The 54,173-nt window shown below is 71.2% G+C and carries 59 protein-coding genes and 1 tRNA gene (2 of these 60 only partly in view); 33 read left to right on the forward strand and 27 right to left on the reverse strand.

Translation table 11 applies throughout. From position 1 onward, the window contains the following. Positions 1-45 carry the end of a dihydrolipoamide acetyltransferase family protein gene (locus tag AC3RJ7_RS15940; protein ID WP_491456824.1) on the forward strand. The gene continues 1,350 nt to the left of window position 1, outside the view, so only the last 45 of its 1,395 coding nucleotides appear in the window; the start codon falls outside the window, past its left edge; its stop codon occupies positions 43-45. Between the two features lie 18 nt (positions 46-63). Here AC3RJ7_RS15940 and AC3RJ7_RS15945 read toward each other — a convergent pair whose 3' ends face one another. After that, positions 64-552, reverse strand: a complete 489-nt coding sequence (locus AC3RJ7_RS15945; RefSeq protein ID WP_491456825.1) for a GNAT family N-acetyltransferase — start codon at positions 550-552, stop codon at positions 64-66. A gap of 132 nt (positions 553-684) precedes the next feature. Between AC3RJ7_RS15945 and AC3RJ7_RS15950 the strand changes: the two genes are divergently transcribed. The 8 genes from AC3RJ7_RS15950 to AC3RJ7_RS15985 all read left to right on the forward strand — a co-directional run bounded on the left by AC3RJ7_RS15950 (position 685) and on the right by AC3RJ7_RS15985 (position 8,514). Next, positions 685-1,770, forward strand: coding sequence for a metal ABC transporter substrate-binding protein (locus AC3RJ7_RS15950; protein WP_491456826.1), 1,086 nt, complete (start codon positions 685-687; stop codon positions 1,768-1,770). 4 nt (positions 1,771-1,774) lie between these two features. Continuing rightward, positions 1,775-2,557, forward strand: a complete 783-nt coding sequence (locus AC3RJ7_RS15955; protein ID WP_491456827.1) for a metal ABC transporter ATP-binding protein — start codon at positions 1,775-1,777, stop codon at positions 2,555-2,557. A 28-nt stretch (positions 2,558-2,585) separates the two neighbouring features. Beyond that, positions 2,586-3,584 carry a metal ABC transporter permease gene (locus AC3RJ7_RS15960; protein ID WP_491456828.1) on the forward strand — a complete coding sequence of 333 codons (999 nt, stop codon included), beginning with the start codon at positions 2,586-2,588 and terminating at the stop codon, positions 3,582-3,584. Continuing rightward, on the forward strand, positions 3,584-4,426 hold the full coding sequence (locus AC3RJ7_RS15965) for a metal ABC transporter permease (RefSeq protein ID WP_491456829.1): 843 nt from the start codon (positions 3,584-3,586) through the stop codon (positions 4,424-4,426). Before AC3RJ7_RS15960 ends, AC3RJ7_RS15965 begins: the two co-directional genes overlap by 1 nt. Then, on the forward strand, positions 4,423-4,836 hold the full coding sequence (locus tag AC3RJ7_RS15970) for a Fur family transcriptional regulator (RefSeq protein WP_491456830.1): 414 nt from the start codon (positions 4,423-4,425) through the stop codon (positions 4,834-4,836). The genes AC3RJ7_RS15965 and AC3RJ7_RS15970 overlap by 4 nt, the downstream gene beginning before the upstream one ends. A 379-nt stretch (positions 4,837-5,215) precedes the next feature. Continuing rightward, entirely contained in the window at positions 5,216-6,547 is a 1,332-nt protein-coding gene (locus AC3RJ7_RS15975; RefSeq protein WP_491456831.1) for a quaternary amine ABC transporter ATP-binding protein, read from the forward strand. Continuing rightward, positions 6,544-7,500 carry an ABC transporter permease gene (locus AC3RJ7_RS15980; RefSeq protein WP_491456832.1) on the forward strand — a complete coding sequence of 319 codons (957 nt, stop codon included), beginning with the start codon at positions 6,544-6,546 and terminating at the stop codon, positions 7,498-7,500. The genes AC3RJ7_RS15975 and AC3RJ7_RS15980 overlap by 4 nt, the downstream gene beginning before the upstream one ends. 120 nt (positions 7,501-7,620) lie before the next feature. Then, entirely contained in the window at positions 7,621-8,514 is an 894-nt protein-coding gene (locus AC3RJ7_RS15985; protein WP_491456833.1) for a glycine betaine ABC transporter substrate-binding protein, read from the forward strand. Between the two features lie 105 nt (positions 8,515-8,619). Here AC3RJ7_RS15985 and AC3RJ7_RS15990 read toward each other — a convergent pair whose 3' ends face one another. Further along, positions 8,620-8,910 carry a WXG100 family type VII secretion target gene (locus AC3RJ7_RS15990; protein ID WP_491424914.1) on the reverse strand — a complete coding sequence of 97 codons (291 nt, stop codon included), beginning with the start codon at positions 8,908-8,910 and terminating at the stop codon, positions 8,620-8,622. Between the two features lie 312 nt (positions 8,911-9,222). Here AC3RJ7_RS15990 and gad point away from each other — a divergent pair, with 312 nt between their 5' ends. From gad to AC3RJ7_RS16040, 10 genes are all read left to right on the forward strand, one after another. Continuing rightward, positions 9,223-10,596 (forward strand): glutamate decarboxylase, encoded by a 1,374-nt coding sequence (gene gad / locus AC3RJ7_RS15995; RefSeq protein ID WP_491456834.1) that lies wholly within the window; start codon positions 9,223-9,225, stop codon positions 10,594-10,596. Positions 10,597-10,609: 13 nt separating this feature from the next. Further along, complete coding sequence (gene gadC, locus AC3RJ7_RS16000) at positions 10,610-12,151, forward strand: glutamate/gamma-aminobutyrate antiporter GadC (RefSeq protein ID WP_491456835.1); 1,542 nt, start codon at positions 10,610-10,612, stop codon at positions 12,149-12,151. A 98-nt stretch (positions 12,152-12,249) separates the two neighbouring features. After that, positions 12,250-13,038: a trimeric intracellular cation channel family protein gene (locus AC3RJ7_RS16005; protein ID WP_491456836.1), complete on the forward strand. Its 789-nt coding sequence runs from the start codon at positions 12,250-12,252 to the stop codon at positions 13,036-13,038. 46 nt (positions 13,039-13,084) lie between these two features. Beyond that, the gene (locus AC3RJ7_RS16010) at positions 13,085-13,777 is read left to right on the forward strand and encodes a hypothetical protein (RefSeq protein ID WP_491456837.1); all 693 of its coding nucleotides are present in this window, start codon (positions 13,085-13,087) and stop codon (positions 13,775-13,777) included. Between the two features lie 209 nt (positions 13,778-13,986). Next, positions 13,987-14,223, forward strand: a complete 237-nt coding sequence (rpmB, locus tag AC3RJ7_RS16015) for a 50S ribosomal protein L28 (protein ID WP_491424909.1) — start codon at positions 13,987-13,989, stop codon at positions 14,221-14,223. Then, the gene (gene rpmG, locus AC3RJ7_RS16020) at positions 14,223-14,390 is read left to right on the forward strand and encodes a 50S ribosomal protein L33 (protein ID WP_021760158.1); all 168 of its coding nucleotides are present in this window, start codon (positions 14,223-14,225) and stop codon (positions 14,388-14,390) included. Before rpmB ends, rpmG begins: the two co-directional genes overlap by 1 nt. Positions 14,391-14,392: 2 nt before the next feature. Further along, positions 14,393-14,698 carry a 30S ribosomal protein S14 gene (gene rpsN, locus AC3RJ7_RS16025; RefSeq protein WP_244856183.1) on the forward strand — a complete coding sequence of 102 codons (306 nt, stop codon included), beginning with the start codon at positions 14,393-14,395 and terminating at the stop codon, positions 14,696-14,698. 217 nt (positions 14,699-14,915) lie between these two features. Then, positions 14,916-16,289, forward strand: a complete 1,374-nt coding sequence (locus AC3RJ7_RS16030) for a PxKF domain-containing protein (protein WP_491456838.1) — start codon at positions 14,916-14,918, stop codon at positions 16,287-16,289. A gap of 188 nt (positions 16,290-16,477) precedes the next feature. Next, positions 16,478-16,765 carry an HU family DNA-binding protein gene (locus tag AC3RJ7_RS16035; RefSeq protein WP_231429330.1) on the forward strand — a complete coding sequence of 96 codons (288 nt, stop codon included), beginning with the start codon at positions 16,478-16,480 and terminating at the stop codon, positions 16,763-16,765. 210 nt (positions 16,766-16,975) lie between these two features. Continuing rightward, positions 16,976-18,955 carry a bifunctional copper resistance protein CopD/cytochrome c oxidase assembly protein gene (locus tag AC3RJ7_RS16040; protein WP_491456839.1) on the forward strand — a complete coding sequence of 660 codons (1,980 nt, stop codon included), beginning with the start codon at positions 16,976-16,978 and terminating at the stop codon, positions 18,953-18,955. Between the two features lie 31 nt (positions 18,956-18,986). On the opposite strand, the gene AC3RJ7_RS16045 is transcribed toward AC3RJ7_RS16040, so the two are convergent. After that, positions 18,987-20,033: a hypothetical protein gene (locus AC3RJ7_RS16045; protein ID WP_491456840.1), complete on the reverse strand. Its 1,047-nt coding sequence runs from the start codon at positions 20,031-20,033 to the stop codon at positions 18,987-18,989. Between the two features lie 226 nt (positions 20,034-20,259). On the opposite strand from AC3RJ7_RS16045, the gene AC3RJ7_RS16050 reads away from it, so the two are divergent. From AC3RJ7_RS16050 to AC3RJ7_RS16065, 4 genes are all read left to right on the forward strand, one after another. Continuing rightward, complete coding sequence (locus tag AC3RJ7_RS16050; protein WP_491456841.1) at positions 20,260-21,567, forward strand: ATP-dependent DNA helicase; 1,308 nt, start codon at positions 20,260-20,262, stop codon at positions 21,565-21,567. Positions 21,568-21,711: 144 nt separating this feature from the next. Next, positions 21,712-23,040, forward strand: coding sequence for a serine hydrolase domain-containing protein (locus AC3RJ7_RS16055; protein ID WP_491456842.1), 1,329 nt, complete (start codon positions 21,712-21,714; stop codon positions 23,038-23,040). A gap of 5 nt (positions 23,041-23,045) precedes the next feature. Continuing rightward, entirely contained in the window at positions 23,046-23,603 is a 558-nt protein-coding gene (locus AC3RJ7_RS16060; protein ID WP_491456843.1) for a dihydrofolate reductase family protein, read from the forward strand. 100 nt (positions 23,604-23,703) lie between these two features. Next, positions 23,704-24,546: a class II glutamine amidotransferase gene (locus tag AC3RJ7_RS16065; protein WP_491456844.1), complete on the forward strand. Its 843-nt coding sequence runs from the start codon at positions 23,704-23,706 to the stop codon at positions 24,544-24,546. A 139-nt stretch (positions 24,547-24,685) separates the two neighbouring features. Here the strand turns inward: AC3RJ7_RS16065 and AC3RJ7_RS16070 are convergent, their stop codons facing one another. Continuing rightward, on the reverse strand, positions 24,686-24,853 hold the full coding sequence (locus AC3RJ7_RS16070) for a hypothetical protein (protein WP_491456845.1): 168 nt from the start codon (positions 24,851-24,853) through the stop codon (positions 24,686-24,688). A 228-nt stretch (positions 24,854-25,081) separates the two neighbouring features. On the opposite strand from AC3RJ7_RS16070, the gene AC3RJ7_RS16075 reads away from it, so the two are divergent. The 3 genes from AC3RJ7_RS16075 to AC3RJ7_RS16085 all read left to right on the forward strand — a co-directional run bounded on the left by AC3RJ7_RS16075 (position 25,082) and on the right by AC3RJ7_RS16085 (position 27,415). After that, positions 25,082-26,554, forward strand: coding sequence for an FAD-dependent oxidoreductase (locus AC3RJ7_RS16075; protein WP_491456846.1), 1,473 nt, complete (start codon positions 25,082-25,084; stop codon positions 26,552-26,554). 166 nt (positions 26,555-26,720) lie between these two features. Then, positions 26,721-26,921 (forward strand): CsbD family protein, encoded by a 201-nt coding sequence (locus AC3RJ7_RS16080; protein ID WP_491456847.1) that lies wholly within the window; start codon positions 26,721-26,723, stop codon positions 26,919-26,921. Positions 26,922-26,932: 11 nt separating this feature from the next. Next, entirely contained in the window at positions 26,933-27,415 is a 483-nt protein-coding gene (locus AC3RJ7_RS16085; protein ID WP_491456848.1) for a YciE/YciF ferroxidase family protein, read from the forward strand. Between the two features lie 49 nt (positions 27,416-27,464). On the opposite strand, the gene AC3RJ7_RS16090 is transcribed toward AC3RJ7_RS16085, so the two are convergent. The 6 genes from AC3RJ7_RS16090 to AC3RJ7_RS16115 form a co-directional block, all read right to left on the reverse strand. Next, positions 27,465-27,791, reverse strand: a complete 327-nt coding sequence (locus tag AC3RJ7_RS16090) for a DUF1048 domain-containing protein (RefSeq protein WP_491456849.1) — start codon at positions 27,789-27,791, stop codon at positions 27,465-27,467. A 1-nt stretch (position 27,792) separates the two neighbouring features. Further along, the gene (locus tag AC3RJ7_RS16095) at positions 27,793-28,149 is read right to left on the reverse strand and encodes a DUF1048 domain-containing protein (RefSeq protein ID WP_491456850.1); all 357 of its coding nucleotides are present in this window, start codon (positions 28,147-28,149) and stop codon (positions 27,793-27,795) included. A gap of 104 nt (positions 28,150-28,253) precedes the next feature. Further along, complete coding sequence (locus AC3RJ7_RS16100) at positions 28,254-29,018, reverse strand: ABC transporter permease (RefSeq protein WP_491424895.1); 765 nt, start codon at positions 29,016-29,018, stop codon at positions 28,254-28,256. Next, positions 29,015-29,845 carry an ABC transporter ATP-binding protein gene (locus tag AC3RJ7_RS16105; protein WP_491456851.1) on the reverse strand — a complete coding sequence of 277 codons (831 nt, stop codon included), beginning with the start codon at positions 29,843-29,845 and terminating at the stop codon, positions 29,015-29,017. Before AC3RJ7_RS16105 ends, AC3RJ7_RS16100 begins: the two co-directional genes overlap by 4 nt. Then, positions 29,842-30,207 (reverse strand): DUF1048 domain-containing protein, encoded by a 366-nt coding sequence (locus tag AC3RJ7_RS16110; protein WP_491456852.1) that lies wholly within the window; start codon positions 30,205-30,207, stop codon positions 29,842-29,844. The genes AC3RJ7_RS16105 and AC3RJ7_RS16110 overlap by 4 nt, the downstream gene beginning before the upstream one ends. A 2-nt stretch (positions 30,208-30,209) precedes the next feature. Continuing rightward, positions 30,210-30,548 (reverse strand): PadR family transcriptional regulator, encoded by a 339-nt coding sequence (locus AC3RJ7_RS16115; protein ID WP_491456853.1) that lies wholly within the window; start codon positions 30,546-30,548, stop codon positions 30,210-30,212. Positions 30,549-30,795: 247 nt separating this feature from the next. On the opposite strand from AC3RJ7_RS16115, the gene AC3RJ7_RS16120 reads away from it, so the two are divergent. Then, positions 30,796-31,944, forward strand: coding sequence for a peptidoglycan-binding domain-containing protein (locus AC3RJ7_RS16120; RefSeq protein ID WP_491456854.1), 1,149 nt, complete (start codon positions 30,796-30,798; stop codon positions 31,942-31,944). Positions 31,945-31,965: 21 nt separating this feature from the next. Here AC3RJ7_RS16120 and AC3RJ7_RS16125 read toward each other — a convergent pair whose 3' ends face one another. The 6 genes from AC3RJ7_RS16125 to AC3RJ7_RS16150 form a co-directional block, all read right to left on the reverse strand. Further along, positions 31,966-32,232 (reverse strand): hypothetical protein, encoded by a 267-nt coding sequence (locus tag AC3RJ7_RS16125; RefSeq protein ID WP_491456855.1) that lies wholly within the window; start codon positions 32,230-32,232, stop codon positions 31,966-31,968. A 163-nt stretch (positions 32,233-32,395) separates the two neighbouring features. Next, on the reverse strand, positions 32,396-33,094 hold the full coding sequence (locus AC3RJ7_RS16130) for a potassium channel family protein (protein WP_491456856.1): 699 nt from the start codon (positions 33,092-33,094) through the stop codon (positions 32,396-32,398). Beyond that, a complete protein-coding gene (locus AC3RJ7_RS16135; protein ID WP_491456857.1) occupies positions 33,087-34,460 on the reverse strand; it encodes a TrkH family potassium uptake protein in 1,374 nt (457 codons plus the stop codon). The genes AC3RJ7_RS16130 and AC3RJ7_RS16135 overlap by 8 nt, the downstream gene beginning before the upstream one ends. Before the next feature lie 81 nt (positions 34,461-34,541). Beyond that, complete coding sequence (locus tag AC3RJ7_RS16140; protein WP_491456858.1) at positions 34,542-35,963, reverse strand: dihydrolipoyl dehydrogenase family protein; 1,422 nt, start codon at positions 35,961-35,963, stop codon at positions 34,542-34,544. Positions 35,964-35,997: 34 nt separating this feature from the next. After that, a complete protein-coding gene (locus AC3RJ7_RS16145) occupies positions 35,998-36,471 on the reverse strand; it encodes an ASCH domain-containing protein (RefSeq protein ID WP_491456859.1) in 474 nt (157 codons plus the stop codon). Positions 36,472-36,496: 25 nt separating this feature from the next. Beyond that, a tRNA-Gly gene (locus AC3RJ7_RS16150) sits at positions 36,497-36,567 on the reverse strand. Positions 36,568-36,774: 207 nt separating this feature from the next. On the opposite strand from AC3RJ7_RS16150, the gene dcd reads away from it, so the two are divergent. The 4 genes from dcd to AC3RJ7_RS16170 all read left to right on the forward strand — a co-directional run bounded on the left by dcd (position 36,775) and on the right by AC3RJ7_RS16170 (position 40,637). Further along, positions 36,775-37,380 carry a dCTP deaminase gene (gene dcd, locus AC3RJ7_RS16155; protein WP_491456860.1) on the forward strand — a complete coding sequence of 202 codons (606 nt, stop codon included), beginning with the start codon at positions 36,775-36,777 and terminating at the stop codon, positions 37,378-37,380. A 104-nt stretch (positions 37,381-37,484) separates the two neighbouring features. Beyond that, complete coding sequence (locus tag AC3RJ7_RS16160) at positions 37,485-38,138, forward strand: RNA polymerase sigma factor (protein WP_491456861.1); 654 nt, start codon at positions 37,485-37,487, stop codon at positions 38,136-38,138. Position 38,139: 1 nt separating this feature from the next. Beyond that, positions 38,140-38,925 carry a hypothetical protein gene (locus tag AC3RJ7_RS16165; protein ID WP_491456862.1) on the forward strand — a complete coding sequence of 262 codons (786 nt, stop codon included), beginning with the start codon at positions 38,140-38,142 and terminating at the stop codon, positions 38,923-38,925. A 260-nt stretch (positions 38,926-39,185) separates the two neighbouring features. Continuing rightward, positions 39,186-40,637: an HNH endonuclease signature motif containing protein gene (locus AC3RJ7_RS16170; protein WP_491456863.1), complete on the forward strand. Its 1,452-nt coding sequence runs from the start codon at positions 39,186-39,188 to the stop codon at positions 40,635-40,637. A gap of 235 nt (positions 40,638-40,872) precedes the next feature. Here the strand turns inward: AC3RJ7_RS16170 and AC3RJ7_RS16175 are convergent, their stop codons facing one another. Next, entirely contained in the window at positions 40,873-41,781 is a 909-nt protein-coding gene (locus AC3RJ7_RS16175) for an alpha/beta hydrolase family protein (protein WP_491456864.1), read from the reverse strand. Positions 41,782-41,897: 116 nt separating this feature from the next. On the opposite strand from AC3RJ7_RS16175, the gene AC3RJ7_RS16180 reads away from it, so the two are divergent. Continuing rightward, entirely contained in the window at positions 41,898-42,590 is a 693-nt protein-coding gene (locus tag AC3RJ7_RS16180; protein ID WP_491456865.1) for a TetR/AcrR family transcriptional regulator, read from the forward strand. Between the two features lie 152 nt (positions 42,591-42,742). Here the strand turns inward: AC3RJ7_RS16180 and fdxA are convergent, their stop codons facing one another. The 10 genes from fdxA to AC3RJ7_RS16230 form a co-directional block, all read right to left on the reverse strand. Next, positions 42,743-43,093 (reverse strand): ferredoxin, encoded by a 351-nt coding sequence (gene fdxA, locus AC3RJ7_RS16185; RefSeq protein WP_491456866.1) that lies wholly within the window; start codon positions 43,091-43,093, stop codon positions 42,743-42,745. Further along, the gene (locus tag AC3RJ7_RS16190) at positions 43,090-44,523 is read right to left on the reverse strand and encodes an FAD-dependent oxidoreductase (protein ID WP_491456867.1); all 1,434 of its coding nucleotides are present in this window, start codon (positions 44,521-44,523) and stop codon (positions 43,090-43,092) included. Before AC3RJ7_RS16190 ends, fdxA begins: the two co-directional genes overlap by 4 nt. After that, positions 44,520-45,326, reverse strand: a complete 807-nt coding sequence (gene cobA, locus AC3RJ7_RS16195) for a uroporphyrinogen-III C-methyltransferase (protein WP_491456868.1) — start codon at positions 45,324-45,326, stop codon at positions 44,520-44,522. Before cobA ends, AC3RJ7_RS16190 begins: the two co-directional genes overlap by 4 nt. Further along, positions 45,323-46,234, reverse strand: coding sequence for an ABC transporter permease (locus tag AC3RJ7_RS16200; RefSeq protein WP_491456977.1), 912 nt, complete (start codon positions 46,232-46,234; stop codon positions 45,323-45,325). The genes cobA and AC3RJ7_RS16200 overlap by 4 nt, the downstream gene beginning before the upstream one ends. 214 nt (positions 46,235-46,448) lie before the next feature. Continuing rightward, complete coding sequence (locus AC3RJ7_RS16205) at positions 46,449-47,195, reverse strand: ABC transporter ATP-binding protein (protein WP_491456869.1); 747 nt, start codon at positions 47,193-47,195, stop codon at positions 46,449-46,451. A gap of 4 nt (positions 47,196-47,199) precedes the next feature. Further along, on the reverse strand, positions 47,200-48,297 hold the full coding sequence (locus AC3RJ7_RS16210) for an ABC transporter substrate-binding protein (protein ID WP_491456870.1): 1,098 nt from the start codon (positions 48,295-48,297) through the stop codon (positions 47,200-47,202). Between the two features lie 13 nt (positions 48,298-48,310). Further along, positions 48,311-49,615, reverse strand: coding sequence for a sulfate adenylyltransferase subunit 1 (locus tag AC3RJ7_RS16215; RefSeq protein ID WP_491456871.1), 1,305 nt, complete (start codon positions 49,613-49,615; stop codon positions 48,311-48,313). Then, the gene (gene cysD / locus AC3RJ7_RS16220; protein WP_491456872.1) at positions 49,615-50,535 is read right to left on the reverse strand and encodes a sulfate adenylyltransferase subunit CysD; all 921 of its coding nucleotides are present in this window, start codon (positions 50,533-50,535) and stop codon (positions 49,615-49,617) included. Before cysD ends, AC3RJ7_RS16215 begins: the two co-directional genes overlap by 1 nt. After that, on the reverse strand, positions 50,532-51,275 hold the full coding sequence (locus AC3RJ7_RS16225) for a phosphoadenylyl-sulfate reductase (RefSeq protein WP_491456873.1): 744 nt from the start codon (positions 51,273-51,275) through the stop codon (positions 50,532-50,534). Before AC3RJ7_RS16225 ends, cysD begins: the two co-directional genes overlap by 4 nt. Further along, complete coding sequence (locus AC3RJ7_RS16230; RefSeq protein ID WP_491456874.1) at positions 51,272-53,026, reverse strand: nitrite/sulfite reductase; 1,755 nt, start codon at positions 53,024-53,026, stop codon at positions 51,272-51,274. The genes AC3RJ7_RS16225 and AC3RJ7_RS16230 overlap by 4 nt, the downstream gene beginning before the upstream one ends. Positions 53,027-53,237: 211 nt before the next feature. On the opposite strand from AC3RJ7_RS16230, the gene AC3RJ7_RS16235 reads away from it, so the two are divergent. Further along, positions 53,238-54,173, forward strand: the 5' portion of a protein-coding gene (locus AC3RJ7_RS16235) for a radical SAM protein (protein WP_491456875.1). Its footprint extends 690 nt past the window's final position; 936 of the gene's 1,626 nt are visible here — the first part of the coding sequence; it begins with the start codon at positions 53,238-53,240; its stop codon lies off the right edge, out of view.

A 54,173-nucleotide genomic window follows, 5' to 3' on the forward strand; every position in this document is an offset into this window, starting at 1 on the left:
GACGTCGCGTCGATCATCGAGGAGCCGGCGCTCCTGCTCGAATAGCGCGAGCCGCGCGCGTCGCTACAGGCGGATCTCGTAGGTGATCGCGTCGGGGGTGCGGCCGGCCTCGGTGAAGCCGGCGTGCTCGAGCGTGCGCCGGGCCGGCAGGTTCGAGACCTCGGCCTCTGCGCGCACGATGCTGGCGCCGGCGGACCGCGCCAGTTCGACCGCCGCGCGGATCGTGTGCAGCGCGAGGCCCTGGCCGCGCACCGCGGGCACGAGCCCGAACACGAAGTCGACGGCGCCGTCGGGGCCCGGCGGACCGAACAGGTTCACTCCGCCGATGGCCGGTCCGTCCGCGCCGCGATGCACGAGGTACGGGCCGAACGGTGCGGGATCGCCGTTCTCGCGGACCGCCTGCACGTACTCGGCCAGGAGTTCGGGCTCATCCGTGAAGGCGTACGCGCCCTCCCAGCCGTCGTGCGGGTCGACCTCGCCGGCGAGCACGCGCTCGGCATCGGCGACGGTGAACGGATGCAACGTGAGCGCGGGTGTCGTCGTCGTATCCACGTACTTCACTCTTGCACGACCCGGCGACACGCGCCACGGGTTCTCCACAGTGTGACGGCGCATGCCGAAGACGACCGGAGGCCGACTCAGATGGTTTTGACAATCATTATCAATAAGGTCTAGAGTCGGAGCATGACCTCGCTCCCCCGACCCCGCCGCACCGTGACCGTCCCGACGACGATCGGGCTCGGCATCGCCGCGACCCTCGTGCTCGCGGGCTGCGCCGGCACCGCGGCATCCGGTGCGACCGACGGGTCGCCGCAGGTCGTGGCGACCACGACCCAGGTGGGCGACTTCACGCGCGAACTCGTCGGCGACCACGCCGCGGTGACCCAGCTCCTCTCCCCCGGCCAGAGCGCCCACGGCTTCGACCCCTCGGCGGCGCAGCTGCTCGCCCTCAGCGACGCCGACGCCCTCATCGTCAACGGTGCCGGCCTCGAGAGCTGGCTCGACGACGCGGTGGCCGCCTCGGGCTTCGACGGCGTGCTGGTCGACGCGAGCACCGGCATCGAGCTGTTCGGCACCGACGACCACGAGCACGAGGCGGACGACTCGGGCGACGAGCACGACGACGAATCCGGGCACGACCACGACGACGAGGCCACCGCGGAGAGCGACGATCACGCCGGCCATGACCACGCCGACGGCAACCCCCACATCTGGACCGATCCCGAGCTCGCCGAGCAGATGGTCGAGAACATCGCGCACGGCCTCGGCGAGGTGCCCGGCCTCGACACGGCGGCCGTCGAGGCGAACGAGGCCGCCTACCTCGGGCGACTCGACGCGCTCGACGAGTGGATCGGCGACAACGTCGAGCAGGTGCCCGCCGACGAGCGGCTGCTCGTGACCAACCACGACGCGTTCACGTACTTCGTCGACGCCTACGACATCACGTTCGTCGGCAGCATCATCCCGAGCTTCGACGACAACGCGGAGCCGAGCGCCGCCGAGATCGACGACCTCGTGGCCGAGATCCGCAAGACCGGCGTGAAGGCCGTGTTCTCCGAGGCGTCGATCTCGCCGAAGGCGGCCGAGACGATCGGCGCCGAGTCGGGGGCGAGGGTCTACTCGGGTCCCGATGCGCTCTACGGAGACTCGCTCGGGGCGGCCGGCACCGAGGGCGAGACGTACCTCGGCAGCCAGCTCCACAACGCGCGGCTCATCCTCGAGTCGTGGGGCGTCGAGGCTTCCGCGCTCCCCGCCGCCCTGCAAGGATGACGCCATGACCGACTCCCCCGTGCTCCGGCTCCGCGGTGCGGCGTTCACCCACCCGGGCGGCGGCGGTGTCGCCGACCTCGACCTCGAGATCGAGCGCGGCGAGGCGGTCGCGCTCATCGGCCCGAACGGCGCCGGCAAGTCGACCCTGCTGAAGGGCATCCTCGGGCTCGTGCCGCGCACGGCCGGCACGCTCGAGCTCGCCGGGGTCGAGGCGCCCGTGCGCCCATCGCATTCCCGAAACGGAATGGTCGCCTTCCTGCCGCAGTCGGCGGATCTGGACGCCGACTTCCCGATCAGCGTCGAGCAGGTCGTCATGCAGGGGCGGTACCGCGCGCTCGGGCTCTTCCGCTGGCCGGGGCGCGCCGACCGGGCCGCGGTCGCGCAGGCGCTCGAGCGGGTCGACCTCGCCCCGCTCGCGAAGCGTCAGTTCGGCGAGCTCTCCGGCGGCCAGCGCCAGCGCGGCCTGCTCGCGCGGGCGCTCGCCTCGCAGCCCGCGCTCCTGCTGCTCGACGAGCCGTTCAACGGACTCGACCAGGCCAACCGCGACGCCCTCGTCGCGACGCTCAGGCAGCTCAAGGCCGACGGCGTCGCCGTGCTCGTCTCGACCCACGACCTCGAGCTGGCTCGCCTCGTCTGCGACTCTGTGGTGCTCGTCAACGGCACGCAACTCGCGCACGGTCCCGTCGACGAGGTGCTCACCCTGGGCAACGTGCAGGAGTGCTTCGAGGGCGTCGAGGTCGAGATCGACGAGCACACGCTCGTCGTGCCCGGCCACGAGGGCCATTGATGCGACCGATGGCATATACCGGATGCGCATGGGGGAGCCGCACGCGATGACCGCCTTCGACGCGCTCTTCTCGGCCTTCGCGCTCCCCTTCATGGGCCGCGCCCTCCTCGTGATGCTCGTGCTCGCCATCGTCGCCGGCGTCGTCGGCGTGCTCGTCAACCTCCGCGGGCTCGAGTTCATCAGCGACGGGCTCACCCATGCCGTCTTCCCCGGACTGGCCATCGGGCTCGCCGTCGGAGGGACGAGCGGCCTCATCCCCGGAGCGGCGATCGCCGCCCTCGCGGGCGCGCTCGCCCTCACCTGGCTCGATCGCGCCGGCATCACGTCCGACGCCGCGATCGCGATCGTCCTGACGGCCGCCTTCAGCGTGGGCGTGATCGTCGTCTCCAAGAGCGACGACTACGCGGGCGAGCTCGAGGCGCTGCTCTTCGGCCGGGTGCTCACGATTCCGCCCGACCAGGTGCTCCCGCTCGTGACGGTGAGCGGTGCGGCACTGCTCCTCGTCGTCGCCACGCTGAAGCAGCAGCTGTTCCGGGCCTTCGACGCCCGGGGGAGTCGGGCCGCCGGCGACTCGGCCCTCGTGCTCGACCTCGTGCTGAACGCGTCGATCGCGCTCGTCGTCGTCGCGGCGGCCAGTACCGTGGGCACGCTGCTCGTGCTCGCCCTCCTGATCGTCCCGGGAGCGGTCGCGCGGCTCGTCACGCGCCGCATGTGGTGGCTGTTCCCGGTGGCCGCGGCGTTCGCCGCCGTCGGTGCGTGGCTGGGGCTCGCGACGGGCTTCGCGGTCTCGGTCGGCGCGGGGGTCGACGTGCCCGCCGGATCGACGGTCGTCGCGGTGTTCGTGCTGGGCTACGCGCTCGTGCTCGCCGTCGCACTGGCGGCCGCGGCAGTCTCCCGTCGCCGGTCGGGAGGAGATCGCACGACCGGGAGGAGCCGGTTCGGGATTCCGTCCTCCCGATCCGCCGATCCCCTCCCGAACGCCCGCGATCGCGCCGGGGCATCGACGGGCACGGGGGAGGGGCGCTGATGGGCTACTTCGAGCGGGCCCTCGTCGCCGCGATCGTGATCGGCGTCGGCGCCGGGTTCGTCGGCACCCTGGTGGTGCTGCGCAAGCGCACCTTCTTCGCCCAGGCGCTCACGCACGGCACGTATCCGGGAGCGGTCGCGGCCGCGGCGCTCGGCGTGAGCGTTCCGGCCGGCGCCGCCGTAGCCTCGATCGTGCTCGTCGCCGTCATGGCGGGCATCGCCCGGGTGCGTCGGCAGGGCGCGCAGGTCGCGGCGGGCATCGTGCTGACGGGCGGCTTCGCCGCCGGCGCACTGCTGCAGGCGCTCCTACCCGGCCTGCCGGTCAGCGCTGAGAGCCTGCTCGTGGGGTCCATCCTGACGGTGACCGAGCAAGACATTCTGCTTGCGGCATGCGTCGCCGTGGTCGCGATCGTCGTGGTCGCCGCCATCGGCAAGGAGATCGCGCTCTCGACGTTCGACCCGGCCGGTTTCCGGGCGATGGGCTACCGGGAGTGGCCCATCGAGCTCGTCGTGCTCGGGCTCACGGCCGCGTCGGTGGTGAGTTCGCTGCCCGCGGTCGGCGCCATCCTCGCGATCGCGCTGATCGCCGCCCCGGCCGCCGCGGCGCGCCTCGTCGTGGGTTCCTTCCGCGGCGTGCTGCTCGCGTCGCCGCTGATCGGCGCGGCATCCGGTGTGATCGGGGTGCTCGCGTCGCGCGCATTCGCGATCGCGGCCGGCCCCTCGATCGCCCTCGCGGCGACCGCGTTCTTCCTCCTCGCGCTGGGGATCTCCAAGCTCCGCGCGGTACCGTGGAAGCGGGCCGACATCCCCGTCGAGACCGCGGAGGACGCACGAATCGCATGAAACGCAACACCTGGCAGCGCGAGGCCGTTCGCGAGGCCCTCGACACGACCGAGGGCTTCATCAGCGCGCAGGCGCTGCATTCCGCGTTGCACGCGAGCGGTGCGCCGATCGGGCTCGCGACGGTCTATCGAGCGCTCGGCGACCTCGCCTCGAGCGGTGAGGCCGATTCGCTGCAGTCGCCCGACGGCGAGGCGCTGTACCGGGCCTGCTCGACGACCGGTCACCACCACCACCTCATCTGCCGCAACTGCGGGCTCACCGTCGAGATCGCGGCCGACGAGGTCGAGGCCTGGGCGAAGGGCATCGCCGCCGAGCACGGATTCACGCAGGCGGCCCACGTCGTCGACGTCTTCGGCCTGTGCGAGAACTGCACGAAGCTCGCGAATGCGAGTGCGGGCTCGCCGGCCTGATCGCATCGCCGCCCGCCGCGGTCGGCCGACGAGTGGAAAACGCTGGTCGGGCACGGAAAAACCAAGTCGAGTTTGGGTTCCGCGGAGAACCTCGTTACGGTGGACAGCGGTCCTGCAAGACCGTCCGCCCAGTCCGCGGTCCGATATGCCCGAACGGGAATGATCGGAGCGTACGGTTCGGCGGTGAGGCATCCGGCCCCGATGGCCGGGTGCGACGAGGCCCTGTTTCGCCCGGCGCCAGCACCATCCGCCGGGCTTGAGCGCGGGGCTTCCGACTCGCCGCCAACCCGGCCGTGACCCATGAGTTCGGCGCGCCCGGATTCGACCGCGGAACGCCACGCGTTCGCGGTGATCGGCGCGCCCTCAGGGAGCCCAGACGATGCCAGAAACCCCTGCCCTCGAGGTGCGCCACCTCACCAAGTTCTTCGGCCGCAAGCCGCGTGAAGCCCTGCAGCGGCTGCGACAGGGCGCCGGCCGCGACGAACTCGCCCCGCTCGGCACCGCCGCGGTCATCGACGCCGACTTCGACGTGCGCCGCGGTGAGATCTTCGTCGTCATGGGCCTGTCGGGCTCGGGCAAGTCGACGCTCATCCGCATGCTCAACGGGCTCGTCGAGCCGACCGGCGGCAGCGTCACGGTCATGGGGGAGCGGATCACCGGGGTCGCGCCGAACCGCCTGCGCGCCGTACGCCGCCGTCGCGTCTCGATGGTCTTCCAGCACTTCGCGCTGCTGCCGCACCGCACCGTGCTCGAGAACGCCGCGTACGGACTCGAGATCCAGGGCGTTCCGGCGATCGAGCGTCGCGCTCGCGCCGAGCGCATCCTCGAGCGGGTGGGCCTCGGCGGCTGGGGCGACAGGCTGCCCGCCGAGCTCTCGGGCGGGATGCAGCAGCGAGTCGGCCTCGCCCGGGCACTCGCCGCCGACACCGACATCCTGCTGATGGACGAGGCCTTCTCGGCCCTCGACCCGCTGATCCGCCGCGAGATGCAGGAGCAGCTCGTCGAACTCCAGCAGGAGCTCGGCAAGACGATCGTCTTCATCACCCACGACCTCAACGAGGCGATGTTCCTCGGCGACCGCATCGCCATGATGCGCGACGGCCGTGTCGTGCAGATCGGCACCGCCGAGGAGATCCTCACCGACCCGGCCGACGACTACGTCGCCCAGTTCGTGCAGGACGTCGACCGCGCCCGCGTGCTCACCGCCGGCAACGTGATGGAGGCGGCACGCGCCGTCGCGACCGCCTCGGCCGGGCCGCGCGCGGCGCTGCGCACGATGCGCGACCTCCAGACGTCGATGGTCTTCGTCGTCGGCAACGGGCGGCGACTGCTCGGCGTCGCCCACGACCGCGACGTGCTGCGGCTCGTGCAGCGCGGCGAACGAGACCTCGGCGTCGCGATCAGCGACGACCACCCCGTCGTGGGCGTCGACGAGCACCTCGCCGACCTGCTCGGCAGCGCGGTCGAGAGCCAGCTGCCGCTCGCGGTCGTCGACGGCGAGGGGCGGCTCCTCGGCGCCGTACCGCGGGTGACCCTGCTCGCCGCGCTCGGCAACGTCAGCACCGACACGGCCGAGCAGGCGATCATCGAGACGCCGGCGACGATCCCGATCGACGTCATCACCGAGACGCTGCACCGCACCGCGAGTGCCGAAGCGGCGGCGGCCGACGCCCCGCCGGTCGCGGCCGCGGGGGAGAGGAGCCTCGCATGAACGGCTTCCGTCTTCCGCTCGGCGAATGGGTCGCCGCCTTCATCGATCTCATCACCGAGGTGCTCGGCGGGTTCTTCGGGGCCGTTCGCGACGTGTTCGCGGGCTTCTACGACCTCGTCGAGCTCGTGCTGCAGGCCCCGCCGTCCTGGGTCGTCATCGCCGCGATCGCCGCGCTCGCCTGGTTCGCCCGCGGGTGGAGGCTCGCCCTCGGTTCCGCGCTCGGCCTGCTCGTCATCGTCGGCGTCGACCAGTGGGACAACGCCATGGCGACGCTCGCCCTCGTACTCGTCGCGAGCGCCATCGCGGTCGTCGTCGCCGTGCCGGTCGGCGTGCTCGCCGCGCGTTCCGACACCGCCTCGCGGGTGATCCGCCCGATCCTCGACTTCATGCAGACGATGCCGGCCATGGTGTACCTGATCCCGGCGCTCATCCTCTTCCGCGTCGGCGTCGTGCCGGGCATCGTGGCGACGATCATCTTCGCCATGGCCCCGGGCGTGCGCCTCACTGAGCTCGGCATCCGCGGCGTCGACCGCGAGGTCGTCGAGGCCGGGCAGGCGTTCGGTTCGTCGCCGTGGCGCATCCTCCGGCAGATCCAGCTGCCGCTCGCGATGCCGAGCATCATGGCGGGTGTCAACCAGGTCATCATGCTCTCGCTCTCGATGGTCGTCATCGCCGGCATGGTCGGCGCGGGCGGTCTCGGCGGCGACGTCGTGCAGTCGCTCACCCGCATCGACGTGGGCCTCGGCTTCGAGGCGGGCGTCTCGGTCGTGATCCTCGCGATCATCCTCGACCGCATCACCGGCGCGCTCGGCGCGCCGAGGCCACGCCGCCGGTCGAGGGGGGATGCCTCGGCGCCGGAGTCCGCCGGAACCGGCGAAGCGGGCTCCGACGACGAGCGACCCGAGCCCGTCGCGGTCGGCGCCCGCCCCGAGGCATCCGCCCCGACCGCCTGAACGCATCGGCGCGGTGACCTCGATACGCGCCCTCCTCCGTCGGACGCTCCTCGACCGACGGACCGACAACGGACCTCACCCCAACGCCCGCGACCCTGCTCGCGGGAGGAAAGGAATCACATGAAGAAGCGCACGCTCACCGGAGCACTCGCACTCGGCGCGGTCGCCGCGCTCGCACTCAGCGGCTGCGCCGCCGGCGCCGGCGCCGAGACCCTCGACAACGGCGACCGCAAGGAGGTCACGATCGCCGTGTTCAACGGCTGGGACGAGGGCATCGCCGCGAGCGAGCTCTGGAAGGCCGTGCTGACCGAGCAGGGCTACGACGTCACCCTCGAGTACGCCGACCCCGCGCCCGTCTACGCCGGCCTCACGACCGACGACTACGACGTCACCCTCGACACCTGGCTGCCGATCACGCACGCCGACTACATCGAGCAGTACGGCGACGACCTCGTCGACCTCGGTGCGTGGAACGACGACGCGAAGCTCACCGTCGCGGTGAACGAGGACGCGCCGATCGACTCGCTCGACGAACTCGCCGCGAACGCCGACCTCTTCGGCGACCGGCTCGTCGGCATCGAGCCGGGGTCGGGACTCAACAGGGTGACGGAGGACGGGGTCATCCCGGCCTACGGCCTCGAGAAGATGGAGTACCTCACGAGCTCGACGCCCGCGATGCTCGCCGAGCTCACGGCCGCGACGAAGGGCGGCGAGAACATCGCGGTCACGCTGTGGCGCCCGCACTGGGCGTACGACGCGTTCCCGATCAAGGATCTCGAGGACCCCGAGGGCGCGCTCGGCGACGCCGAGGGCATCCACGCGTTCGGCGGCAAGAGCTTCGCGGAGTCGTTCCCGACGCTCAGCGGCTGGCTCGAGGACTTCGAGATGGACGGCGAGCTGCTGTACTCGCTCGAGAACGCCATGTTCAACGAGGCCGGCACCGACGACTACGCGCCCGTGGTCGAGGAGTGGATCGCCGACCACCGCGAGTACGTCGACGGGCTCACGGACTGACGGCCGCTCCGGCCGCGACCTCGAGCGGGTCGCAGATGAGGAAACGGCGGGTGGGATGCCTCGTGGCATCCCACCCGCCGTCGTCGCGCGGGGGCGCGGGTGCGACTAGTTGCCGGCGAGGGCCTGGTCGGTGTCCTTGATCGCCTGCATCATCTTGCGGAGGGACTCGCCCATGTCGCTGATGCCCTCGATCGCCTTCTCCAGGCCCGTCGTCAGCTCGGTGTACCCCTCGCCGAACTTGCCCGACGCGTGCTGCGTCTTGAAGTCGTCACCCAGGAGACGGTCGACATCGTCCTTCAGACGACGCAGCACGTCGCCGATCTCCTCACGACCCGTGTCGAGACGGCCCGCCATCGACTCCATCTCACCGTACGACGCCTTGAAATCAGCCATCATCAACCCCAATCGTTGAAACCCTCGCCACCCCGAACCGGGGCGACCTCCACGAGACTAACCGCTCCCCGAAACCCGGTGAATGGGGAGCACTCCCCATACCCGGACCGCCCCTCGCGGAGGGGTCGATCGGGGGACGGGTGGGCCCTGAGCAGGGGGCGCCGGGGCGGCGGTTCATGCGATCTGGGTGATACCGGCGGCGCGCCTCCCGCAATAGCATCGCGTGCGGATGCAGCGTTCGGGGGAACGGCTCCTCCCGTCCGCGCCCAGCGGTGTCCCGACGGCACCGCGCTGGCAACGCATGGAGGGATGACGATGACCGAGCAGCTCGACAACGAATACACACCGCGGTTCGCGCGACCGGGGGAGGCGACGGTCACGACGGGGCACCGAATCCCGGAGAACGAGTCGCTGCCGCAGACCGCGTACCAGATCATCCGCGACGAGGTCATGCTCGACGGCAACGCACGACTCAACCTCGCGACGTTCGTCACGACGTGGATGGACGACGAGGCCAAGGCGCTCTACACCGAGGCCTTCGACAAGAACATGATCGACAAGGACGAGTACCCGCAGACCGCGGCCATCGAGGAGAAGTGCTGGCGCATGCTGGCCGACCTGTGGCACTCGCCCGACCCCGACGGCACGATCGGCACGTCGACGATCGGCTCCTCGGAGGCGGCCATGCTCGGCGGCCTCGCGATGAAGCGCCGCTGGCAGCAGGCCCGTCGCGCGGCCGGCAAGGACGCCTCGAAGCCGAACTTCGTGATGTCGAGCGCGGTGCAGGTCTGCTGGGAGAAGTTCTGCAACTACTTCGACGTGGAGCCGCGCTACGTGCCGGTGAGCGACGAGTACCCGATGCTCGACGGCGCCCAGCTCGAGGAGTACATCGACGAGAACACGATCGGTGTCGTCGTGATCATGGGCGTCACCTACACGGGCGCGTACGAGCCCGTGAAGCAGATCTCGGACGCGCTCGACGCGCTGCAGGCGAAGACCGGGCTCGACGTGCCGATCCACGTCGACGGCGCCTCGGGCGCGATGATCGCGCCCTTCATCCAGCCCGACCTCGAGTGGGACTTCCGGCTGCCGCGCGTGCACTCGATCAACACGTCGGGTCACAAGTACGGCCTCGTCTACCCGGGTCTCGGCTGGGTCGTCTGGCGCACGGCCGACGTGCTGCCCGACGACCTCATCTTCCGCGTCAGCTACCTCGGCGGCGAGATGCCGACGCTCGCGCTCAACTTCTCGCGGCCGGGTGCGCAGGTGCTCCTGCAGTACTTCCTCTTCCTGCGGCTCGGCGTCAAGGGCTACGCCGCGGTGCAGCAGGCGTCGCAGGACGTCGCCGTGTACCTCTCCAAGGGCATCGCCGAGATCGGCGCCTTCGACCTGATCAGCGACGGCACCGACATCCCCGTCTTCGCGTGGCGCCTCAAGCCGGGGCACACCGAGAACTGGAACCTGTACCACCTGCAGGACCGGCTGCGGCAGAAGGGATGGCTCGTGCCCGCGTACCCGCTGCCCGACAACATGACCGACCGCACGGTGCAGCGCATCGTCGTCCGCAACGGGCTCAGCATGGACCTCGCCGCGGACCTGCTCCGCGACATCCAGGCCGAGACCGCCTACCTCGACCAGCTCGAGTCGCCCATGCCCGTCGAGGGCGCCCGTCCGGGATTCCACCACTAGGGGGGCGGGTGCGATGACCAAGCAGGCGACCGAGTCGCCACGGCTCGGGAAGAACCACCCGCTGGCGCCGAAAACGGCGCACACGGCCTACCTCGGTGCCGGCCAGCTCGCCCTGCTCACCCTCGTCGTCGTCGCGAGCCTGCGCTCGCTGCCGGCGATGGCGGTCTACGGGCTCGGCAGCGTGACCCTCTACATCATCCCGGCGATCTTCTTCCTCATCCCCACCGCGCTCGTCGCGGCCGAGCTCGCGACGGGGTGGAAGGGCGGCGTCTTCGTCTGGGTTCGCGAGGCCTTCGGCAACCGATGGGGGTTCACCGCCGTCTGGCTGCAGTGGATCCAGAACGTCGTCTGGTACCCGACGCAGATCGCCTTCATCGCGGCCGCGATCGCGTTCGTGTTCATGGACCCGTCGCTCGCGAACAACGGCCTCTACACGGCGATCATCATCCTGGTGCTGTACTGGGGGTCGACGCTGATCGCCCTGCGCGGCGGCAACCTGTTCGCGAAGCTCGGGTCATGGGGCGGCATCCTCGGCACGCTCTTCCCGGCGGCGCTGCTCATCGTGTTCGGCTTCATCTGGATGGGCACCGGCGAACCGAGTGAGGTGCCGCTCGGGGCGGCGAACATGATCCCGCCGTTCACGGGCATCGCGTCGATCGTGCTGATCGTCTCCAACATCCTCGCGTACGCGGGCATGGAGGTGAACGCCGTGCACGTGAACCAGATGAAGAACCCGGGCAGCGGCTACCCCAAGTCGATCCTGCTCGCGTCCGTCCTGATCCTCGCCGTGTTCATCCTGCCGACGATCGCGATCGCGATCGCCGTGCCGAACAAGGACCTGGGGCTGACGAACGGCATCATGCTCGCGTTCCAGCAGTACTTCGACACGTTCGGCATGTCGTGGGCGACGCCGGTCATCTCGGCGCTCATCGCGGCGGGCGCGCTCGCCTCGGTGCTCACCTGGATCGCCGGCCCCTCGAAGGGCCTGCTCGCCGCCGCCGAGTCGGGCCTGCTCCCGCGAGGCCTCCAGAAGCGCAACACGGAGGGCGTGCAGTCGGGCATCCTCATGCTGCAGGGCACGATCGTGACGCTGCTGGCGGCGATGTTCATCTTCATCCCGAACGTGAACTCGGCCTTCATCGCCCTCGTCGACATGGCCGCGGCGCTCTACCTCATCATGTACATGCTCATGTTCGCGGCCGCGATCCGGCTGCGCCGCAAGGCGCCCGACGTCAAGCGCGCCTACCGCGTGCCGGCGATGGGCTTCATCGCGGGCGTCGGATTCCTCGGATGCCTCGCCGCGTTCTGCCTCGCGTTCATCCCGCCGGACGGCTTCGACTCGATGTCGGCCGGGATGTACGCGCTCGTGGTGCTCGGCGTCATCCTGCTGCTCGGCGTGCCGCCGCTGCTCTTCTACGCGTTCCGCCGGCCCAGCTGGGACCTGCGGTCGGATGCGGAGAAGGCGAGTCGCGGGACCCATGAGGAGGACGAAGGTGCGCCGGCCGCCTCGACCGCGCCGGCGGCGCCGCCGGGCGGCGGCGCGACGACCGGCTGAGCGCCCGTCGAACGGCCCACGGGTGCGTCCCGTGGGCCGTTCGGCACCCCACCCGACCAGAACCATGCCCCGACAGAAAGGCCGTCATGCTCTTCGAGATGAGCGCCACCCCGATCACGTTCGGCGACTTCACGTGGACCGGTGACTTCACCACGATCGACCTGATCGCCGCCACGACGAACGCCCTCAACGGCGCACTGCTCGCGCGCCGGCCCGATCACTACCGCAACTACACGATCGTCGGCATCCTCCTGATGGCGCTCGTCGGCGGCATCGGGGGCGGCGTCGCCCGCGACGTGCTGCTCGGCGACGTGCCGTCGGCACTCACGAACCCCGCGTACATCCTGCTCTGCCTCGCAGCGGGGCTCATCGGGTACGCGCTCGCGTTCAAGGGCGGGCAGCTCTTCCGCGAGGGGCTGTTCCAGTTCATGACCTCGTTCTCGCTGCCCTGGTACGCGATCGTGGGCGCGCAGAAGGCGGTCGAGGCCGGGCTGCCCGTCCTCGGCGCGCTCGCGCTCGCGGTGGTCGGCCCGACGGCGGGCCGCTACTTCATCGACGTCACGAGCGGGGTGCCGCCGAAGCAGTTCATCCGCGGGGAGTGGTTCGTCGGCATCGCGGTGCTCACCGGCCTCGTCTGGATCGTCTGCGACGCCTTCGGCCTGAACGTCTGGGTGAGCACGGGCATCGCGTTCGTCATCGGCTTCACAGTCCGGGTGATCGCCCTCTACCGCGGCTGGGAGGAGCCGCTCGCGAAGGAGCCCGCGGGCGTCTACCAGCACAGCAACGGGCGACCGCTGCTCGGCCGCAAGCTCGCGGGCAAGTCGGTGCGCGAGATGCGCGACCTCGGGCTCGTCGTCGAGACCTCGTCGACGGGGAATGCCGAGTAGCGACGCGGTCGCTCCGGCGGGGGTGGGCATGCGCGATGATGAGGGCATGCCACGCGACACCTCCTCGCCGGAGCGGCCGACGCCGCCGTCGGATCGCCGCTTGCGCCGCGAGGCCTGGGGATTCGCGCTCGGCTCGATCTGCTTCTTCGTCGGACCGCTGCCGGCCTACGCCGCGTGGGCGGGCGATGTCGGCGTCGCGGTCACCTTCTTCATCGGCTCGCTGCTCTTCACGACGGCCGGGTTCATCCAGCTGAGCCTCAGCGGGCGCCGCCCGCCGCGCAAGGGCATGAACGCCGCCGACCGGGCCGACTGGTTCGCCGCCGCGATCCAGTTCGCCGGCACGCTCTTCTTCAACGTGAGCACGGGGCAGGCACTCGTGGCGGCGGTGCGGGACCCCGACGCGATCGGCGTCGGCTGGCGACCCGATGCGCTCGGGTCGATCGCCTTCCTCGTCTCGAGCGCCCTCGCGGTCGTCGCGACGAGGGATCGCGGCCAGCTGTGGGACCGCGACGCACGCACGTGGCACGGCACCGGGCTCAACCTGCTGGGATCGATCGCCTTCGGCGTCTCGGCGATCGCCGCCTACGTCGTGCCGACGACCGGCGACCTCGTGAGCCTGTTCTGGACGAACCTCGGCACGGTCATCGGCGCGCTCTGCTTCTTCGTCGCGGCGGTGCTGTCGCGGCGCACGGTGCTGCGCGAGGAGCGCGAGGCGCGGGGGACGACGACGGCACCGTGATGTCGGGATGCCCCGGCCGGGGCATCCGCACCGATTTCGGGCGCTACCGGGGTATCTGGTAAGCTGGCTCGTTGGCTGGGTACTTCCACTGCCCAGACCGCGACAATCCCACGCAGATCACCGCGAGAAATCGCGGGTTCCGGCGTGCGGGCGTCAGCAGACAAGAGACCTTGGGAGGGGCATCCGCCCCTCGGTATTGGAGGAAACCAATGGCAGCAGTGTGCCAGGTGACCGGCGCCGTTCCCGGCTTCGGTCACAACATCTCGCACTCGCACCGCCGGACGAAGCGCCGCTTCGACCCGAACGTGCAGAAGAAGACGTACTACGTGCCGTCGCTTCGCCGGAACATCACGATCAACGTGTCCGCCAAGGGCATCAAGGTCATCGATGCTCGTGGCATCGAGGCCGTCGTCCGTGACATGCAGGCTCGTGGGGTGAAGTTCTAATGGCGAAGCAGCAGGACATCCGTCCCATCATCAAGCTCCGTTCGACGGCCGGCACCGGGTACACCTACGTGACCCGCAAGAACCGTCGCAACAACCCCGACCGCCTCGTGCTCAAGAAGTACGACCCCGTGGTGCGCAAGCACGTCGACTTCCGAGAGGAGCGCTAAGCATGGCCAAGAAGAGCAAGATCGCGCGTAACGAGCAGCGCAAGGTGATCGTCGACCGCTACGCGGCGAAGCGCCTCGAGCTGAAGAAGGCGCTCATCGACCCGAACGGCACCGACGAGAGCCGCGAGGCCGCCCGCGTCGGCCTGCAGAAGCTTCCGCGCAACGCGTCGCCGGTCCGCGTGCGTTCGCGCGACGCCATCGACGGTCGCCCCCGCGGCAACCTCTCGAAGTTCGGCATCTCGCGTGTCCGCTTCCGCGACATGGCGCACCGTGGCGAGCTGCCCGGCATCACCAAGTCGAGCTGGTAAGCAGTAGCTTCACGCTTCACGAAGAGGGGCGCTCCGGATTCTCCGGGGCGCCCCTCTTCGCGTCTCCGGCGGCCTCGAGCGCAGCGGCCGGGGCGGAGGCCCCGTTCGGGTGGCACCCTCATGGGGACCTGCCGGACGGGTGGGCGCGTCAATAGCGTTGACGGACCCGAGGGCGTATGCGTGCGCATGCGTCCGCCCGACCGATGGAGGCCGTCCCATGAAGCGTTGGAGCAGATCGATCGCCGGAGCGGCCGCGGTGGCCGCGCTCGTGCTCGGAGGGGGCGCGATCGCGTACGCCGACGACATCGAGTGGAGCACGACCGACGACCTCGTCGTCTCGACGCCCGAGGTCGACCTCGGCGAGCTCGAGTGCGGCACGAGCGATGACGTCGTGGTCAAGCTGAACCTCGACCGGGGCGGCAACGGCGACGCCACGATCTTCCAGAGCGGCTCCGAGGTGGGCTTCTCGCGCATCGCCCAGTCGAACGTCTCGGCGACGCAGCCGTCACCGGCGACCATCACCCTGCCCGCCGGCTGGGCCGAGCTCGACAAGAACTCGACCGTCGACAGCGCCCAGACCAGCTCGACGATCACGGTCACGGCCGGCAGCTCGGACGGACCCGGCAGCGGCACCGTGAGCTACCGGGCGACCGGCAAGGTGCTCACCGGGGACACGAAGAACCGCGACGCGACGGTCTCATTGAGCTGGACGGTCGTGAACTGCGACGTGGAACCGGTCGACGAGACGGCCCCCGTCGTCACGCTGACCTGTCCGACCGACCCGATTCCGCAGGGCGAGGAGGCGTACGCGACCTGGACCGCGACCGATGAGCCGGGCGGCTCGGGGGTGGCCGCGGGCTACGAGAGCGGGGCCATCCTGCTCGACACCTCGGCGCTCGGCGAGAACCTCGTCGCCGTCGCCCCCGCGGGCACCGCCGTCGACAACGCGGGCAACCCCTCCGCCGAGGCATCCTGCACCTACACGGTCGTCGACGTGACGCCGCCGGTCGTGACCCTGGTCTGCCCGGTCGACCCCGTCATCCTCGGGTCGGTCGCCGAGGCGACCTGGACCGCGACCGATGAGCCGGGCGGATCCGGAGTGGCCGCAGGATACGAGAGCGGCTCGATCGTCCTCGACACGTCGAGCGTCGGCGCGAAGACCGCTGTCGCCCCCGAGGGGACCGCGGTCGACAACGCCGGCAACGCGTCGGTCGAGGTGACGTGCGGCTACTCGGTGATCTACGACTTCACCGGGTTCTTCCGGCCCGTCGACATGAACGGCGTGGTCAACTCGGTCAAGGCCGGCAGCGCGGTGCCGATGAAGTTCAGCCTCGGCGGCGACCAGGGCCTCGACATCATCGCGGACGGGTACCCGAAGGTCGTGTTCACGGCGTGCGCGACGGGCGTCGCGACCGACGCGATCGAGACGACGGTCACGGCGGGTGGCAGCAGCCTGACCTACGACCCGGTCGCGGGCCAGTACGTGTACGTCTGGAAGACCGACAAGGCGTGGGCCGGCAGGTGCGGCACCTTCGCGCTGCAGCTCGACGACGGGACGACGCACACGGCCGAGTTCAAGTTCCTGAAGTAGCCCTCGAGGGGCACGGCGCGTGACACGCCGTGCCCCGATGGCGTGAAAACCCCGGAAATCCGCGTGTTTCCGGGGTTTTCTGTTACATTCGAGGCGGCCGGTTGGCCACGGGGGCGGTTGAACGATCGTTCCCGAGTACTTCAACTCAATGCTGTTTGCATACAGCGAACGTCCGAGGAGGACATTCAATGGCTGACAAGTCGCTGAACAAGACCGAGCTCGTCGCGAAGATCGCTGCGTCGACCGGCCAGAGCCAGGCCACCGTCGACGCCGTGCTCGGCGGTCTGTTCGACGCGCTCGCCGACTCCGTGGGCTCGGGCACCAAGGTCTCCATCCCCGGCTGGCTCGCCGTCGAGCGCACGCACCGCGCTGCGCGCACCGGCCGCAACCCGCAGACGGGTGCGACCATCGAGATCCCGGCCGGCTACTCGGTCAAGGTCTCGGCCGGTTCGAAGCTCAAGGCTGCTGCCAAGTAACCAGCTGCTCACGGAGGGGCGCACGGCGAGAGCCGTGCGCCCCTCCGTCGTCTCCCGCCCTGCAGCGATTCAGGAAAGAGACCGCTGTTCAGGACGATTCCCGCGATCTCGTCCTGAACAGCGGTCTCCTTCCTGAAACGGTGAGGGGGCGGATGCCTCGGGGCGGGCGCACCCACGAGGCATCCAGTCACCGCCGTCTAGGCTGGTTCGGTGCCCCGCTCCGTCCGCGTGCTCGGCCCCGCCGTGCTCACCGCCGTCGCCCTCCTCGCGACCTTCGTCGCGCTCGCCTACGGCGGGGGAGCCGACGAGCAGCTGATCCAGGATCCCGGGCCCGTCGCCCGGTACGGCGTGCCCGTCGCGAAGCTCTTCGTCAACCTCGGCGCCGCGGGCATGATCGGTGCGCTCGCGCTCGCCGTCTGGGCCCTCAGCCCGAAGCGCCGCGAGTTCGACCTCGCCCTCGACGTCGCCGCCGCGTCGGCCGCCGTCATGACCGTCGCGAGCGCGGCGACCGGGCTGTTCACGTTCGTGCTCGTCACGGCCGTGCCGTTCGACCTCAGCGACGCCTTCGGCCAGAAGCTCGGCCAGTTCGTGACGACCATCGAGCTGGGGCAGGCGTGGCTCATCACGACCCTCGTCGCCGCGACCGTCACGGTGCTGTGCTTCGCGGTGCGCAACCACACGGCGCTCGTCTTCGTGACCGTGCTCGCGGTCGCCTCGCTCGTGCCCATGGCGCAGCAGGGCCACGCCGCGGGCGCCGCCGGGCACGCCGCCGCCGTGACGAGCCTGGGCCTCCACCTCGTGTTCGTCGCGATGTGGCTCGGCGGGCTGCTCACGATGGTGCTGCTCAGGCGCGAGCTCGGAGCGAAGCGGCTCCCGGTCGTGCTCGCACGATACTCGACGGTCGCGCTCGTCTGCTTCATCGTGGTCGCGATCTCGGGCTACGCGAGCGCGGCGCTGCGCATCGGCACCTGGAGCCAGCTGGCGACCCAGTACGGCGTGCTCGTGCTCGCGAAGGTCGCCGCGCTCATCGCGCTCGGCCTGTTCGGTGCGATGTACCGACGGTTCATGATCAGCGGGATGTCGCGGGGCGACGCCGCTCGATCGACGACGCGGTTCTGGTGGGTCGTGGTCGGCGAGCTCGCGTTCATGGGCATCGCGTCCGGCGTCGCGGCGGCGCTCGGGCGCACCGCGACCCCCGTGTCGGAGGAGGCGGGGGAGCTCGCGCGCACGCCCGCCGAGATCCTCACGGGCACGCCGCTGCCGCCGTGGCCCGAGACGTTCCGCTACTTCACCGAGTGGAACCCCGACCTCATCTGGTTGCTCGCCTGCGGGTTCGGCATCTTCTTCTACCTCGCGGGCGTCCGGCGCCTCCGCAAGCGGGGCGACAAGTGGCCCGCCTACCGCGCGGTGCTCTGGGTGGCGGGGCTCCTGCTGCTCGCCTACGTGACCAACGGCGGCGTCAACGTCTACGAGCAGTACCTGTTCTCGGCGCACATGCTCGGGCACATGGCCCTGACGATGGCGGTGCCGGTGCTGCTCGTTCCCGGCGCGCCCGTGACGCTCGCGGCACGGGCGATCCGTCCACGCAAGGACGGATCGCGCGGCGGGCGCGAGTGGATCCTGCTCGCGGTGCACTCGAGGTTCGCGTCGATCATCGCGAACCCGATCGTCGCCGCCGTGCTCTTCGCCGGGTCGCTCTGGGTGTTCTACTACTCGCCGCTGTTCCGGTGGACGATGCTCGACCACATCGGGCACGAGTGGATGGTCGCGCACTTCCTGATCACCGGGTACCTGTTCGTGCAGTCGCTCATCGGCATCGACCCCGTGCCCTACCGGCTGCCGTATCCGTTCCGGCTCCTGCTCCTGCTCGGCACGATGGCGTTCCACGCGTTCTTCGGCCTCGCGATCATGTCGGGCACGGGGCTCATGCTCGCCGACTGGTACGGCGCGATGGGCTGGGGCACCGACGCGCTCGCCGACCAGCAGCTCGGCGGCGGGATCGCCTGGTCGATCGGCGAGATCCCCACGGTCGCGCTCGCGATCACGGTGGCGTTCCAGTGGTCGCGCAGCGACGAGAAGGAGTCGAAGCGCCGCGACCGCCACGCCGACCGCACGGGCGACGCCGAGCTCGAGGCCTACAACGCGCGGCTCGCGGCGATCGCCGAGCACGACAAGAGCTCGGCCGGCTGACGCCCGGTCGACCGGCGGAGCGGGGCCGCGCCTACTTGAGCTGGATCGCGATCGAGCCGTCGGGCCGGATCGTCGCCGCCAGTGCGAGGGTGAACGGGCGGTCCTCTTCGAGCGTGTAGTAATGGCCGTCGAAGAGGTCCTGCACCTCGACCGAGATGTGCGCGACGCCCTCGGTCGGCGGCATGTCGAACGAGTTCTCGCCCGCCGTGAGCGTCACCTGGGGGGTCGTCACGATGCTCCATTGCGGCTCGCTCGTGACGCGGTCGTCGATCTCGATGCCGAACGGGCAGTCGGCCGGCTGCAGCACGTGCTGTGCGGCGCAGGCCGCGAGGTACTCGTCGACCTTGGTCTGCACGCGTTCGACGAACGCGGCGGTCGGCTGGGCGTCGACTTCGACGGCGACCTGCTCGCCGGCGTCGACCGGCACGACGACGGGCACCGCGGCGAGCAGCGTCGACTCGTAGTGGAACTCGTACACCGCCGGCGCGATCGCGAGGTAGGGCGTGACCTGCGTGAAGGCCGCGAGCTCGTCCGCCGGCTTCGCCGCCCGGGCATCGAGCGTCAGCGAGCCGACGGTGAAGAGCGGGTTGTGCGCCGCGGTGACCTCGATCACGGCGAGCGGACTGTCCGCGAACTCCCACCGGTTCAGCAGCCCGTAGAGCGGCTCGATCGGACGCACCTCGAACGTCGACTCGGCGATCTCGGTGTCGAGCCGGTAGCTCGCCGTCACCGAGTGACTGCCGTCGGCGTTCGCGACGTCGCTCACGATCGCGACGTCTTCGGGGCCGGACTCGACGACGCCCGAGCGGAGCATGGCGGTCGAGATGTCGGCGGGCAGGCCGAGCGCCTCGAGCTCCGCCGCGTCGAGGGCGACGCCCGGCGTCGCGGCGGCCGTGCCGATGTCGTCGTCGGCGATCGCCTCGAGGTAGCGTTCGACGAAACTGGCCGCGCCGTACAGCGACTGGTTCAGGCCGCCGAGCGCGGCGAGGAACGCGCCGCCGAGGAGCACGGCGAGTGCGCACCAGGCGACGACCGCACGCGGCGAGACGCGCATCCGCTCTCCGCCCGCATTCCCCACGCGCCCAAGTCTACGGTCGCGCGCCGCACCGACCTGAGGATCTCCACAGGTCCTGCGGGCGCGTGATCCCGACACGGTCGCCGCACCCCTCCTCGACGGGCCGGTGCGGGTTCGAGACCTCCCGGGCTGCCCGTCTCGACCCGCAGGTGTGGTTACAGTGGGAGCGCCGCGCGACGCCCGCGTGCGGCGCCGCTCCGAGGCATCCGCCGATCGTCGAAAGCCCGCCGTGCAGAACGTGACCCTCTCCCGCGAACAGTCCGCGGTGTTCCAGGCGATCGAGGACACCCGCGAGCACGTCTTCGTGACGGGTCGGGCCGGCACCGGCAAGTCGACGCTGCTGAACCATCTGAACTGGCACACGAAGAAGCAGATCGTCATCTGCGCGCCGACCGGCGTCGCGGCGCTCAACGTCGGCGGGCAGACGATCCACTCGCTGTTCCGGCTGCCGATCGGCGTCATCGCCGACCACGACATCGACCAGAACGACACGGTGCGCAAGATCCTCAACGCGATGGACACGCTCGTCGTCGACGAGGTCTCGATGGTCAACGCCGACCTGATGGACGCCATGGACCGTTCGCTGCGCCAGGCGCGACAGCGCCCGCTCGAGCCGTTCGGCGGCGCCCAGGTGGTGCTCTTCGGCGACCCGTACCAGCTCGCGCCGGTGCCGGGCGACGCCGACGAGCGGGCCTACTTCGCCGACACGTACGACTCGATGTGGTTCTTCGACGCGAAGGTGTGGCGCGAGGCCGACCTGAAGATCTTCGAGCTCGGCGAGATCCACCGTCAGCACGACGACGAGTTCAAGCAGCTGCTCAACGCGGTTCGCCACGGCCGCGTGACCGCGGAGATGGCGGGAGTGCTCAACGGCGTCGGCGCCCGTCGCCCGCTGCCCGAGCAGGGGGCGATCACACTCGCCACGACCAACAGCACCGTGAACCGCATCAACGCGACGGCGCTGCACCGGCTGCCGGGCACCTCGCAGGCGAACGAGGCCGAGGTCAACGGCGACTTCGGCGGGCGCGCGTTCCCGGCCGACGAACGACTCGAGCTCAAGGTGGGCGCGCAGGTGATGTTCCTGCGCAACGACACCGCCGTCGGTCCCGAGGGGCAGCGCTGGGTGAACGGCACGATCGGCACCATCACCTCGCTGAAGCGCGAGGTGCGCGTCGAGATCGACGGCGAGGAGCACGAGGTCGAGCCCGTCACCTGGGAGAAGTACCGGTACAGCTGGGACCCGGTGCGCAAGAAGCTCGAGAAGGAGATCGTCGCCGAGTTCACGCAGTTCCCGCTGCGGCTCGCGTGGGCGGTGACGATCCACAAGTCGCAGGGGGCGAGCTACGACACGGCGATCGTCGACCTCGGGCCGCGCGTGTTCAGCCCGGGCCAGACGTACGTCGCGCTCAGCCGGCTCACGGCGCTCGACGGGCTCTACCTGCAGCGGCCGCTCCGGCCGAGCGACATCATCGTCGACCGCAACGTCGAGCGGTTCATGGCGGGCGCCGCGCGCGAGATCGGCACCGTCGCACGCTGACCCGTGACCGGGTCGGAACCTTTCGGGCCGTTCCGGACATAACTGTACGAGGGGTGCGCGCATCGCCCGGGTGACGCCCGTCGACCAGGGCGACGCCGCCTACGCGGGTTACAATTTCTGCGGACACACGGCTGAGGGGGCACGGTGGCTGACCGGACTGGGGGCAGGCGGCGAACGGCGAGGGCCGTCGCCGCGTCGATCGCCGCCCTCATCGCCGCACTCGGCTTCGCCGGGTGCACGGGCGGCACCGTCGACCCGTCGAGTCGATTCGAGCCGGTCGAAGCCCCGCTCGACGACGAGGTCGCCGAGAAGCTCCAGGCGACGCTCGACCAGGCGATCGCGCTCAGCGGGTCGAGCGGCGGGGTGGCCGGCGTGTGGGCGCCGTGGTCGGGCGGCTGGAGCGCCGCCTCGGGCGAGGTCGACTTCACCGAGCACTCGCGGCCCGTAACCGTCGACACCGGTTTCCACCTCGCGACCGTCACGAGCGAGATCACCTGCACCGTGCTCCTGCGGCTCGCCGAGTCCGGCGTCGTGGCGCTCGACGACCACGTCGACGAGTACGTCGACCGCGTCCCCGGTCTCGACGGCATCACGCTCGAGCAGCTGTGCCGGCACACCTCGGGGCTCGGCGACTACTATCCCGGCCTCGAGAACCAGTTCATCCAGAACCCCGAGCGCATCTGGTCGCCCAACGAACTGCTCGCGAGCGGCCTCGCCGGGAAGCGCACGGGCACGCCCGGCGACGACTGGTCGTACTCCCGTACCGGCGTGCTGCTCCTGGCGCGGGCGCTCGAAGAGGCGACCGGCGACACGTGGAGCGAGCTCGCCGACCGCTACGTCCTCGCGCCGCTCGGGCTCGACCGCACCGAGCTGCCGGCGCCCGAAGACAGCGGGCACGCCGGACTGCTCGGCGCGTACGCCTCCGAATGGCAGGGCGGCAAGCCCGTCTGCGACACGATCCACGACGACTCCGCGCAATCCAGCTCGATGGGAGGTGCCGCGGCCGGGGCCGTGTCGGATCTCGACGACGTCCGTCGCCTCAGCGAGGCGTTCGCGACCGGAGCCCTGCTCGACGAGCGCCACGCCCGCGAGCAGTGGACGACCCAGCCGGTCGGCGGCGACGCACCGGTCTGGCATTCGTACGGATTCGGCGGCGCCGAGTACGGACCGCTCAGGGGCACCGCCGGCGAGTCCGCCGGGGCGCTGACCGCGGCGTTCACCGATCCCACGACGGGCCTCACCGTCGTGATCGCCCTCAACAACTCGACGTCCGGCGCCGATTTCGTACGCGAGGCCGCGTTCGCACTGGCGTCGGCCGGTTCGAAGGCGAAGCCGAGCGACGATCGCGAGCAGCCCGTCGTCGAACTGCCCTGGTCGTACGACCAGGCGACCCAGAAGATGACCGAGCTCGCCGCCTGCCCGCGCGAGCAGAAGGCCGACGGATCCGCGACGGAGCCTCCGGCGGAGGGTTGATCAGCATGGCCGAACTCGTCACCGGAGGACTCGTCTCCCTCGACGGCTACGTCGTGGATGCCGACGGCTCGTTCGACTGGGCGATGCCCGGCGCCGACGTGCACGCGTTCGTGAACGACCTCGAACGCCCGATCGGCACGTACCTCTACGGCCGCCGCATGTACGAGGTCATGTCCGCCTGGGAGGGGCTCGCCGGCGACCCGGCGATCTCCGACGTCGAACGCGACTACGCCGCGATCTGGGGCGACACCGAGAAGATCGTCTACTCGACGACGCTCGAGCGGGTCACGACCGCCCGCACCCGGCTCGAGCGGCGCTTCGATGCCGACGAGGTCGCGAAGCTCAAGGCCGACGCGACGCGGGACCTGTCGATCTCGGGCCCTCATCTCGCGGCCGAGGCAATGCGCGCCGGGCTCGTGGACGAGATCTTCCTCTTCGCGTTCCCGATCGTCGTGGGCGGCGGCACGCGGCTCATTCCCGACGGGGTGCGGCTCGAACTCGAGCTCGTCGACGAGCGCCGATTCGGCGAGGTCGTGTACCTGCGGTATCGACGCCGGGCGTGACCGCCGCCGGGCCGGGCGCGGAACTCCGCCTGTCGCCGCCGCCCGAAGGGGCGTATCGTCGGCCCAGAAGCATCCGTAACCCGCTCTGGAGGTGTGGATCATGTGCCGTTGGCTGGCCTACTCCGGTGAGCCGATCCAGCCCGCGAGGCTGATCCTCGACACCAAGAACTCGCTCGTCGCCCAGTCCCTCAACTCGCCGCTCGGCGCGGAGACCGTGAACGGCGACGGATTCGGGGTCGGCTGGTACCCCGCCGACGCCAACTCGGGTGCCGAACCGTGGCTGTTCCACAGCATCGAGCCCGCCTGGCACGACGAGAACCTGCGGGAGATCACGCGTGCGATCGAGAGCCCGCTCTTCTTCGCGCACGTCCGCGCCGCGGCCGGCCCGCCGATCCAGCAGACCAACTGCCACCCGTTCCGGCACGAGAACTGGCTCTTCATGCACAACGGAGGGCTCGGCGGGTTCGCCGGAGTGCGGCGCGACCTCATGCTGGCGATCGACCCGGAGTTCTTCCCGATGATCCGCGGCACCACCGACAGCGAGGTGCTCTTCCACCTCGCGCTCACGCTCGGCCTGCGCGACGACCCGGTCGCGGGCATGACGCGGGCGATCCGCAAGGTCGAGGAGGTCGGGCACGCGCACGGCGTCGAGTTCCCGATGCAGGGAACGGTCGCGGTGTCGGACGGTGCGATCGTGTGGGCCTTCCGGTACTCGAGCGTTGGGCGTACCCGCACGCTGTTCCACTCGCTCGACATGGCCACCCTGCAGCAGATGTACCCCGACTCGGAGCAGCTGCGGGGATTCGGCCGGGAGGCCCGCGTCATCGTGTCGGAGCCGCTGACCGACGTGCCCGGCGTGTTCGTCGAGGTGCCGGAGTCGACCGTCGCGATCCTCGACGCCGGCAACTACCGGCACGAGCCCTTCCTTCCGCACGACGAGTGACGGGCGGCTCCCGAACCCGCCGCAGAGGCCTCCTCGACGGGACGAGCCGGTCGGCGAGCCCGCAGGGATGCCGACCGGCTCGTCCGCTTGGAGAAGAGACCGGGTTGACGCGCCGCGGCCGAAGCCGCGGCGCTCGCCGTCACACGCTCGTGTTGCGGCCGGAGATCGCCCGGATCAGCCACGCGATCACGGCGATCGCGAGCAGCACGAGCCCGACCCACAGCAGGAAGTTCAGCGACTGCACGAGCCCGCCGGTGATGGCGAGGATGATGGCGATGACGACGATGACGATCAAGAGGATGTTCATCGGGGAGTCCCTCCTTCGGGGAACGCCGGGGCCTCGGCCCCGTTCGGTCGTGTCGCGGCCGGTCGGGTCGCGACGGTTCCACGGTAGGGACATGGTCGGTCGGGCGGCAGGGGGTTGACTTCCGGCATCCGGGTCGCGAATCCGCGCGCGCCCGGGGTGGCGCCGGCCCCCGCGGGGCTGAGGTGTCAAGCCCTCGCGCGCTCGCCGCGGGGTCGCCACGATGAGGATATGGGATCGCTCTGGCGGGAAGGCATCGAGGCCGGCGCCGTCGACGGGCTCCCCGCGGACGGCTCGTACGACGTGCTCGTCGTGGGTGCGGGGCTCGTCGGGCTCACGGTCGCGGTGCAGCTCGCCCACGCCGGCCGTCGGGCGACCGTGCTCGACGCCGCCGAACCGGGGGCGCTCACGACGGGCGGTTCGACCGGCAAGGTCACCCTGCTGCAGGGCACGAGGCTCTCGACCGTGCGTGATCGGAACTCCCTCGACGTGGCCGCGGCTTACCTGGAGGCCTGCAGGAGCGGTGCCGCATGGCTGCGCGCCCTCCTCTCCGGCCACGACGAGGGGTTCGAGGAGGGGACCGCGTACAGCTACGCCACGACGTCGGCCGGCGTCGAGCGCCTGGAAGCCGAGCACGCCGCCGCGCGCGAGCTCGAGCTCGACGTCCGGTGGGCCGCGCCCGAGGAGTCGCCCGTGGGCGCGCGCGAGGCGATCGCGCTCGACGGGCAGTTCATGCTCGACCCGATGGTGCTCGTCCGACGGCTCGTCACGATCGCCCGCATCGCGGAGATACCGGTCGTGCCGGGATGTCGCGTGCTCGACGTGCGATCGTCGGATTCGGGCCACGAGATCGAGACCGAGCAGGGATCCCTCCGTACGGAGGCGCTCGTGCTCGCGACGGGGGCGCCGATCATCGACCGCGGGCTGACGTTCGCCCGCACGTCGCCGTCGCGATCGCACGTCGCCGCCTTCCGCACCGGCGATCGCCGGATCGAGGGCATGCACCTCTCGGTCGACGGCGACACCCGTTCGCTCCGCCCGGCGCGCCGCGGCGGCGAGGAGTACCTGATCGTCGCCGGCAACGACGACGCGGTGGGGCAGGTGCGGTCGACGGCCGAACGGGCGCGGGAGCTGCATCGCTGGGTGGGGGATCGGTTCCCCGGCGCGAGCCTCGCGCATCAGTGGGCGGCGCAGGACTACGACTCGCTCGACGGGGCACCCTACGTCGGCCGACTCGGACGGGACGGCCCGTGGTTCGCAAGCGGCTTCGGCAAGTGGGGGCTCGCCGCCGGTGCGGCGTCCGGCATCGCGATCGCGCAGGAGATCACCGGTTCCCGGCCGGATTGGGCGGCTCGGCTCTACGACCGTCCGGGCACGGCGTCGGATGCCGCGGCGGCGGTCGTCCGCAACGCCGACGCCGTCGGACATCTCCTCGGCGGTGTCGCGCGCGCGATCTCGGGGTCGTCGACGCCGGCGCCGGCCGAGGGCGAGGGGCGGGTCGACCGGGGTGTGCCTCCCGTCGCGGTCAGCACGGTCGACGGCGTCACCCGCCGGGTGTCCGCGGTGTGCACGCACCTCGGCGGCATCCTCGCGTGGAACGACGAGGAGTGCACGTGGGACTGCCCGCTGCACGGCAGTCGCTTCGCGGCCGACGGCGGTCGGATCGAGGGTCCTGCGCGTCGAGACCTGACGCCGGAGCCCTGAACGCGCGCGCCCGCGTCGGCACATCGGCCGCGGACTGTCAATCCCTTGAGGGGCCTGATGGCCGGTGCGAGCGTGGAACACAGGTGCCGGCCCGGCACCGTGCCGACCCGACATCGCACGGTGCGGGGTCCGGCATCCAGGGACTCGAACAAGGAGGGCGAGGACGATGGGAATCGGAGACAAGGCCAAGCACCAGGCCGAGGAAGCCGGCGCGAAGATCAAGCAGGGCGTCGGCAAGGTGACCGGCAACGAGGAGATGGAGGCCGAAGGCCACATCGATGAGGCCAAGGCCGACATGAAGCAGGCCGGCGACGAGGTGAAGGACGCCGGCGAACGCGCCAAGGACGTCTTCACGGACCGGGACTGAGGGGCGAACCCGTGGTCAAGCAGAGCCTCGAGAGCCCCGGCGACCTGCTGCATTTCCAGCTGCGAACGGCGATGACGATGGAGAACGACTCCCTCGCGGCGCTCGGCGAACTCGCTTCGGCGGTCAAGAGCGCGGAGATCAAGAAGCTGTTCCGTCATCACGCCGACGAGACGCGCGAGCAGATCGCGAACCTGCAGCAGGTCTTCCGCCTGCTCGAGTTGCGGGAATCGACCGCTCCGTCGCCGAGCACGAAGGGCATCAGCCGGCAGGCCGCATCGCTGCTCGAGCGGAGCGCGCCGAAGCTGCGCGACCAGGCCGCGCTCGCGAGCGCACTCGGGAACGAGCACTACGAGATCTCGGCCTACGAGTCGCTGCTCGTGCCGGTGACGGCGATGGGCGCCTCCGATGCGGCGGCGCTCCTCCAGGCGAACCTCGACCAGGAGACGCACACGAGCGAGGAGATCCGCACGAGGCTGCAGTCGATCGCGGGATGATGCACGACGACGGGGACGCACCGAGCGGTGCGTCCCCGTCGTCGTGCCGTCACTCGCCGGCTTCGCGCGCCTTCGCGGCGAGCGTCTCCTGGTAGCGATCGGCGTAGGTCGGCGTGTCCTTCACGAGGTCGTCGGCGAAGGCCGCGACGTCGTCGCCGACGAGCTCGATCGCGCCCTTGCCCTGCGCGGCGCCCTCCTCGAAGAAGTCGACGATGCCCGTGAGCAGGGTGCCGTCCTCGAGCCCGACGGGCCCGATCTTGAAGTAGTACTTCTGGATCTCGCCGTAGACGACCTGGTAGTCCTTCGGCAGCGCCCGCACCCGGGCCAGGTGGGCCCGCCACTCGCGCTTGCCCTCGATGATGTCGTGGATTCCCATGTCAGCCTCCCAGTCGTGCGAGCTTCTTCGCGACGTTGCGGTTGAGCTGCTCGCGCCACGTGTCGCGGAAGCCCTTCGCCCCCTCGCCGCCGGCCAGCGCCTGGCAGAACCCGGGGATGTCGTCGCCGAGCACCTCGTCGATGCCCTGTCCTTCGGACGCCGTCTCCTCGAGCAGCCCGAGGGCCCCGTCGAGGATCGGCATCAGGTTGCGGCCCGTGAAGTCGGAGTAGCCCCACAGCTGGAGCTTGATCTCCTCGAAGGCCGCCCGGTAGTCGGCCGGCAGCGCCTCGGCGCGGGCGTCGAACGCCTTCATCTCCCTGCGGAGGTCGTTGCCGGTGATGGTGTCCCAGAAATTCATCTCAGTCCTCCTCGTCCATGTTCTCTCGGCCGGCCCTGCGGCCGACCCTCAGGTCGTGCCCGCGCCGGGATGCCGCGGCGCGACTCGCCGCGGCATCCCGGTCGTCAGCTGAGCTTGCGGCGGTAGGCCGCGAGCGCCCCGATGTAGCCGATGACGATGATGCCGACGAGCCAGGCCAGGGCGACCCAGATGTCGCTGCCGACGGGCTGGCCGCTGAACAGGGCGCGCGTCGTGTCGACGATCGAGGTGACCGGCTGGTTCTCGGCGAACCAGGCCACGGGCCCGGGCATCGAGTCCGTCGGCACGAACGCCGAGCTGATGAACGGCAGGAAGATCAGCGGGTAGGCGAAGGCGCTCGCGCCGTCGACCGTCTTCGCCGAGAGCCCCGCGATCACCGCGAGCCAGGTCAGGGCGAGCGTGAACAGCACCAGGATGCCCACGACCGCGAGCCACGCCCAGAGGTCGGCCCCCGTGCGGAAGCCCATGATGAGCGCGACGCCCGTGACGATCGCGACCGACACGAGGTTCGAGACGAGCGAGGTCAGCACGTGGCCCCACAGCACGCTCGAACGGGCGATCGGCATCGACTGGAAGCGGTCGAAGATGCCGCCCTGCAGGTCGAGGAACAGCCGGTACGACGTGTACGCGACGCCCGATGCGATCGTGATGAGCAGGATGCCGGGCAGCATGTAGTCGATGTACGACTCGTTCGACCCGGTGTTGATCGCTCCGCCGAGCACGTACACGAAGAGCAGCATGAGGGCGATCGGGGTGACCGCGGTCGTGATGATCGTGTCGGGGCTGCGGAGGATGTGGCGCAGCGAGCGGCCGGTGAGCACGGCGGTGTCGCTGATGGCGTGGGTGGTCATCGTGCGGCCTCCTTCTTGTTCTGGTCGGCGGCCGCGCCCGCGGCCTCTCCGGATTCGCCGGTCTCGCCGGTCTCCCCGACGAGGGCGAGGAACACGTCCTCGAGCGACGGCTGCTTCTCGACGTACTCGACCTTGGCCGCCGGCAGCAGCCGCTTGAGCTCGTCGAGCGTGCCGTTCTGGATGATGGTGCCGCGGTGCAGGATCGCGATGCGGTCGGCGAGCTGCTCGGCCTCGTCGAGGTACTGCGTCGTGAGCAGGACGGTGGTGCCGCCGTCGGCGAGCTGCTTGACGGTCTGCCACACCTCGATGCGGGCCTGCGGGTCGAGCCCGGTGGTCGGCTCGTCGAGGAAGATGATCGACGGGGCGCCGATCAGGCTCATCGCGATGTCGAGCCGGCGGCGCATGCCGCCCGAGTAGGTGCCCGCGCGCCGGCCGCCGGCCTCGGTGAGCGAGAACCGGGCGAGCAGGTCGTCGGCGATCTTGCCGGGCTGCCTCTGGTGGCGCAGCTTCGCGACGAGCACGAGGTTCTCGCGCCCCGTGAGCACCTCGTCGACCGCGGCGAACTGGCCCGTGAGGCTGATCGATTCGCGGACGCCGGCGGGATTCGCCGCGACATCCTGCCCGCCGACCGTCGCGGTGCCCGCGTCGGCCTTCAGAAGGGTCGAGAGGATGCGCACGAGGGTGGTCTTGCCGGCGCCGTTCGAGCCGAGCAGGGCGAAGATGCTGCCGCGCTCGACGTCGAAGTCGACGCCGCGGAGGACGTGCAGGTCCTTGAAGGACTTCTCGACGCCCTGCACCCGGATGGCGGGTTCGGTGACGGTGGTCATGACTGCTCCTTCTTCGCGTCGTCGATCGCCGTGTTGAGGCGAGCGCGCTCCTTGTCGATCCACCGCTTGCCGCCGTACGCCTGGGCGAACGTCTCGGTGAACTCGACCGGGTCGTCGCCGACCACGTCGGCGACGGGGATGCCGTCGATCGCGGCCCGCTCGAACAGGTCGGCGAGGTCGACGATCATCTGCACCATGGTGTCGCCGTCGGTGACGTCACCCGAGTACATGAGGTACCGCTGCACGGCTCCGGCCGCGGCGGCGTAGGGCGCGGGAAGGCCGTCGATGCGCGCCTTCGCCTGCTTGTACTGCTTCTTCTGCTCGAGCGAGCCCGTGAGGGCTTCGATCCACTTGGCAGCCATGGTCACTTCTCCGATTCGTCGGTCTGGTGGAGCTGTTCGATGCGTTCTGCCAGGAAGCTCCACGTCCTCCAGAACTCTTCGAGTTCGCTGCGGCCACGCTCGTTGAGCGTGAACACCTTGCGCGGCGGGCCCTTCTCGGAGGGCACCTTCTCGACGTCGACGAGCCCGCGCTGCTCGACCCGCACGAGGAGGGCGTAGATCGTGCCCTCGGCGATGTCGGTGAAGCCGTGCTCGCGCAGTCGCGCCGTGATCTCGTAGCCGTAGGCCGGTGCCGTGGCGAGGATCGCGAGCACGATGCCCTCGAGCGTGCCCTTGAGCATCTCCGTCATCTGCTTGCCCATCGAGGCCACCCCCTTCTTCTGCTTGCTGGTGATGCCTGCTATTCAGTGACGCTGGTAATCAGTGTTGCTGAGTACCACTAGAAAGTAACACTGAGTACCGGTACTTAGCAACACCGAATACCAAATTTCTCGAGATCTCCTCTCGAGGGGCGGGATGCCGCGGCCGATTTCATGCGCTTGGCATGAGGCGGCGGCGGTCATCGTGGTGCGAGGCTGGGCCGAACTCGTCGGAAGCAGGGGGCAGCGCATGAAGATCGAACGCTCGACGACGCCGGTGCGTCTCACGGCCGCCGCGGTGTGGATCGCGGTCGCGGCGGCGGGCCTCACCGCCTGTTCGGGCGAGGTGAGCGACGTCGACCGGGCCAAGGCCCGGGTCACCGCCAAGGAGCAGGCCCTCACGCAGGCCGAGGTGGACTATGCCGATGCGTCGGCCGAGTTCTGCGGCGCGAGCAAGAGCTACATCGCGGCGCTCGACCAGTACGGCGACGTGCTCCGCTCGACCGCCCCGACCGTCGGTGACGTGCGCTCGGCGGGCGCCGATCTCGCCGAACCGCGCGACGACGCGTTCGCCGGTGCCGAGGCCGCGATCGAGGCGCAGCAGGACCTCGTGGTCGCGCAGCAGGAGCTCGCCGACGCCCAGGCCGTGCTCGCCCAGGTCGAGGCGGGGGCGACGGGAACGCCGAGCGCCGAGGCGACGCCGGTGCCGACCGGCACGCCGGCCGTGGCGACCGAGACCGTCGACCGGGTGAAGCAGGCCGAGGCCGAGTTCGCCGACGCGCAGGCCGCCATCACCGACGAGACCCCGCTGGTCGAGGCATCCGAGCAGTTCAACAGTGCGGTGGTCGCGCTCGAGATGGCCTGGCTCGCGCTCTTCGCCGAAGCCGGATGCCTCACCGACGACCAGCAGGTCGAAGCCCAGGCCGCGGTGAGCGCCTACGTGCTCGCGCTGCAGCAGGACCTCGCCGCCGCCGGGTACTACACCGGTACCGTCGACGGCATCGCAGGCCCGCTGACCGTGCAGGCGGTGGAAGACCTGCAGGAGGCGAACGACCTGCCGGTCACGGGCACGGTCGACAAGGCGACGGCCGCGGCGCTCGAGGCCGAGCTCGCCGCGCAGGGGGCGGCGGCGGCCGAGGACTCGCTCGCCTCGACCGCCGCGGTGCAGCAGACGCTGAAGCTCGCCGGCTACTGGGACGGGCCGGTCGACGGCGTCTGGACCGACGAGCTGACCGAGGCCGTGACGGCGTTGCAGACCGATCTCGGCGTCGAGCCGACCGGGACCGTCGACGCCGCGACGATCGCCGCGTTCGACCAGGCGATCGCCGAGCACCAGGCGGCGGACGCCGCGAGCGACGAGCCCGCCGAGACGCCGGAGCCGACGGAGCCGGCCGCCTAGCGTCCGGCGTTCGCCCCGGGGTCAGTGATCGCAGACCGCTGCGTCGAAGCCGCCGCCGTTGAGCGGCACGTTCCCGCCCATGGTGATCGGGATGACGCCCGAGAGCGGGCCGCCCTCGGCCGCGGACGCCGGGGTGGAGTTGGTCTGGTTCGCGCCGGCGTTGGCGGGCGCCGACGTGCACCGCAGCGGCGTGATGCCGTGGGTGTGCGCCGATGCGGCGGCGACCGGGGCGAGCACGAGCACGGCCGCGGCGACGCCGGTGCCGATCAGGATGCGCAGGTTCGACATGAGTTCTCTCCTCTTCGAGTGTTCGGCCGCGCCGGCCTTTCGGTGAGATCGGATCGGAGCAGCCGAGGGAACCCGTGTCGGCTCCCCCCTGAACAACGGCCCGGGTCGGGGAAAGGTTCACGGCACTCATCGCGACTCGGGGCCGCCGAACACCGAGCGGAACTCAACGCAGCTGGGCGAAGGCCTCCGCGTTCGCCGTCGGACCGACGACGAGGATCGTGTCGCCCGCGTGCAGGGTCGTCGCGTTGTCGGCGTTGCGCCACGCCTCGTCGCCGTGCTGGAATGCCGCGATCGTGATGCCGTGGCTGGCGCGCACGCCCGTGTCGCCGAGCCGCTTGCCGTGCAGCATCGACGGGGCGGCCGTCTTGACGAGCGCGTAGCCCGGCGCGACCTCGATGTAGTCGAGCGCGGCGCCGCGTACGAGGTGGGCGACGCGGCGGCCCATGTCCTTCTCGGGATAGATGACGTGCTGGATGCCGAGCTGCTCGAGGATCAGCCCGTGCTGATCGTCGACCGCTTTCGCCCAGATCACGGGGATCTTCATGTTCAGCAGGACCGAGCAGGTCAGGATCGACGCCGAGACATCCCCGCCGATCGCGACGACGACGCGGTCGAACTCGTCGATCGCGAGCTGCCGCAGCGCCTCGGCCTTCGTGGAGTCGGCGCGCACCACCTGCGTGAGCTCGCCGTTGTGGGCCTGCACGAGTTCTTCGTCGACGTCGATGCCGAGCACCTCGGTGCCGCCCGCCATGAGCTCGAGGGCGAGGGCGCTGCCGAACCGGCCGAGCCCGATGACGGCGACCGAGTCGGCCTCCGCGATGCGGCGCGCTGGGTCGCCGCCGAAGATGGGGAACCTAACCAATGGCCGGCCTTTCCTTGGGGAGTTCGTAGAGGAGACGGCGCTCGCGCAGCGCGATGGCGCTGCCGAGCGTGAGCGGCCCGATGCGGCCGAGGAACATCAGGAGGACGAGCATGATCTTCGCGGCATCCGGAAGGTCGGCCGTGATGCCCGTCGAGAGGCCGACGGTGCCGAAGGCGGAGACCGCCTCGAACAGCACGCGGTCGAGATCGAGGCCCGTCATGAGCAGCAGCACCGCCGTGCCGGCGACGACCGCCGCGACGGCGATGAGCACCACGGTGATCGCCTGGCGATGGACGGCGCGGCTCAGTCGCTTGCCGAAGATGTTCACGGATGCCTCGCCGCGGAGCTCGGTCATCATGATGAAGAAGAGCACCGCGAACGTGGTGACCTTGATGCCGCCGGCCGTACCGGCCGGGCCGCCGCCGATGAACATCAGCACGTCCATGCCGAGCCAGCTCGCGTCGTGCATCGCCCCGATGTCGATCGAGTTGAAGCCCGCCGTGCGCGTCTGCACCGACTGGAAGAAGCCCGCGAGCAGCCGCGCCCCCGGGTCGAGCGCGCCGAGGGTGTCGGGATTGTCCCACTCGATGAGGGTGAGGTACACGGTGCCGGCGACGATCAGCACGACCGTGCCCCAGAGCACGAGCTTCGTGTTCATCGTCCAGTGCAGCGGCCGGCGGAACTCCTTGCGGAGCTGCATGATCACGGGGAAGCCGAGACCGCCGAGGATGATCGACGCCGAGATCGGCAGGCAGATCCACGGATCGGCGACGAAGCCCATGAGGTTGTCGCTGAAGAGCGCGAAGCCGGCGTTGTTGAACGACGACACCGCGAGGAACCCGGCGTGCCAGGCGGCCTCGCCGAGGCCGTAGCCGTAGCCGACGAGGAAGCGCACGCCGAGCAGGAGGAACACGCCGAGCTCGATGGTGAACGTGATCTTCACGATGCCGCGGACGAGCCCTCGCACGTCGGCGAAACCCGTCGCCTTGGCCTCGGCGGCGGTGTTGAGGCGCGAGCGCACCGAGAGCCTGCGGGCGAGCACGAGGCCGATGAGCGAGGCGAAGATCATGATGCCGAGGCCGCCGAGCTGGATGAGCACCATGATGACCACCTGCCCGAACGACGACCAGTACGTCGGCGTGTCGACGACGGTCAGGCCGGTGACGCAGACGGCGGAGGTCGCGGTGAAGAGCGCTTCGACGAAGGAGGCGCCGCCCGGCCCGGCCTTCGAGATCGGCAGCATCAGGAGGCCGGTACCCCCGAGCACCGCGGCGGCGAAGCCGACGACCACGGTCTGCGCCGGGTGCAGCCGGAAGTTGCGGAGTCGCTGCCGACGCCTGAGCGCCGGAGCCGCGAATGGAGCCACGGGGCAACTCTAGATGGGCGGCGCCGCCCGCGGTGGGCATGGCGCGCACGCGCGGGTGCTCGGCTTCGCCGAGCGCGGGCATCAGACGGCGGGCCTCCCGTAGCCTTCCAGCAGCCGCAGCCACGCCTCGCTCACCGTCGGGTAGGCGGGCACCGCATGCCAGAGGCGGCCGATCGGCACCTCGCCGACGATCGCCGTCGTCGCCGTCTGCACGAGCTCGGCCACGTCGGGCCCGGTGAACGTGGCGCCGACGATCACGCCGCGGGTCTCGTCGACGACCATGCGGGCGGTGCCCGAGAACCCGTCGCGCGAGAGCGAGGCCCCCGAGACGTGGCCGATCTCGTAGTCGACGACCCGTACGTCGAGTCCGGCGTCGCGTGCTGCTGCGGCGGTGAGGCCGACCGCGGCGACCTCGGGGTCGGTGAACACGACGCTCGGCACGGCGTGGTGGTCGGCGGTGGCGACGTGGGCCCCCCACGGTGCATCGTCGACGGGGCGCCCGAGTGCGCGGGCCGCGATCACGTCGCCGGCCGCACGCGCCTGGTACTTGCCCTGATGGGTGAGCAGGGCCCGCCCGTTCACGTCGCCGACCGCGTACAGCCAATCGCTGCCTTCCACCCGCATCGTGTCGTCGACGTCGATGCGGCGGGTCGGGTCGAGCCCGACGGTCTCGAGTCCGAGTCCGTCGACGGCCGCGCGGCGACCGGTCGCCACGAGCATCTCGGATGCCTCGACGACACCCCGGTCGGTCGCGATCGCGACCCCGTCGCCGACCCGGTGGACGCGTTCGACGGCGGTGTGCTCGAGCACGGTCGCGCCGAGGTCGCGGAGACCGGCGGCGACGTGCTCGCCGGCGAAGGGCTCGAAGGTGCCGAGCAGCCCGCTGCGCGCGATCACGGTGACCTCGCTGCCGTACCCGGCGAAGGCGGTCGCGATCTCGACCGCGCTGACCCCGCCGCCGAGGATCGCGAGCCGTTCGGGAACGGTCGTCGCGCTCGTCGCGTCGCGGGTCGTCCAGGGCTGCGCCTCGGCGAGGCCCGGCACGTCGGGCAGCACGGGCACCGAGCCGGTGGAGAGGGCGACCGCGTGCCGGGCGGTGACGACGGTGGTCTCGCCGTCATCGCCGACCACGGTGACCTCGCGCCGACCGCTGAGTCGGCCGCTGCCCCGCAGCAGGCCGATGCCGGCGCTCTCGAGCCAGGCGACCTGGCCGGCGTCGGAACGGTGCCCGGTGAAGCGGTCGCGGCGCGCGAACACCGCGGCGACGTCGAGCTCGCCGGTCACCGCCTCGGCCGCACCGGGCACGGCTCGGGCGAGCCGCAGCACGTGCGCCGAACGCAGCATCGCCTTCGACGGGATGCACGCCCAGTAGGAGCACTCGCCGCCGACGAGCTCGCGCTCGACGAGGAGGGTGTCGAGCCCGGCCTGCGCCGTGCGGTCGGCGATGTTCTCGCCGACGGGGCCGGCTCCGATCACGACGACGTCGACGGTGCGTCGGTTCATGCTTCTGCTCCTTCTGCTGCGCCGGCCCCCGGGGTCAGCCCACGGGATCGACGAGTTCGAACCGCTCGCACAGCACCGGCATGTCGGGGGCGAACCCGTGCGGATTCTCGGAGTGCTCGCTCCAGTAGCGCTCGTGGATCTCGCGCCATGCGCGGAGCGTGCGGTCGCCCTCGCCCTCGGAGCGCGCGTGCTCCTCGTCGACCTTGTCGAAGGGCACGATGCGCACGGCCGTCGTGCGAATGACGGCCTTCGGTGCGCCTCGGCCGTCGAGGATGATGCTGAGGTCGCCCGCCTCGGGCATCCGCTCGTCGGCCGCCTCGTAGTCCCAGACCGATGAGGCGGTGCCGGTCTTGATGCCGGCGAGCACGAGCTCGAGCAGCTCGTCGGCGTGGGCGGCCGTCGCGCCGAACGGCCAGGCCTCGGGCACGCCCACCGGCAGGGAGGGGATGCGCGAGCGAACCTCGCGCCAGTAGGCGGCGAGGGCTTCGGGCGACGCGGTGATCGTCATCTGGGCCCTCCGCCGGTCATTCCAGAGCCGATGACGGGAATCGAACCCGCGCTGTCTGCTTGGGAAGCAGAAGTTCTACCATTGAACTACATCGGCATGCGGCATCCCGAGGGGTGCAGCGGTGACCATCGTAGCAAGCGAAGCCGTCGATGGATGCCTCGTTGCGGGTCTCGATACGCGTCGACTTCGTCGGCGCTACTCGACCGGCGGAGAAGTCGACTTCGTCGGCGCTACTCGACCGGCGGGGAGGTCGACCCCTCGTCGGCGCTACTCGACCGCCGGGGCCGTCGGTAGGCTGGGCGCGTGCTGCTCTCCGACCGCGACATCCGTTCAGAGCTCGAACTCGGGCGCATCGCGCTCGAGCCGAGCGATCCGTCGATGCTGCAGCCGTCGTCGATCGACGTCCGGCTCGACCGGTACTTCCGGCTCTTCGACAACCACAAGTACCCGTACATCGACCCGGCCGAAGACCAGCCCGAGCTCACGCACCTCATCGAGGTGAAGCCCGACGAGGCGTTCATCCTGCACCCCGGCGAGTTCGTGCTCGGCTCGACGTACGAGCAGGTCACCCTGCCCGACGACGTGGCGGCGCGCCTCGAGGGCAAGAGCTCGCTCGGCCGCCTCGGCCTGCTCACCCACTCGACCGCGGGCTTCATCGACCCGGGCTTCACGGGCCACGTGACGCTCGAGCTGTCGAACGTCGCGACCCTGCCGATCAAACTCTGGCCGGGCATGAAGATCGGGCAGCTCTGCTTCTTCCGGCTGTCGTCGCCGGCCGAGAAGCCCTACGGTTCGGCCGCGTACGCGAGCCGCTACCTCGGCCAGCGCGGGCCGACGGCCTCGCGGTCCTTCCAGAACTTCCACCGCACCGACGTGGGCGTCACCGACGCCGGCGCGAAGGGCGAGTAGGGGCTCCGCACCGCTCACCGCGGCACCCGAGGCGGATGCCTCGCGCCGTCGCCCGGTGTCACCCGAATGCGGGACGCAGCCGGCTGCCCTACACTCTTGCGTCCATGGGCGATTTCGACGGAGTGCTCGCGCACTCGGCCTCCCGCGGCTGGGCGATGCCGCGGGCCGCGAGCGGCGGCGCTGAGGCGGCCGACGGCTTCGAGACGGTGCTGCTCGCCGCGAAGGCGGGCGCGCCGTGGGCGTCGGCCGAGCTGTGGAACGCGCACGCGGGCGCCGTCGCCGGCTTCCTCCGCGCACGGGGCTCGGCCGAGCCCGACGACCTCACGAGCGAGGTGTTCCTCGCCGTGTTCGACGGGCTCGACCGCTTCGAGGGCGGCGCGGCCGAGTTCCGCACCTTCGTGTTCACGATCGCGTACCGGCGGCTCGTCGACGAGCTTCGCCGACGGTCCCGGCAGCCGTCGAACCAGGAGTGGGCCGACGAGGCCGACCCGCGGCGGGCCGCGAGCGCCGAAGACGAGGCGATGGGTCGCATCGGGGATGCCGCGGCGCGGGCGATGCTCGACGGGCTGCCGCCCGACCAGCGCGACGTGATGGTGCTGCGCATCATCGGCGACCTCACGGTCGAGCAGGTCGCGGAGGTGCTCGGCAAGCGCCCGGGCGCCGTGAAGGCCCTGCAGCGACGGGCGCTCACGGCACTTCGTAAGAAATTCCCCGCAGGGCGTACCCCTGCGGCGGCCTCCGGCGATAGCAGGGAGTGAGATGAGCAACCACCGCATTCACGACGACGAGGCCGCAGCCCTGCTGCGCGGCGACGTGCCGCCGCAGCGTGCCGACCTCGCGGGCGTCGCCGACGCCGTGGCCGGGTTCCGACTCGCGTCGACCCAGGCCGCGCCGAAGCCGTCGGCCGAGTTGCTGGCGCGACTCGACGCCGACCGCGTCGCGGCGGGCTCGATCTCGTTCGATCCCCACGCAACGACTGCGGCGACGAGCCAGACCCCCAGTGGCTCGTCGCCGAAGATACGGAGAAGAAGAGTGACGTTCACTGGATTCGCCGGGCTCGGCCTGGCTGCCAAGATCGCGATCGGCGCAGCGGCGGCGACCGCCGCAGGGCTCACGGGTGCAGGTGCTGCGGGTGCCGCCGGCGTGCTGCCCGCCCCCGCGCAGGAGCTGTTCGACGGCGTCACCGGCCAGCAGGACCCGGGCGGCGAGCACATCAGCGACTCGGGCCGTGAGCACCGCGAGTTCGGCCAGCAGACGGCTGAAGACGCCCGCGAGAAGGGCGCCGAGAAGCGCGACGCCGCCCACGAGAACGCTGAGGAGAGGCGCCAGGCCGGCCTCGACAAGGCCGACGAGCACCGCCAGGGCGACGCCCCGGCCGAGACCGGCCAGCAGGCTGCCGAGGACGGCGCCGCCAACGGCGACGAGAACAGCCAGACCGGCCAGGAGACCGCCGACGACGCGGCTTCGAACGGTGAAGAGCGCAGCGGCGACGGCCAGTCGACCGCTGATGACGCGCGTGACGGATCCCCCACCCCCGAGCGATGAACCTCTGACGTTCTCGCACCCGTCACGACGCGACGGCGAAACGGGCTCCCGACCGGCTGGGAGCCCGTTTCGTGTTTCTCCGGGGGGCGATTCGGTCGGTCGGATCGATCGCGCGCGTCGGCGTCGCCGTGTCGGTCGAGTAGCGCCCGACGGAGGAGGGCGCGTATCGAGACCACGCCCGAGCCCGCACGCCGGGGGAGTTCTCCACAATCTTCGAACATTTATTCGAATGTCGGACCGGATTCCGGTAGACTCTGGGCATGTCCGAACCCGCTGAAATACCCGCCCTGACCGGGGTTTCAGCGGTGCTCGAGGCCCTCCGGGAGGCCTGGTCGGGTGCGCTGCTCGCCGGGGCTGCCGGCTCGGTCGACGCATCTGCCGACGTGCGAGTGATGAGTGATGACGGCTTGGTCCGGGCGACGGAGGCATTGGGCGAGTTGTCCCGTCGGGTGCAGGCGTTGCAGGCGCCGGTCGCGGCCGAGCTCGCGGCCAGGTCGAGGCCGGGAACCGATGAGGTGGCGCGCAAGCACGGGTTCTCCTCGGCCGAGCGGTTGATCGCGTCCGCGACGGGCGGTCGCTACCAAGAGGCGGTGAAGCTCGTCGCGGTCGGGCAGGCGACCGCGCCCCGGGCGGCCTTCACGGGTGAGGTGCTGCCGCCGAAGCATCCCCACCTCGCTCGGGCGATCGCGGCGGGTGCGGTGTGCGTGGATGCGGCCGACGTGATCCGCCGGTTCCTCGACGGGGTCGCCCCGCGGGCCGACCGGGTCGAACTCGGCGAGGCCGAGGCGTTCCTCGTCGACCGCGCCCCGGTCGTGGGCGTCGACGGGCTGCACCGCCTGGTGAAGCTGCTGCAGGCCCGCCTCGACCCCGACGGGGTCAAGCCGCGTGAAGACGAGCTGCGGGCCGCGCGCGAGTTCCGGATCTGGGAGGACGAACACGGCATGATCCGGTTCACGGGTGCCGCCGACCCGGTCAACGGGGCGCCGATCAAGCTCGCGATCGAGACCCTCGTCGGTGCCGAGATCCACCGGGCCCGCGACGCGAACCGGCGCGCAGCCGATGGGCCGGCCGACGGTGACGACGTCCTCGCCGAGCAGCGCACGATCCCGCAGATGAACCTCGACGCCCTCGCCGACATCGCCCGCCACTCGCTCGGCGCGAACGACGGTCCGGCACCGCTCAGGCAGGTGATGGTCGTGGCCCGCGTCGACGCTGCAGCGCTCGAGTCCGGTCGAGGTCACGGCACGATCGACGGCATCGAACAGCCCGTGTCGATCCCCTCGATCGAAGAACTCGCGATGCACGCGGGCATCTCGCCCCTGTACGTCGGCGACGGCTGCGAGCAGACCCGCCTCGGCCGATCGCGGCGCCTGTTCTCCCAGGCGCAGAAACTCGTCCTCGTCGAACGCGACGGCGGGTGTGCGTGGCCCGGTTGCACTCGGCCGCCGTCGCACACGCAGGCGCACCACATCCGGTGGTGGAAGCGGCACAGGGGCACGACCGACCTCGACAACGGCATCATGCTCTGCGCGCACCACCACCACCGCATCCACGACGACGGGTGGGTCATCCTCATCGAGGACGGCTTCACCTGGTTCGTGCCACCCGCCCACCTCGACCCCGAACGGCGACCACGGGCCGGCAATCGAAGACTCCCGGCGATCGCCCCACCGCCACCCGACCTCGCCGCTCACCTCGCAGAGGCCGCCTGACCCCGCGCCGGTCGATCGGGATCGGTGCCGGGCCGCACTCGACGACGGCCGCGGGCCGGTTGCTTCGGCGGGTGACTACTCGGCCGCGGCGCACGGCGGTGCCGTCCCGGTGTCTATGCCGCGGGTTGCGTGGCGGTGCCGTCGCCCGGTGTCCACGCCGTCGGTTGCGCGGCGGTGCCGTCGCCGAAATCTGCGCAGTGGCGCTGCGGGGGCGGGGATCCGCCTGTTCCCGCGCTCAGCGGCCCACGGCGGGGACGCCGGTCGCGGTCGAGGGTGCGACCGCGTCGACGGCCGTGAGGCCGCCGGCGGCGAACGCAGTGACCGCGTCGAGCACGGGGTCGGCGCCGAGCACGCGGACGTGCCCGAACCCCTCGGTGACGAGCAGGCGCGAGCGGTCGCCGTGCGCGGCGTGCAGCCGCTCCGACTCGCTCGAGGCGACCTCGCGGTCGCCGCGGTCGTGCGCGATGAGCAGCGGCACCCCGTCGGGCAGCGGCGCGCCGACCGAATCGAAACGTCCGTACGCGTCGGGCACGTCGGGCAGCACGCGGCGCGCGAACCCGCGCGCCAGCGCGTCGGCCGTCGCCGTCCGCAAGCCGAGGCGGGCCGAGAACGAGTCGACGAGGTAGCGCGCGTCGGCCATGCCGGCGATCGCGGCGACGCCGGCGGTCGAGGTTCCCTCGCGCACTGCGGTGAGTGCGGCGAGTGCACCGAACGAGTGGCCGACGATCAGCCGGAACCGACCGTGCCGCTGCTGCAGCGCCTCGATCGCGGCGAGGTAGTCGCGGATGTCGGTGAACCGCCCGGCCGAGTCGCCGTTCGCCGGAGCGTCGAACGCGACGAGCCGCAGGCCCTCGGCGCGCAGTTCGCGCACGATGGGCGCGAACTGCGACGCGCGACCGCGCCACCCGTGCACGAGCAGCACCGTGTCGGCGCCGTGCCCCCACGAGTACGTGACGACGTCGCGACCTCGAACGCGAAGGCGACCGCGTTCGGCGTGCTCATGCACGGTGCGGTCGTGCTGGCGCACCGAGAGCGCGGGTCGAACCCGACGGAAGAGGGGCAGCGCGACCCGGGCGGCGAGCTCGGGTGACACACGATCGGCGGCGCGGATCGCGGCGACGTGGGCGGTGAGTGCTGCAGGCATGGTGGCCCTCCGAATGGCTTCTCGCGAGGCATCCGAGCAGTCGATGACGGACGCCAACAATGAATACGAACGATCGTACGCCCACTATACGCACGATCGTGCGTAAAATCGAGGGCATGAGCGGAACGGATGTCGCGGTCGACGGGCGAAGGGCGAGGGGGGATGCCTCGCGCCGTGTGGTGCTCGGCCATGCCGTCGACCTCGCCTCGATCGAGGGACTCGACCAGCTCTCGATCGGTCGCATCGCGATCGCCGCGAACGTCAGCAAGTCGAGCATCGCGACGCTCTTCGGCAGCAAGGAGAAGCTGCAGCTCGCCGCCGTCGAGGCGGCCCGCGAGCGGTACTTCGAGACGGTCATCGCCCCGGCGCGCACGAAACCGCGGGGGCTGACCCGGGTCGTCGCCCTGCTCGACCGGGTCGTCGCGTACTCGCAGGACCGGGTGTTTCCGGGCGGGTGCTTCTTCTCGGCGGCGGCGGCCGACTTCCACGCGAAGCCCGGCGTCGTGCGCGACGCCATCACCGCGCAGCTCGACGACTGGCTCGGCTACCTCGCCGTCTCGCTGCGCTACGCGGCGGAGGCGGGCGAGCTCGAGCGCGTCGGCCCGGGCGCGGCCGAAACCGTCGACGTCGACCAGTTCGCGTTCGAGGTGCAGGGCGTCTTCGAGTGGATGAACCAACTCGCGGTCATCCGCGACTCCGACGAGCCGTACGTACGGGCGCGTCGGGCGTTCCGCGACCGGCTCGTCGCGATCGGGGCCGCCCCCGCGGTCGCCGACCTCGTGCTCGAGCCCGGCGCCGCGATGCGCTGACGCGCAATGCGCTGACGCGCAACGCGTGCGGAGATCAGTGATTCAGGAGATCGCACGCTGCTCAGGACGATTCCCGGGATCCCTCCTGAGCAGAGCACTTCTTCCTGAAACGATGGCGGCACGTTCGCGAGGCGTCGCTTCTCGACCGAGCCCTACTCGCCCTGGGGCGCGAGGGCCGCCACGAGCGGGTGGTCGAACGTGAGCGCCCCGGTCTTCGCCGCGCCGCCCGGCGACCCGAGCGGCGCGCCGCCGGGGGCACCGGCCGGGGTGATCTCGAAGAACTCGACGTTGGCCTTGTAGTAGTCGGCCCACTCGTCGGGCAGGTCGTCCTCGTAGTAGATCGCCTCGACCGGGCACACCGGCTCGCAGGCGCCGCAGTCGACGCACTCGTCGGGGTGGATGTAGAGCGAGCGCTCACCCTCGTAGATGCAGTCGACCGGGCACTCGTCGATACAGGCCTTGTCCTTGACGTCGACGCACGGCAGCGCGATGACGTAGGTCACGACAGCGCCAGCACGTCGTCGCGCGAGATCGCAACCTGCTCCTCGCGGGGCACGACCTTGACGCGCTCCCGCTCGACGCCCGCGTACTGCGCCGGCGCCTCGAAGGCGTCGCCCAGCGCACGCTCGTGCGCGTCGAGAGCGAGCCAGCCCCGCCAGCTCGTGTGCTCGACGCCGCGGGCGTCGAGGAGCTCGAGGATCTCGGCGCCGTCGGCCGCATCGACCACGGGCGCCGTGAGCACGCCGGCGTTCGCGTCCTCGACGAGGTTGGTGATCGTCTCGAGCGCGTCGCCCTTCGTGTGACCGATGAGCCCGACCGGGCCGCGCTTGATCCAGCCGGTCGCATAGACGCCCGGGATCGTCGAGCCCGAGGCATCCACGACTCGGCCGCCGTCGTTGGGGATCACGGCCGCCCGCTCGTCGAACGGCACGTCGCGGATCGGCGAGCTCGCGTAGCCGACCGCGCGGTAGACCGCCTGCACGGGATACTCGACGAACTCGCCGGTGCCCTCGACGGAGCCGTCGCCGACCGGGCGGGTGCGCTCGAAGCGGATCGCCTCGACCCGGCCGTCGCCCGTGATCTCGGCGGGGGAGTGCAGGAAGTGCAGGTGCAGGCGGCGCGAGGCCGTGCCGGTGCCGGTCGAGCCCGGCGAGGTGCGCCAGCCGTTGAGCGTGCGGGTCATGACCTTGACCTGGTTGTTCGACGCGTGCAGCGCCTCGGCGTGCGCGTCGCCCTCCGCGCGCGCGAAGTCGTCGTCGTAGACGACGATGTCGACGTCGGGCACCTCGCCGAGCTCGCGCAGCTCGATCGGCGTGAACTTCACGTGGCCGGGTCCGCGGCGTCCGAACACGTGCACGTCGGTGACGGGGGATGCCTCGAGGCCGGCGAGCACGTTCGCGGGGATGTCGGTCGAGAGGATGTCCTTCGGGTGCTTCGCGAGCACGCGCGCGACGTCGAGCGCGACGTTGCCGTTGCCGATGACGGCGACCTCGCGCGCCTCGAGGGGCCAGCTGCGCGGAACGTCGGGGTGGCCGTCGTACCAGGCGACGAAGTCGGCCGCGCCGTACGAGCCGGGCAGGTCGATGCCGGGGATGTCGAGCGGGGCGTCGCGCAGGGCGCCGGTCGCGAAGATCACCGCGTCGTAGCGCTCCGCCAGTTCGCCGACCTCGACGTCGCGGCCGACCTCGACGTTGCCGATGAGGCGGATGTCGCCGGCGTCGAGCATCTCGTGCAGGGAGTTCACGATGCCCTTGATGCGGGGATGGTCGGGTGCGACGCCGTAACGGATCAGGCCGTAGGGCGCGGGCAGCGACTCGAAGAGGTCGATCGCGACCTCGCCGCCCTGCTCGGCGACCTGGCGGCGGAGGATGTTGCCGGCGTAGATGCCGGCGGGGCCGGCGCCCACGATCGCGACGCGGAGGGAGAGGGTCATTGCTGCGAGGCCTTTCGGGTTGTGCTGGGGGAGAGCGCTTCGGGCGCGTAGGGACTGAGCGTCACGACGTCGCCGACCACGACGACCGCGGGCGAACGCACGCCTCGGCGGGCCGCCTGCAGCGCGATCGAGTCGAGCGTGCCGATGGTGACGCGCTGGTGCTCGCCGTATCCATCTTCGACGATCGCGACCGGGCAATCGCCGCCGCGCTCGCCGCGGGCGAGGGTGATCGCCGAGTTCGCGAGCGTGCCGATGCCCATGAGCAGCACCACCGTGTGGTCACGGCCGCCGCCGAGCGCCTGGATCTGGTCGTGGCCCGTGACCACGGTGAACGTCGTCGCGAGGCCGCGGTGCGTGAGCGGGATCCCCGCGATCGCCGGCACCGAGATCGCGCTCGTGATGCCGGGCACGACCTCGACGTCGACGCCGTGCTCGCGGCAGTACGCGAGCTCCTCGCCGCCGCGGCCGAAGATGAACGGGTCGCCGCCCTTGAGTCGAACGACCTGCTTGCCCTCGCGGGCGAGGGTGACGAGCAGGGCGTTGATCGCGTCCTGCGGCACGGCGTGGTGGCCGGGCAGCTTGCCGACGTCGACGACCTCGGCGCGCAGTTCGACGCCCTCGGCCGCGAGCCCGTCGAGCACGCCGCGGGCGCCGAGCCGGTCGGCGACGACGACGTCGGCGCGCTCGAGGGCGCGCAGCCCGCGGATGGTGAGGAGGCCTGCGTCGCCCGGGCCCGCGCCGACGAGGGTCACGGCGCCGGCCGGTCGAGCAGGCGCGCCCGCGCCGTATCGAGACCCGCTCATCGGGTGCCCTCCTGCAGCAGGCCGCGACGGCGCAGCAGCGCGCGTTCGATCGGGGCGAAGACGCACAGCTCCACGAGGATGCCGACGAACAGGATCACGAGGATCGCGACGAACACGGCCGAGAGGTCGGCCAGCTGCCGCCCCTGGTCGAGCAGGGCGCCGAGGCCGAACCCGATCGAGCCGCCGGTGGCGATGATCTCGGCGGCCATGAGCGAGCGCCACGAGAACGCCCAGCCCTGCTTGAGCCCGCCGACGTATCCGGGAAGTGCGGCGGGCAGCACGACGAGGGTCGCGAGCTGCGTCCGGTTCGCCCCGAGGACGCGGCCGACACGCCGCAGCTGCGGCGGCACCTGGTTCACGCCCGAGATGAGTCCGTTGATGATCGACGGCACGGCACCCATGAGGATGACGAAGTAGACGGTCGCGTCGGAGAGCTGGAACCAGATGATCGCCGCGGGCACCCAGGCGACCGACGGCAGCACCTGCAGGCCCGAGATGAACGGGCCGAGTGCCCGGCGCAGCCAGTCGACCTCGGCGAGCAGCAGCCCGATGGGCGTGCCGATGACGACCGCGATGAGGAATCCGATGACGCCGCGCTCGAGGCTCGTCGTCACGGCGAGCTGCAGCCGCCCGCTCTCCCACGCGGCGCCGATCGCGGTGAACACGTCGACCGGGCCCGGGTAGAGGTCGGGGCGCGGGCTCGCGACGACGGTGTAGACCTGCCAGACGACGAGGAGCGCCCCGAACAGGATGACGGGCGGCAGCACGCTCGATGCGAAGCGCCGCCAGCGCGACTCACGGCGGGTCTCGTCGGTCTGCAGGCGGTCGAGCCCGGCGGCCAGCTCGCGCAGCTCGGCCTCGTCGTGCGCGGGGGATGCCTCGCGCACGACGAGCTCGGGGAACGGCATCGAGCCCGCGGGGAGGTCTGGTGAGCCGACCTCGGAACCAGTGGTCTCGATACGCGTCGCCTCCGGCGGCGCTACTCGACCGACGGGGGTGGTCGCCTCCGGCGGCGCTACTCGACCGACGGGGGTGGTCGCCTCCGGCGGCGCTACTCGACCGACGGGGGCGGTCGGCTCCGGCGGCGCTACTCGACCGACGGGGGCGATGGTGGTCTCGGTGTCATGCGGCATTGCGGGCGATCTCCTTCCGCAGGCGCTCGGTGATCTCGATCGAGACGGCCGAGACCTCGGGGCTCTCGATCCGGCGCGGGCCCGAGGCATCCAGTCGCCACTCACCGGCCACCCGGCCGGGGCGGCTCGAGAGCAGCACGACGCGCTCGCCGAGGCGGGCGGCCTCGCGCACGTTGTGGGTGACGAACACGATCGTGCGGCCCGTCTCGCGCCACACCCGCTCGAGCTCCTCGTGCAGGAGGTCGCGGGTGATCGCGTCGAGCGCGGCGAACGGCTCGTCCATGAGCAGCACCTTGCGGTCCTGCGCGAGCGCCCGGGCGAGGGCGACGCGCTGCCGCATGCCGCCCGAGAGCTCGTGGGGCCGCTTGTCGGCGGCGTCGGCGAGGTTGACGACGTCGAGCAGCTCGAGCGCCTTCGCGCGGCGCTCGCCGCGGGGCACGCCGCGCAGCTTGAGCGCGAGCTCGACGTTGCGGCGGGCGCTCAGCCAGGGCATGAGCGCCGACTCCTGGAACATGACGGCCGCGCCGTCGACGGGCACCTCGATGGTGCCCGTGGACGGGCGGTCGAGCCCGGCGATGAGGTTGAGGAGCGTCGACTTGCCGCAACCCGAGGCGCCGAGCAGGCAGACGAACTCGCCTTCGGCGACGTGCAGCGTCACGTCGTCGAGCACGAGCGGGGCGCGATCGCCGAAGCGCTTGCCGAGCCCGTCGATGCGGATGATCGTCTGCCTGCTCATGCGCTCACTCCGTGCCGAGTCCCGCGGCCGAGACCGGCTCCTCGCCGCGCGCCTCGAGCACGCGGTTGAGGATCGCGAGGTCGAACAGGCCGTCGATCGATCCGTCCTTCGCCGTGCCGGCGGCGACGCCGTTCGCGAGCACCTCCTCGAAGGTGTCGGCGACCGGGTCGACCGTGAACCGCACGTGCTCGAGCGACCGGGCGAGCACCTCGTCGCCGAGCGGCTTGCCGGATTCGGCCTCGAGCTGCGCGTTGATGTCCTCGGCGGCCTGCTCGGGCTCGTCCTCGATGAACTGCACGGCGTCGGCGTGGCCCTCGACGAGCGCCTCGACGGTGGTCGGGTGCTCGGCGAGGAACTGCTTCGAGACGAGCAGCACCGTCGTCGGGAAGTCGCCGTCCTCCCAGAGGTCGGCCTCGTCGACGAGCACGTGCGCCCCGCCGTCGATGATGAGTCGCGAGACCCACGGCTCGGGCAGCCAGGCGCCGTCGAGCTCGCCCTGCTGGAACAGGGTGAGCGCCTGGGCGTTCTCGGTCGGCGTGATGTGCACGTCGCCGCCGCCCTGGGTGTCGGTCGCATAGCCCTCGTCGGCGAGCCAGGTCCGCAGCGCGACATCCTGCGTGTTGCCGAGCTGGGGGCTCGCGAGCGTCGTGCCCTCGAGATCGGCCGGGTCGTCGATGCCGTCGGCGACGACGAGCGCGGCGCCGCCCGAGGCGACCCCCGACACGACGACGGCCGACTCGCCGCCGCTCTTCACGAAGGTGTTGATCGCCGGGTTCGGGCCGATGTAGGCGGCGTCGATCGCGCCGGCCGAGAGGGCCTCGACCGCGGCGGGGCCTGCGTTGAAGACCTCGGTCGAGAGCTTCGTGTCGCCGAGCGCGTCCTGCAGGAGGCCCTCCTGCAGGCCGACGAGGGCGGGCGCGTGGGTGACGTTCGCGAAGTAGCCGAGGCGCAGCTCGTCGGCGGGCGTGCCGCCGAGGGCCTCGTCGGAGCCGGCCGGCGGGGCTCCCGCGGCCGAGGCGGCGCAACCGCCCAGCATCATCGCCGCCACTCCAAGAGCGGTGATCGTCAGGGTCGTACGGATGGTGCGGGTGGTGCTGTTCACGGTTGTCGCCTCCTTACTGTTCGGTGATACCGGCGGCCAGGGTCCGGCCGTCGGCGGGGTGGATGACGAGGAACGAGCCGGCGTGCCGGTTCGCCTCGTACCTTTCGAGGGGCAGCTCCGCGGCGATGCGGAGCGTGGCCCGGCCGATGTCGTTCACTTCGAGCGACCCGGCGGGAACGTGCGCGAGCGTGTCGAGGTCGCGCTTGGACTCGATCGAAGCGACGAGGCCCTGCACGGTCGAGGTGCCGTGCTTCACGAGCACCCGGGTGCCGGGCACGAGCGGGCGCGGGTCGAGCTGGAAGAGCTCGGCCTCGATCTCGCGTCGCGGCTCGGGCAGGGTGCCGGCCGCCGCGATCACGGCGCCGCGTGCCGCGTCGACGTCGTCGGCGAGGCGCAGGGCCACCGACTGCGGGGCCACCGCCTCGTCGAGGGATGCCCCGGCCTGGTCGATTCCCGTGACCGTCGTCTCGATACCCGAGGGGAAGACGGTCACCCGGTCGCCGACCCGCACGCGCCCCGAGCCGATGCGGCCGGCGAACGCGCGGTAGTCGCGGAACGACTCGGCGAGGTCGGGGTCGGCCGCGAGCTCGGGCGACAGCCCGCCCTGCGGGCGGAGCACGAGCTGCACGGCGAGCCGGAACGGGTCGAACTCGGTGTCGAGCTCGTCCTGCGAGGGAAGTGACTCGAGCAGCTCGAGGAGGGCCGGGCCGGCGTACCAGGGCGTGTTCGGCGAGCGTTCGACGACGTTGTCGCCCTCGAGCGCCGACACCGGCAGCACGTGCACCTCGCCGAGCCCGAGTTCGCCGGTGACGCGTCGCACGTCGGCGGCGACCTCGGCGAACGCCTGCTCGTCGTAGCCGAGCAGGTCGATCTTGTTGACCGCGACGACGACGTGCGGCACCCGCAGCAACGCGACGACCGAGAGGTGACGGCGGGTCTGCTCGAGCACGCCCTTCCGGCCGTCGATGAGCACGACGACGGCGTCGGCGGTCGTCGCACCCGTGACCATGTTGCGCGTGTACTGCACATGACCCGGGCAGTCGGCGAGGATGAAGCTCCGCGCGCCCGTCGAGAAGTAGCGGTAGGCGACGTCGATCGTGATGCCCTGCTCGCGCTCCGCGCGGAGACCGTCGGTCAGGAGGGCGAAGTCGAAGCCCGTGCCGGCGCCGAAGCCGCGCTCGGCCGAGGTGCGGGCGACCTGTTCGAACTGGTCGGCGAGGATCGCCTTCGAGTCGTGCAGCAGGCGACCCACGAGCGTCGACTTGCCGTCGTCGACCGAGCCGGCGGTCGCGAAGCGGAAGAGCGTGCTCGCACTCATCAGAAGTACCCGTCCTTCTTGCGGTCCTCCATGGCGGCCTCCGAGATACGGTCGTCGGCCCGGGTCGCCCCGCGCTCCGTGAGGGTCGACTCGGCGACCTCGCGGACGACGGCCGCGACATCCACGGCGTCGGATTCGACGGCGCCGGTGCAGCTCATGTCGCCGACCGTGCGGTACCGCACGGTGCGCAGCTCGACGTGCTCGTCGGGCCGCGGCTGCGAGAACTCGCCGACCCCGCGCCACATGCCGTCGCGTCGGAACACCTCGCGCTCGTGCGCGAAGTACAGCGGCGGCAGTTCGATGCCCTCGCGCTCGATGTAGTTCCAGACGTCGAGCTCGGTCCAGTTCGAGATCGGGAACGCGCGGACGTGCTGGCCCGGCGTGTGGCGGCCGTTGTAGAGGCTCCAGAGCTCGGGGCGCTGGTTGCGCGGGTCCCACTGGCCGAACTCGTCGCGCAGCGAGATGATGCGCTCCTTCGCTCGGGCCTTGTCCTCGTCGCGGCGAGCGCCGCCGAAGACGGCGTCGTGCCGGCCCGCGGCGATCGCGTCGAGCAGCGGCTGGGTCTGCAGCGGGTTGCGGGTTCCGTCGGCGCGCTCCTGGAGGCGGCCGTCGTCGAGGTAGTCCTGCACGAGCGCGACCTCGAGCCGAAGGCCGAGCCGCTCGACGGTCGCGTCGCGGAACGCGAGCACCTCGGGGAAGTTGTGCCCGGTGTCGACGTGCAGCACCGGGAAGGGCACGCGGCCCGGCCAGAACGCCTTGGTGGCGAGGTGCAGCACGACGACCGAGTCCTTGCCGCCCGAGAAGAGCAGCACGGGGCGCTCGAACTCGGCGACGACCTCGCGGATGATGTGGATCGCCTCGGCCTCGAGCAGGTCGAGGGTATCGAGCTTGGTCACCGGGGCGGCCAGTGTGTCGGTCATAGGTGCAACCCGCATTCCGTCTTGTCGAGGCCGGCCCAGCGGCCGGATCGGGGGTCTTCGCCCGCGGCGACGGGCTTCGTGCACGGCTCGCAGCCGATCGACGGGTAGCCCTCGGTGAGCAGCGGGTTCACGGTCACGCCGAACGCGCCCGCGTAGTCGATGAGGTCGTCGAAGCTCCACGCGGCGAGCGGGTTGACCTTCACGAGGCCGTTGCGCTCGTCCCACGCGACGAGCGGCGTGTTCGTGCGGGTGGGCGCCTCGTCGCGGCGCACGCCCGTGAACCACAGCTCGTAGCCCGAGAGCGCGTGCTGCAGCGGGGCGACCTTGCGCATCGCGCAGCACGCGCCGGGGTCGCGGGCGAAGAGGTCCTTGCCGTGCTTCGCATCCTGCTCGGCGACGGTGAGCTCGGGCAGCACGTCGACGATGCGCACGTCGAGCTGGGCTGCGACGCGGTCGCGCGTCTCGATCGTCTTCGCGAAGTGGTAGCCCGTCTCGAGGAAGAGCACGTCGACGCCCGGCAGCGACTGCGCGACCACGTGGGGCAGCACCGCGTCGGCCATCGAGCAGGCGACGGCCGCGGCATCCACGTCGAACTCACGCGCCACCCAGGCGACGACCTCGTAGGCGGATGCCTCGCCGTCGGCCAGGCTCCGGAGCTCGGCGTTCCCCGCCTCGGCGAGGGCCTTCAGCGTGGCGGCGTCGCGCTTGACGGCGGCGCGGGGGGCGAGCGAGACGCTCATCGCAGCTCCTCCTCGTCGGCGCGGTGGGCCCACTCGGCGAAGGTCTCGTCGGCCGCGGCATCGCGCTGCTCGAGGAACCGGCGTACGACCTTCTCGACGTAGTCGGCGAGGCCGTCGGCGGTGACCTTGAGGCCGCGCACGGTGCGGCCGGTGCCGGCCTCCTCGCGCGTCGTCGAGGCGAGCCCGCCGCCGAGGTGCACCTGGAAGCCGGGGGTCTGGCCGCCGTCGCCGTCGGGCAGCAGCTGGCCCTTCAGGCCGATGTCGGCGGTCTGGATGCGCGCGCACGAGTTCGGGCAGCCGTTCACGTGCAGGCTGATCGGGTGCGGCAGGTCGATGCCCGCGAGCCGCTCTTCGAGGGCGATGACGGCATCGGTCGCGGTCTGCTTCGTCTCGACGATCGCGAGCTTGCAGAACTCGATGCCCGTGCACGCGATCGTGCCGCGGCGGATGAGGCTCGGCCGGGCCTGCAGCCCGAGCTCGTCGAGGCCGGCGACGACGCGCTCGACGTGCTCCTCCTCGATGTCGAGCAGCACGATCTTCTGGTGCGGCGTCGTGCGGAGCCGGCCCGAGCCGACCCCGTCGAGCAGGTCGGCGAGGCGCGTGAGCACGGTGCCCGAGATGCGGCCGACGAACGGGGTCGCACCGATGTAGAACCGGCCGTCCTTCTGGCGGTGCACGCCCACGTGGTCGCCCTGGGCGAGCGGCTTGGGAGCTGCGGGGCCGTCGGGCAGCGGGGTCGTGAGGTACTCGGTCTCGAGCACCTCGCGGAACTTCTCGGCGCCCCAGTCGGCGACGAGGTACTTGAGCCGGGCGCGGTTGCGCAGTCGGCGGTAGCCGTAGTCGCGGAAGATCGAGGTGACCCCGAGCCAGACCTCGGCGACGCGCTCGGGCGCGACGAACGCGCCGAGCCGCACGGCGAGGTGCGCATTCGTCGAGAGGCCGCCGCCGACCCAGAGGTCGTAGCCGATGCCGAGCTCGGGGTGGTCGACGGCGACGAACGCGACGTCGTTGATCTCGTGCACCACGTCTTGACTCGGGTGGCCGGTGATCGCCGACTTGAACTTGCGCGGCAGGTTGGCCAGCTCGGGGTCGCCGATGTAGCGCTCCTGGATCTCGAAGATCTGCGGCGTCGGATCGATGAGCTCGTCGGCGGCGATGCCCGCGACGGGCGATCCGAGGATGACGCGGGGCACGTCGCCGCACGCCTCGGTCGTCGACAGGCCGACGCCCTCGAGGCGGCGCCAGATCTCGGGCACGTCCTCGACGCGGATCCAGTGCAGCTGGATGTTCTGGCGGTCGGTGAGGTCGGCGGTGTCGCGCGCGAACTCGGTCGAGATGCCGCCGATGACGCGCAGCTGCTCGGTCGTGAGCTGCCCGCCGTCGATGCGAACGCGCAGCATGAAGTACTCGTCCTCGAGCTCGTGCGGTTCGAGGGTCGCGGTCTTGCCGCCGTCGATGCCGGGCTTGCGCTGCGTGTAGAGGCCCCACCAGCGGAAGCGCCCGTGCAGGTCGGTGCCGTCGATCGACGAGAAGCCGCCCTTGGCGTAGATCGTCTCGATGCGCTCGCGCACCGCGAGGCCGCCGTCCTCCTGCTTCCACTGCTCGTTGGCGTTGAGGGGCTCGGTGCCGTCGACCTTCCACTGGCCGTTGGGGCGGTTCGCGCCGGGCCGCGCGGGTCGGCCCTCAGGGCGCGCGGGGCGCTCGGGCCGGCCGGCGGCGCGCTCCGGGCGCACCGTTTCGCTCAGCGTCACGAGGGCCTCCTGCGGGTCGGTCGGGCGACGGGATGCCCCGCCGATGAGCCGACGTTAGGCGAGGCATCCTCGGGCGGCACGTTCGTGACGGAGCCCCCCGTCACGTTGCGTCACGGGCGGTCGCACGGCGCCGTATTGCGTCACATGCTTGACCGCGGAGTGATCCGCGCGGTACTCCCGCCCGAGGCATCCCGCCCGCTATCGTGAGCGCATGCCGACCACCGCTGGTACCGGGATGCCGCTGCGGGACTACCGCGTGCATCGCTACGTCAACGCGTTCTGCCCGCGGTGCCACGAGGAGGATCCCGAACGGCCCCTCGCCGACGTCGCCCGGCTCTCCGGATGGCTCGCGATCCGCGACGACCGGGTGTGGCTCGAGCGCGGCTGCCCGACGCACGGTCTCGTGTCGACGATGTACGACGAGTCGCCCGAGATCCTGCAGTACCTCGAGCAGTGGACGGCGCCGACGAAGGTGCACACGCCCGACCTCGCCGGCAACTTCAAGCCCGTGCCCTCGGCCTACGAGGACGGCCTGCCCGAGATGCAGACGCAGCACACGTGCATCCTGCTCGAGGACCTCACCGACCACTGCAACCTCCGCTGCCCGACGTGCTTCGCCGAGTCGGGCCCTGCGGCGACCGCGGTGGCGCCGCTCGCCGAGGTGCTGGCCTCGGTCGACGCGAAGCTCGCGCGCGAGAACGACCGCATCGACGTGCTCATGCTCTCCGGTGGTGAGCCGACGCTCTACCCGTGGCTCGAGCAGCTGCTCGACCACCTCGTCGCGCGTCCGGTCGTGCGCATCCTGCTCAATTCGAACGGCCTGCGCATCGCGCAGGACGACGCCCTCGTCGAGACGCTCAAGAAGCACCGCGAGCGCGTCGAGGTGTACCTGCAGTTCGACGGCGAGAGCGCCCAGGCGTCGGCCTACCACCGCGGCGCCGACATCCGCCGCTTCAAGGACCGCGCGCTCGAGCGCCTCTCGGAGGCGGGCGTCTTCACGACCCTCACCATGACCGCGGCGCTCGGCGTCAACGACGGCGAGATCGGCGCGGTGATCCGGCGGGCGATGACGACGCCGTACGTGGGCGGCGTGACCATCCAGCCCGTGTTCGGCTCGGGCCGCTCGGCCGGCATCGACCCGAACGAC

The sequence above is a fragment of the Agromyces solani genome (assembly GCF_058349925.1).

What these genes read in the sequence shown, in the direction of transcription:
- AC3RJ7_RS16095 (WP_491456850.1), bottom strand. Translation starts at nt 28,149, where the DNA reads ATGAATTTCTGGGACACCATCACCGGCAACGACCTCCGCAGGGAGATG.
- AC3RJ7_RS15990 (WP_491424914.1), bottom strand. Translation starts at nt 8,910, where the DNA reads ATGATGGCTGATTTCAAGGCGTCGTACGGTGAGATGGAGTCGATGGCG.
- AC3RJ7_RS16100 (WP_491424895.1), bottom strand. Translation starts at nt 29,018, where the DNA reads ATGACCACCCACGCCATCAGCGACACCGCCGTGCTCACCGGCCGCTCG.
- rpsN (WP_244856183.1), top strand. Translation starts at nt 14,393, where the DNA reads ATGGCCAAGAAGAGCAAGATCGCGCGTAACGAGCAGCGCAAGGTGATC.
- AC3RJ7_RS16160 (WP_491456861.1), top strand. Translation starts at nt 37,485, where the DNA reads ATGGGCGATTTCGACGGAGTGCTCGCGCACTCGGCCTCCCGCGGCTGG.
- AC3RJ7_RS16090 (WP_491456849.1), bottom strand. Translation starts at nt 27,791, where the DNA reads ATGGGAATCCACGACATCATCGAGGGCAAGCGCGAGTGGCGGGCCCAC.
- gad (WP_491456834.1), top strand. Translation starts at nt 9,223, where the DNA reads ATGACCGAGCAGCTCGACAACGAATACACACCGCGGTTCGCGCGACCG.
- AC3RJ7_RS16190 (WP_491456867.1), bottom strand. Translation starts at nt 44,523, where the DNA reads ATGACCCTCTCCCTCCGCGTCGCGATCGTGGGCGCCGGCCCCGCCGGC.
- AC3RJ7_RS16140 (WP_491456858.1), bottom strand. Translation starts at nt 35,963, where the DNA reads ATGAACCGACGCACCGTCGACGTCGTCGTGATCGGAGCCGGCCCCGTC.
- AC3RJ7_RS16125 (WP_491456855.1), bottom strand. Translation starts at nt 32,232, where the DNA reads ATGTCGAACCTGCGCATCCTGATCGGCACCGGCGTCGCCGCGGCCGTG.
- AC3RJ7_RS16005 (WP_491456836.1), top strand. Translation starts at nt 12,250, where the DNA reads ATGAGCGCCACCCCGATCACGTTCGGCGACTTCACGTGGACCGGTGAC.
- AC3RJ7_RS16170 (WP_491456863.1), top strand. Translation starts at nt 39,186, where the DNA reads ATGTCCGAACCCGCTGAAATACCCGCCCTGACCGGGGTTTCAGCGGTG.
- AC3RJ7_RS16030 (WP_491456838.1), top strand. Translation starts at nt 14,916, where the DNA reads ATGAAGCGTTGGAGCAGATCGATCGCCGGAGCGGCCGCGGTGGCCGCG.
- AC3RJ7_RS16060 (WP_491456843.1), top strand. Translation starts at nt 23,046, where the DNA reads ATGGCCGAACTCGTCACCGGAGGACTCGTCTCCCTCGACGGCTACGTC.
- AC3RJ7_RS16080 (WP_491456847.1), top strand. Translation starts at nt 26,721, where the DNA reads ATGGGAATCGGAGACAAGGCCAAGCACCAGGCCGAGGAAGCCGGCGCG.
- AC3RJ7_RS16200 (WP_491456977.1), bottom strand. Translation starts at nt 46,234, where the DNA reads ATGCCGTTCCCCGAGCTCGTCGTGCGCGAGGCATCCCCCGCGCACGAC.
- cysD (WP_491456872.1), bottom strand. Translation starts at nt 50,535, where the DNA reads ATGACCGACACACTGGCCGCCCCGGTGACCAAGCTCGATACCCTCGAC.
- AC3RJ7_RS15960 (WP_491456828.1), top strand. Translation starts at nt 2,586, where the DNA reads ATGGGGGAGCCGCACGCGATGACCGCCTTCGACGCGCTCTTCTCGGCC.
- AC3RJ7_RS15985 (WP_491456833.1), top strand. Translation starts at nt 7,621, where the DNA reads ATGAAGAAGCGCACGCTCACCGGAGCACTCGCACTCGGCGCGGTCGCC.
- gadC (WP_491456835.1), top strand. Translation starts at nt 10,610, where the DNA reads ATGACCAAGCAGGCGACCGAGTCGCCACGGCTCGGGAAGAACCACCCG.
- AC3RJ7_RS16145 (WP_491456859.1), bottom strand. Translation starts at nt 36,471, where the DNA reads ATGACGATCACCGCGTCGCCCGAAGCCCTCGCCGCCTACTGGCGCGAG.
- AC3RJ7_RS16120 (WP_491456854.1), top strand. Translation starts at nt 30,796, where the DNA reads ATGAAGATCGAACGCTCGACGACGCCGGTGCGTCTCACGGCCGCCGCG.
- AC3RJ7_RS16215 (WP_491456871.1), bottom strand. Translation starts at nt 49,615, where the DNA reads ATGAGTGCGAGCACGCTCTTCCGCTTCGCGACCGCCGGCTCGGTCGAC.
- AC3RJ7_RS15970 (WP_491456830.1), top strand. Translation starts at nt 4,423, where the DNA reads ATGAAACGCAACACCTGGCAGCGCGAGGCCGTTCGCGAGGCCCTCGAC.
- AC3RJ7_RS16175 (WP_491456864.1), bottom strand. Translation starts at nt 41,781, where the DNA reads ATGCCTGCAGCACTCACCGCCCACGTCGCCGCGATCCGCGCCGCCGAT.
- AC3RJ7_RS16110 (WP_491456852.1), bottom strand. Translation starts at nt 30,207, where the DNA reads ATGGCTGCCAAGTGGATCGAAGCCCTCACGGGCTCGCTCGAGCAGAAG.
- AC3RJ7_RS16035 (WP_231429330.1), top strand. Translation starts at nt 16,478, where the DNA reads ATGGCTGACAAGTCGCTGAACAAGACCGAGCTCGTCGCGAAGATCGCT.
- cobA (WP_491456868.1), bottom strand. Translation starts at nt 45,326, where the DNA reads ATGAGCGGGTCTCGATACGGCGCGGGCGCGCCTGCTCGACCGGCCGGC.
- AC3RJ7_RS16075 (WP_491456846.1), top strand. Translation starts at nt 25,082, where the DNA reads ATGGGATCGCTCTGGCGGGAAGGCATCGAGGCCGGCGCCGTCGACGGG.
- AC3RJ7_RS16070 (WP_491456845.1), bottom strand. Translation starts at nt 24,853, where the DNA reads ATGAACATCCTCTTGATCGTCATCGTCGTCATCGCCATCATCCTCGCC.
- rpmB (WP_491424909.1), top strand. Translation starts at nt 13,987, where the DNA reads ATGGCAGCAGTGTGCCAGGTGACCGGCGCCGTTCCCGGCTTCGGTCAC.
- AC3RJ7_RS16225 (WP_491456873.1), bottom strand. Translation starts at nt 51,275, where the DNA reads ATGAGCGTCTCGCTCGCCCCCCGCGCCGCCGTCAAGCGCGACGCCGCC.
- AC3RJ7_RS15950 (WP_491456826.1), top strand. Translation starts at nt 685, where the DNA reads ATGACCTCGCTCCCCCGACCCCGCCGCACCGTGACCGTCCCGACGACG.
- AC3RJ7_RS16115 (WP_491456853.1), bottom strand. Translation starts at nt 30,548, where the DNA reads ATGGGCAAGCAGATGACGGAGATGCTCAAGGGCACGCTCGAGGGCATC.
- AC3RJ7_RS15975 (WP_491456831.1), top strand. Translation starts at nt 5,216, where the DNA reads ATGCCAGAAACCCCTGCCCTCGAGGTGCGCCACCTCACCAAGTTCTTC.
- AC3RJ7_RS15965 (WP_491456829.1), top strand. Translation starts at nt 3,584, where the DNA reads ATGGGCTACTTCGAGCGGGCCCTCGTCGCCGCGATCGTGATCGGCGTC.
- rpmG (WP_021760158.1), top strand. Translation starts at nt 14,223, where the DNA reads ATGGCGAAGCAGCAGGACATCCGTCCCATCATCAAGCTCCGTTCGACG.
- AC3RJ7_RS15955 (WP_491456827.1), top strand. Translation starts at nt 1,775, where the DNA reads ATGACCGACTCCCCCGTGCTCCGGCTCCGCGGTGCGGCGTTCACCCAC.
- AC3RJ7_RS15980 (WP_491456832.1), top strand. Translation starts at nt 6,544, where the DNA reads ATGAACGGCTTCCGTCTTCCGCTCGGCGAATGGGTCGCCGCCTTCATC.
- AC3RJ7_RS16105 (WP_491456851.1), bottom strand. Translation starts at nt 29,845, where the DNA reads ATGACCACCGTCACCGAACCCGCCATCCGGGTGCAGGGCGTCGAGAAG.
- AC3RJ7_RS16165 (WP_491456862.1), top strand. Translation starts at nt 38,140, where the DNA reads ATGAGCAACCACCGCATTCACGACGACGAGGCCGCAGCCCTGCTGCGC.
- AC3RJ7_RS16065 (WP_491456844.1), top strand. Translation starts at nt 23,704, where the DNA reads ATGTGCCGTTGGCTGGCCTACTCCGGTGAGCCGATCCAGCCCGCGAGG.
- AC3RJ7_RS16010 (WP_491456837.1), top strand. Translation starts at nt 13,085, where the DNA reads ATGCCACGCGACACCTCCTCGCCGGAGCGGCCGACGCCGCCGTCGGAT.
- AC3RJ7_RS16205 (WP_491456869.1), bottom strand. Translation starts at nt 47,195, where the DNA reads ATGAGCAGGCAGACGATCATCCGCATCGACGGGCTCGGCAAGCGCTTC.
- AC3RJ7_RS16180 (WP_491456865.1), top strand. Translation starts at nt 41,898, where the DNA reads ATGAGCGGAACGGATGTCGCGGTCGACGGGCGAAGGGCGAGGGGGGAT.